The organism is Methylobacterium amylolyticum (assembly GCF_030700245.1).
Classification (GTDB): Bacteria; Pseudomonadota; Alphaproteobacteria; order Rhizobiales; family Beijerinckiaceae; genus Methylobacterium.
The window spans coordinates 1-49,402 of record NZ_JAUYZI010000034.1 but is presented as its reverse complement, the minus strand read 5'-3'; the positions used below and the strand labels follow the sequence as shown (position 1 = coordinate 49,402).

The following is a 49,402-nucleotide window of genomic DNA, read 5'->3' as shown; positions in this document are numbered from 1 at the left end:
CGGGCGGCCCCCCCCCGCCCGCGGGGCCCGGGCCCGCGGGGGGGGGCGCGGGGCCACGGCTCCAGGCTTCTGTTTCGACGCGCTCTCTGTCGCCGAACCGGCATCCACGTCGGCGAAGAGCGCTCTAGCCGGCGCCGACGGGCCCCGGCGCGTCGACCGCCACCGCACCGGGGATCCGATGGCCGAACCTCTCGCGACGACCGGGCCGGGCAGCGGCGCGCCGGCCAAGCCCGACCGGATCGGCTCGATCGACGCCCTGCGCGGGCTGGTGATGCTGCTGATGCTCGTCGACCACGTCCGGGAGTTCGTCTACCTGCACGCCCAGGTCCGCGATCCGATGGATCTGGCGGCGACGCCCCCCGCCCTGTTCCTGACGCGCGCCGCCTCGCACCTGTGCGCGCCGGTCTTCATCCTGCTCACCGGGCTGTCGGCCCACCTCTACGGCCAGCGGCACGGCGCGCGCGCGGCCGCCGCGTTCCTGCTGACGCGCGGGCTCCTGCTGGTCCTGCTGGAGGTCACCCTGGTGAACCTCGCCTGGACCCGCAGCCTCCTGCCGCCGATCCTCTACCTGCAGGTGATCTGGGCCATCGGCCTCAGCATGATCGCGCTCGCCGGCCTGCTGTTCCTGCCGCGCGCCCTGCTCGCCGGCCTCGCCCTGCTGATCGTGCTGGGGCACAACCTGCTCGACGGGCTGGTGCTGCAATCCGGCGAGCCGGGCTACGTCCTGTGGTCGATCCTGCACCAGCGCGGGCTGATCGCCCTGCCCTGGGGCGCGGCGCGGACCTCCTACCCGGTCCTCCCCTGGATCGGCGTCATCGCGGCGGGCTACGCGCTCGGGCCGGTCTTCGCCGCCGCGGTCCCGGCCGCCGCGCGGCGGCGGCGCCTCCTCGCCCTCGCCGCCGCCGCGCTCACCGGCTTCGCGGCCCTGCGCGGCCTGAACGGCTACGGCGATCCCGTGCCCTGGCGGCCCGGCGACACCCTCGCGGCGACGGCGATGTCCTTCGTCAACCTGACCAAGTACCCGCCCTCGGCCGACTTCCTGCTGCTGACGCTCGGCCTCGGCCTCCTCCTGCTCGCGCTGTTCGAGGCGGTCCCGCGGCGCGCGCTGGGGCCGCTGCGGGTGTTCGGCGGGGCGCCGCTGTTCTTCTACCTCGCGCACCTGCTGCTGCTGCGCGCGCTCACCGAGGCGGCCGGCGGGCTCGGCCTCGCCGACCCGGCGGGGCGGGTCGCGGTCGATGCACCGGCGCAGATCTGGCTGATCGCCGCGCTCCTCGCCGGTCCGCTGTTCTTCCTCTGCCGGCCCGTGGTGGCCCTGAAGCGGCGGGCGCGCTGGCGGGGCCTCAGCTACCTGTGAGGCCCCGCGCGATCCTCACGCGTGCAGCCTGAAGATCGCGGAGCCGGAGGGGATCCTCCGGTCCAGGAACCGGTGGAGCCGGCTCTGACCGACCGGCTTGAACCCGCGCTGCTCGAACAGGGTCCGGAGGGTCGGGTTGACGTACACGACGTAGATCGGGCGCGGCTGCGCGGCGTACGACGCGGCGATGATGTCGGCCAGCTTGAGCAGCGTGTCGCGTCCGAACGGATTGAACAGGTAGATGACGCACGGGCAGGACGGGATCCGGTACTGCGTCGCCTCGGTCGTGTGCAGCGCGAACCGGCCGCCCGCGATGCCGCCCGGGAAGTTCCGCTCGATGTTCGCGCCGGCGATGGCGTTGAGTTCCCCGGCGATCTCCACGCCCTCGATCCGGCGATAGGGCAGCAGCCCCGCCAGGATCAGCGCGCGGCCCATGCCCGAGCCGTAATCGATGAAGGCGAAGCGCGACGCGTCGATGCGGAGCGCGCCGACGCTGAGCCAGAAGGCGCGCACCGGGCTCGGCGCGTACTCGTAGGCGTCGGCCGGGCTGCCCGCGACGAGCTGCATCTCCCCGGGCTGCCGCCGCCCCTCCGTGACGACGCCGTACCGGGCGTCGAACGGCCGGCCGAGCGCCCGCCACACCGCCGACAGCCCGATGCGCCACAGGGGGAAGAAGATCTTGCGTTCGCTCATCGCCCGCCAGCCCGCGGCCCGCGTCGCGCGCGGGCTCAAACGCGGCGGTTATCGGCGCGGGCGGTCCCGGCTTCAAGGGCGGCGGGCAGCGCGGGCGGCGCGTCGGACGGCGCCCGCGGTTCCGACCGCGGCCGGGACACATCGTACCGGGTGCCCGAGACGCCTCCGCGACCCGGGCCGAGGACTACCTAAGCAGCGACGCAAGTTCCGACAAACCGGGCTTCGGTTTTCGGCTGGTATTTCTGCACGCGCTCCAGTATTCGTGTCCGCGACCGCGATCTGCCGCCCTCAGAGACTGACGAACCGATGCCGACCTCCGAATCACATCTTTCGGTTGACGATATTCACAAGATACAACCAGAAATTGACAGACTCGAAGGCTGGGAGCGATCCTCGGGCCTCCTGTTCGCAGTCCTCCTGGTGCCGGCCGTCCTGGTCGCCGCGCCGCTCGCGCTGCTGATCGCCCTGCGCGAGCGCGTCGGCCGGCGGCGGGCCGCGGGGGGTCTGGGGCAATCCCTGTCCTGAATCCGCCCGCCGGGCCGCACGTCCCGGCGCGCGTCGGGCTGCCTTTCGCCACCGGTCAGCGTCCGGCCCGGAGCGCCGCGCGGGCCGTCAGGAACAGGACCGCGGCCGTCGAGACCGCGTGGCCGAGGATGACCACGCAGGCGGCGCCGGCCACGCCGTGGGCGGCGATCAGCGGATAGGCGGCGACCAGCGTCACGAGCGCGCTCGCCGCGAACGCCGCGAAGACGCTCGAGGTGCGCCGCGTGACGCGCAGGCAGATGACGGCGAAGTCGCGGGCCAGGATCAGCGGCGGGCCGATGGCGATGATGGCGGCGATCCCGGAAAAGCGCGCGTAATCCGCGCCCAGAAGCAGCCGGAGGATGTCGGCGCTGTAGGCCGCGATGACCACGCAGGTCGCGACGATCGGCACCTCCAGCAGGACGAGGATGCGCAGGAGGTAGCCGATCAGGGCCGCCTCGCCGCCCTCGCGCAGGCGCTGCGCGGCCCGGCGCGGCATGATGTACTCGAGGCTGGTCATCAGCACGAGCAGCGGCCCGAGCAGGATCTGGGCGGAGCGCAGGCCCGCCGCGGCGTCCTCGCCGAGCCAGGAGCCCGCCAGGATCGTGACCAGTTGCTCGTGCGCCGCCGACACGAACACCACCAGGGCGAGCCAGCGGCCCAGCACCCAGTGATGCTGCCAGACCGCCCGGTGCAGCACCGGGCGGACGCGCGCCCGCAGGGTCCCCGCGTAGATCGGCACCGTGATGAGGGCGGCGAGGCCGCCGCACGCGAGCAGCGTCGAGGTGTCGATCTCCCACGCGAACCAGGCCGCCGCGACCATCGCGGCGAACAGCAGGTGCCGGGCGCACTCGCTGGCGAACGCGAGCCGGGGGCGGTTCGTCGCGAAGGCGAGGCGCTTGGCGCTGTCGTGCGCGACGAACCCGGCGCCGAACAGCGCCGCCGCGACGGGGAGCCACGCGCCGCCCAGCATGTCGGGGCGCCTGACCAGCACCTCGACGTAGAGCGCGACCGCGAGCCCGACCAAGGCCGCCGCCGCCAGCGCGCCCCGCGCCACGGCGCTGAAGTAGGGGGGCGTGCGCGTGCGGTGGCCGGACGCGACCGCCATAGGCCCGGACACGAGCTGGTACTGGAGGACCGCGAGCAGCGCGACGCCGGCCTGGACGAGCACGTATGCGCCGAACCCGGCGACCCCGAGCAGCCGCGCGGCGACCACCGAGACGACGAGGCTGATCCCGCTCTGGAGGGCCTGCACGCCCGTCGACCAGACCCACGTGCTCGACCAGAGCCGGAGCGCCAGGCCGCGCACCCGGCCCCCGCCCGCCCCGAGCGCCGCCGCGGGGGTCATGCCGCGCGCTCCCGGGCGCGGCATGACCCGGCGCGGACGCGCCCGGGCCCCGCGGCGGCGCGGCCCCGGCCGACCGATCCGGGGGCGTCCGGGATGGCGGTCCCGACGACGGGGGCGACCTTGGGCACGTTCACGGCGCTCCATCGCGCGAGAGGAGGGCGCCGGCACGCCGCTTGAGCGCCGGGTCGCGGGACAGGACCGCGACCCGGTCCATGCGATCGACCGGCAGGTCGAGGGCGAGGCCGGCGGCCTTGAAGGCGTCCGCGACCGCGGCGGGCGTGCGGGCGTCGGCCGCGCCGGGAACCTGCCGGGTGCGGTTGTCGGCGACCGTCTGGCGCCGGGGTTCGGCGCCCTGCCCGATCGTGATCTCCCCGCTCGCGACGAGGGTGTTGTCGCGGATCGTGTTGCGCTTGGCCACGAGCGGCTCGTCGGCCAGCAGCCCGGCGAGCTTCGGATAGCGCGTCGACCACGGCGGGCGGGAGGCCGGCACCGCGTCGAAGGCCGCGCGCAGCCCGTTGTCCGAGCTGGTGATCGGCGGTCCGGCCCAGACCACGCCGCGACCGTCCACGGTCACGGCGGGGGGGGAATCGACGAAGACGTTGCCGATCACCGCGTTGTCGCGGCCGCCGCCGATGAACACGGGCTGCTGCACGCGCAGGAACAGGTTCGCCTCGACCCGCATGCCGCTCGCCATGTCGTCGAGGTAGATGCCCCTGACGTCGAACTCCGGCGTGTGTCCCGGCTGCGCCTGCACGTCGTGGAGGAAGTTGCCGCGCAGGCGCGTGCCCTGGGCGGCCACGTCGCGGCCCGTGTAGAACACGCCGACATCGGACGATTCCCGGGCCACGTCGAACACCTCGTTGAAGGTGATCTCGTGGTCGTTGCCCTGGAAGCGCACCGCGAGATGGGGGGCGTGCGCCATCAGGTTCCCGGTCACCCGCATGCCGACGCCGTTCACGGAGACCGCGTCCTTGTAGGTGCGGCCGAGCCGGCTGAAGCGCGCGAAGACGCTGTCCTCGACGAAATTCTCCCCCGGCGTGAGCCGCGCCCGGTCGCCGCCGGTTAGGGCGACGCCGCCCTCGCCCGTATCGGTGACGACGGAGCGCCGCATCCCGGAGCGGGCGGCGCCGTCCACGACGAGGCCGCGGCCGCCGATCCAGCGGAGCGTGCAGTCCTCGACCACCACGTCGGCGCCGCCCGTGACGGTCACCGCGTCGCCCCGGCTGTGCTCGAACGTCAGGCCCTCCAGGCGGACGTGGCTCGCGCCCGCGATCTCGATCAGCCCCGGCGCGACCGAAACCTCGATCGGCCCGGGGCGGCGCGGCAGGAGGTAGACGAGGCCCCGCCCCGCGTCGCGCCACCACTCGCCCGGAACGTCGAGTTCCGCGAGCGCGTGCTCGACGACGTACCGGTCGCCGTCCTGGACCGTGTAGAGCGGCCGTCCCACGAGGGCGAGACGGTTGGAGCCCCGCACCGCCGAGACCGCGGGCAGGGTCTCGAACGAGTAGTCGTGCCCGAGATACCCGCCGACCCAGAGATCCGTCTCGTCGACCCAGCGGTCCGCCCGGCCGTCCGGAACGCGGATCACCGGCCCCCCCTCGGCGCCCTGCCCCGCCTCCGCCACCGCGACGCGCGCCCAGCCCGCGTTCGGCCAGCGCGCGGGCACGAGCGCCCCGTCGGCGTCGAAGAACTCCATCGGCGTCAGCGGCGACGGCTCCGCGCGGACCGGCTGGACGCCGGTGTTCGGCTGATCGGCCGTATGGGTCCGGCGGACGCCGACGCTCGGCTGGGCGGCCGCCGCGGCGGGGAGCCTGTAGCCCACGACGCGCCCGCGCACCGCCGGGTCGAGGCCGGGCGGCGGCGCATCGGAGGCGCGCTCCAGCGGGACGCTGCCGCTCAGCCGGCTGCTGCCGTCCGGCGCGCCGCGCAGCACCAGCGGCCGACCGGGCTGACCGCCGAGATCCGCCTCGATCCGGACCGCCTGCGCCAGGCGGTGCACGCCGCCGGCCAGTTCGATGACGGCCTGCCCGCCCGCCCCGGCCCGGCGCCGGCGCAGCAGCGCCACCGCGTCGCCGAGGCTCGCGACCACCGGCTTCGGGCCCGTCTCGGCGACCCGGGCGGCCGGGTCGACGCGGATCAGCAGCGCGGTCTCGGACCGTCCCGGTCCGGCCGGCGAGGCGGGCGCCGGCCACGTCAGGGCGGCGAGCAGGCAGCCGGCCGCGCCGAAGGCGCGTGCGCGGCCGGCTGCCGCGCGCGCCCAACCGTCTCCAGGGCCGTGTTCCGAGGCGGTCTCCTGCGCCGAGCCGGCATCCACCGCGACGGAGCGCGCTCCGGCAGGGACGGCCCGGTGCGGATCACGGCTCTGAGTCATCGTCTCGACACATGTCCCCACGCCGAACCGGGCTCCACGTCGGGGAATCTCGACCCCGCTCCTCGCCGGCGGCCGCCCGTCATCGGCCGATCGCCTCTCATTCATCGCCGGCGCCGGGGATGCGTCCGCGCGGAGCGACCCGGGACGGGGGCCGGACCGCGCGCCCGGATCCGCCGGAAGACCTGTCGATCGCCTGTCGGATGGACGCTCAGACCGCGCCGACCGTGCGGTGCGACCCGTTTAAGAACCGATAAGCCGCGGGGAAATCCGCATCGCGTACTGCGCGGCGCGCGTGCGACACGCTGTCCAGCGAAGCCTTTTAGCGCCGCGCCCGGAGTGGGACATCAGCATAGAAAATACTTAAGTATGATGCATCAAATTTGTCGCGATCCCGCGTGCGCCGATGCACATTCGGTCGGATCGACATACTTGTCTTAATCGTTGGCAACGCGCAATGAGGCCGCGGATTGTCGATGGCATTGCGCTGTTCCGCCGGATCCACGGTCCGGGCGATCGGTCGGCTGGAGAGTGGAATCGTGTCCTCAGCAGTGCGCTCCGACTGCCCCACGCCGATGAGCCCTGTCGATCGCGCCGCCGCGGGCCGCGCCGCCCGCGCGGAGGCCCGCCACGCCGTCAGGACGGAGATCGTCGACCCGAGCGCGTTCCTCGCGTGCGAGGCGGCCTTCCGCGCGCTGGCGGACGCGGCGCCCGAGACCAACGCCTTCCTGGAGCCGGCCGTGCTCGACGCCGCGCAGCGCGCCGATCCGTCCGTCCCGATCGTCGTCCTGCTCGCCTGGGACGCCGCGCCCGAGGGCCGCCTGGTCGGCGCCTGGGCCTTCGCGCGGCGCGGCGGCGCCCTGGGGCGGCTGCACGCGCCGGCCGTCCCGCTCGGCACGCTGGCGGTCCCGGTGATCCGCGCGGGCTGGGCCGAGGCCGTGCTGGCGGAGTGGTTCGCGCGCGTGGCCGCCGATCCGCGGCTGCCGAAGGTCCTGGAACTCGACACGGTCGACGACGCCGGGCCGGTGGGCGCGGCGCTCGACCGGATGGTCGCGGCGCGGCGGATCTCCCGGCGCGTCGTCGCGCGCCGCCGCCGCCCGATGCTCGCCTCGGACCTCGCGCCGGACGCCTACCTGAAGCAGGCGATCTCCGGGTCGCGCCGCAGCAAGCTGCGGCAGTTGCGGGCCAAGCTCGGCCGGCAGGGCGACCTGCGCCACGTCGTCCACGAGGGCGAGGCCGTCGCCGCCGCGACCGCGCAGTTCCTCGACCTGGAGGCGCAGGGCTGGAAGGGGCGCCGCGGGACCGCGATGCTGGCCGACCCCCGGGTCGACGCCTTCGTTCGCGCGGCGCTCGTCGCGCTCGCCGGGCGCGGGCTGGCCGCCGTCAGCGCCCTGACGCTGGACGGCCGGCCGGTGAGCATGTGCCTCCTGCTCCGCTCCGGCGGGACCGCGTTCACGTGGAAGATCGCCTATGACGAGGCGTTCGGATCGTGCTCGCCGGGCTATCAGCTCGCGCTGGACGACACCGCGGCGCTGCTGACCGACCCGGCGGTCGCGCGGACCGACTCGTGCGCCTCCGACGAGACCGGGATCATGGCCGGGCTCTGGCGCGAGCGCGCGGACACCTCCGACGTCTTCCTGGGCGCGCGCCCCGGCCGCTCCGTCCGGTTCGAGGCGGCGATGGCCGCCCTCATGGCCGCCCGCCTCGTCCCGGAGGTGCGGCGGCGGCTGCGGCTGCGGACCCGGCTGAAGCCCCTGCTGCGCGCCCTGCGCGTCCGGCGCCAGGGCTGAGGCCTCCCGTGAGCGCTCTCCCCATAGCGACATCTCCTATGGCGACATCGGCCGCGGAGATGACGCCGCCGGTCGGGCTGCGCGACCGCGTCAAGCGCTTCGCCCTGCGCGGCGTCCTCGACCGCGCGCGGCCCCTCGCCTACCGGCGCGCGCGCGAGACGGTGCGCTGCCTGACCTTCCACTACCTCTTCCCGGAGGAGCGGGAGCACGCGACCCGGCTGTTCGCCGCCCTGAAGCGCGAGGGCGACTTCGTCACCACCGCGGAACTCCTCGCCCTGCTCGACGGCCCGGCCCGGCCCGCGGGCCGGCTGTTCCACCTCTCGGTGGACGACGGGTTCCAGAACGTGGCGAGCGAGGCGCACCCGATCCTCCGGGCAGCCGGCATCCCCTACGCGCTCATGGTGTGCCCGGCCTTCGTGGGTGCCGGGGCCGAGGGGCTGGACCAGTTCCGCCGCAACGCGCGCTACGCCAGGGGGCTGCCGACCGCCGACTGGGACACGCTGGCCGCGCTCGGGCGCGAGGGCGTCGAGATCGGGGCCCATACCCTGACGCACCGCGAGGTGTCCCGGCTCGCGCCCTGCGAGGTGGAGCGGGAGGTTGCGGGCTGCCGGGCGGCGATCGAGGGTCGCCTCGGGACCCCGTGCACGAGCTTCGCGTGGCCGTTCGGGCAGGCCGCGGCGATGAGTGAGGCGGCCCTGGCGGTCGCGGCTGGCGCCGGCTACCGGGCGGTCTTCTCCAGCCTGCGCGGCTCCCTGAGGCCCGGCGGCGGCGTGCCGCGCTACCTGCCGCGCCACCACTTCGAACCGGGCTGGCCGATCGCCTCCGTGCTGTACTACGCGACCCGGGCGGAGCCGCCGTTCGTGGCGAGGCCGCTCGCGCCATGACACCCAGCGCCACGACATCCAGCGCCATGACACCTCGCGCCATGACACCTCGCGCCTCGACCTCTCGCACCACGACACACGCGGAGCCGTTCATGACAGAGCGCGGCGGGCCGACCGCGACGACGGCCGCGGCCGCCGATCCGGACCGGCGACCGGCCGGGCAGCCGGGCGAGCCGCAGGTTCTGGCCCTGCACGACTACCTCGCCGACGACGGGACGCTGCGGCTCCGGGACGAGACGGCGGCGGGCTACGCCGATCCGGCCCCCGGAGGCCTCTACGCGCACCCCGCGTGGCTGCGGGCCTATGCGGCGGGGGACCTCGTCGTGGTCGAGGGTCTGCGGCCCGGGGTGCCGCGCCTCGTCTTCGCCCGCGCGCACGGCGGCCTCGTCCATCGCGGCTGCCTGCTCCGCCTGGAAGCCGCGCTGGTGGCGGGCCTGTCCGAACGGCTGATGGCCCGGACCGGGGCCGCCTTCGCGGTGTTCGAGGATGTCGAGATCCTCGGCCCGGTGCCGGCACGCCCGGCGCGGCTGGTGTTCAACTACCGGAACAACTGGCGGCTGGACCTGCGCGGGCCGGCCTGGGCCTCGAAGCGGCTCGTCGCCGATACCCGGCGCAAGGCCCGGGGCCTCCGGCGCGACGTGCCGGACGTGACGATCGACTGCGCGCCGGCGCCGGACCGGGCGATCCTCGACCGGATCGCGACCTTCGGGCGCGCCCGCATCGAGGCCCGGGGCCGGCAGTACCTGATCGACGCGGCGGAGCTGGACCGGCTGGCGACGGTCGCCGCGGCGGTCGGCCACAGCACGCTCGTCCGGTCGGGCGACGCGCTGCTCGCGGCCGACCTCGTGTGCACGGTCGGCGATCAGGCCTACTTCCTCACGCACGGGTTCGATCCCGGCTACCCGCGCAGCCGCCTCGGGCTGATCTGCCTGATCAACTCGATCGAGGCCTGCGCGGCGCGCGGGGTGCACGACTTCAACATGCTCTGGGGCGACCAGCCCTACAAGGCGCAGCTCGGCGGCGAGCGCGTGGACCTGCGGACCGTCCTCCTGCGCCGCTCGGCGGCCGGCCTGCTCCACCCCGGCCACGCCCGGATGGTCCTGCGGTTCGGCTGGCTCGACCTCAAGCGCCGCTTGAAGCCGTATCTGGAGCCGGCGCTGGAGCGCCTGCGGTCCCGCTGGGAGGCGGCGACCAGGAAGGCCTGAGACGGCGACGGAACGGATGGCGCACGGGATGGGTCCCGCAGGAGGGGAGGCGACGATGGAGGCGGTGATGGGCGCCGATGCGACGGGCCGGACGCCCCCGCGCGCGGGCCGCATCGCGTCCTCCGGGCCGCCGCCGCGCGGGCGGGAGGGCCGGCGCGCATGCTGAGCGTCTTCGTCGCCATCGCGATCCTCGTCTGGTTCGGCCTGCTCTACGGGGTGGCGCGGCAGCGCCTCGTCACGGTGGCGAGGCCCCCGGACGGCCCCCTCGCGGTCCCGATCGCCCTGGTGGCGACCTTCGCGTTCATGCCGCTCGTCTTCGCCGTCACGCGCGAGAACAGCCAGGCGCTGCTGGACGAGGGCCTGTCGATCTCCAACGTCCTGTCGCTGGCGCTCGCCGGGCTGACCGGCCTCTACGTCGCCGCGCGGGCGTACCGAGATCCGCGGCTGCTGCGCGTGCCGCTCTCGATGCCCTACCTGCCGTTCACCCTGATGATCGGCGTGGACGGCCTCAGCACGCTCTGGTCCCTGGTGCCGTCCTACACCGCCTACCGGACGGTGGAGCTGTCGATCTTCTACCTCGCCTCGATCCTGATCTTCGACCGCAGCGACATCGAGCGGCGCCTGGCCGACCTGCTGGCGGCGTTCGTGCTGATCTGGCTCGTCGCCGTTTCGCCGACGATCGGCACCAGCCTCGCGCAGGGCGTCGTGTTCTCGTCGGCCAAGAACAACATGATGCCGTTCGTCTGCGCCGTCCTCGCGCTGCTCGTCGTGTTCGACGGCCGCGCGCGCCGGCGCGCCCTCTACTTCGTCCTCGCCGTGGCCGGCTTCGTCGTCGCGGGCTCGGCCGCGAGCACGGGGGCCCTGGTCGGCGTGGTCCCGGGGGTGATGATCGCCTCCGGGCACCGCCCGGTCCGCGTCCTCGGCATCGTCGCCACCCTGGCCACGATCGTCGTCTTCCTCGTCCTGATGCTCTCGATCTCGATGTTCCCGGAACTGCTCGACGCGGTCTCGGCCATCCTCCAGAAACCGACCGAGGAACTCGCCAACGGGACCGGGCGCAACAACTTCTGGCCGATATTCCTGGAGGCGACCCGCGACCGGCTGATCGGGTCGGGCTTCTCCGCCGGCGACCGCTTCCTGGACCTGCTGCTCTCGGTGGAGTCCCGCAGCGGCGTCGCCTCCACCCAGTCCGTCGGACTCGCCAGCGCGCACAACATGTTCCTCAGCGCCTGGGCCGGCCTCGGCCTGATCGGGATCTGCTTCGCCGTCACGGTGCTGTGGAACGCGGTCCGCTGGGGGCTCAAGCTCGAGCTGACCGGGCGCCGGTTCGTCATCTCCAGCGTGCTGGTGCTCGTCCTCAACGGCATGACGACGCCGGGCATCTTCCAGGACTGGAACGTGAACACCTTGGGCTTCCTCGCCGTGCTGGCCTACGCCCGGGTCGGCGCGCTGCGGCGGTCGGCGCACGCCGTCTGGACCCGCCGGACGGTCGCGCCGGCCGCCGGGCCCGCGGCGGCCGCGGGCTGGCGCACCGTTTGAACGTCACGCGAACCGGGCTGCCCGACGGGGTGGCCGACGAACCGAACTGAAGCAAGCGTGTCCCGCGCCGGGACTCGGGGCCGACGGGCTTCCCGTTTGAGACCGGCGTTCGGGGCGCGCAGGACCTGAGGAGTGATCTGCGATGGCGATGGTCGAGCGCGTCCCCTCGATGATGGTCGTCGGCGGCGAGCCGGTCGTGCGCGAGGAGCCGGCGGCGGACGCGTGGTACTTCGACCCGCGCGAGATCCTCCGGGTGCTGCGGCGGCACTGGATCATCACGCTGCTGCCGGTGATCCTGTGCGCGCTGGCGGCGGTGGCGTGGATCGCCCTCGTGCCGCCGCGCTACACCGCCTCCGTGCAGGTGCTCATCGACCCGCGCGGCCTCCAGGTCGTCAAGGACAGTCTGGCCCCGACCGACCAGACGAGCGACGCCAGCCTGATGGTGGTCGACAGCCAGATGCGGGTGATGACCTCCGACGACGTCTACCGCCGCGTCGTCGCCGCCCTCGGCCTCGCCCGCGATCCCGAATTCGTGCCGCCGCCCACCGTGCTCGACACGGTGCGCGAGCAGCTCGGCGCGCTCGTCGGCCTGCCCGCCGCCCCGGACGCCGCGCCCGCGCTGACGGCCCTGCGCACCCTGCGCGAGCGCACCACCGCCAAGCGCCTGGAGCGCAGCTTCGTGGTCGAGCTCGGCGTCACCTTGAAGAACCGCGACAAGGCCGCCGAGATCGCCCAGGCGATCGCCAAGACCTACCTCGCCTCGGAGGCGGAGGCCCGCGCCGACCTCACCCGCAAGGCGGGCATCGACCTCGCGGGCCGGCTCGGCGAGTTGCAGCGGGCGGTCGCCGAGGCGGACGAGCAGGCGCAGAAGTACCGCGCCACCCACAACATCGTGGGGACGCGCGCCCAGCTCGTGAGCGAGCAGCAACTGACGCAGCTCAACGAGCAGCTCGGGGTGGCCCGCGCCCGCGTCGCCGAACTGCGCGGCCGCCTCACCCAGGTCGAGGCCCTGCTCAAGGGCACCACGAGCTTCGACGCCGTCACCGAGGTGGTGCAGTCCCCCACCGTGACCCAGCTCCGCGCCCAGATCGCCCAGCTCGAAGCCTCCCGGGCGGACTCGGTCCAGAATCTCGGGCCCCTCCACCCGGCGGTGCAGACCAGCGCCGCCCAGCTCCGCACCCTGCGCGGCCAGCTCGACGCGGAGATCAAGCGGATCGCGGCCTCGATCACCAACGAGTACAAGGCCGCGGTCGCCAAGGAGGCGAGCCTGTCCGCGACGCTGGACAGCCGCAAGAAGGAGGCCCTGACGGTCGGCGCGAGCCTCGTGCGCCTGCGCGAGCTGGAGCGGCAGGTGGACGCGAACCGCGCGGTCTACGAGACGTTCCTGGTCCGCTCGCGCGAGCTGCAGGAGCAGCAGCGGCTCGACACCACCTCCTCGCGGATCATCTCGCCGGCCGTGCCGCCGGAGCGCCGGAACGGCCCCCCGTCGAGCATCGTCCTGGCCGCCGCCCTGGTGGCCGGCCTGGGCCTCGGCGTGGTCGGCGCCCTCCTCGCCGAGCCGGCGGTCGGGCGGATCGGGTCCCGGCGGCGCCTCCAGGCGGTCGCGAAGCTGCCGGTCATGGCGAGCGTTCCGCGGGCCGTCCCGGGCTCGCAGACCAGCGCCGAGGCGCTGCGGGCGAAGGCGGCCTACGCGCTGGCCGTGAGCCGGATCGGCGGCCGCCTGCACCGCGAGTTCCCGGGGGCGCGGCCCCCGGTCATCCTCGTGACCTCCGCCGACGACCGGGACGGCAAGACCGTCCTCGCCCACGGCATCGCCTCGTCCGCGGCCGCCGACGGCCAGCGCACGCTCCTCGTCGACGCCGACCCGGACGCCATCCTGGCCCGCAGCCTCGGCGCCCTCCCCGCCCGCAAGCTCGCCGACGTCCTGCGCCGCCAGGGTCCCCCGGTGGACGCCATCGCCGAGACGCCCTCGGGGATCTGGCTGCTGGCCATCGACGAGCGGGCCCTGGATCTCGGCACGGGCGCGGTCGCGACGGCGATCCACAAGGCGGCGGCGAGCTTCGACACCGTCGTCGTGAACCTCGGGCTGGTCGGCACCGACGCCGCCGCCGAGCGCCTCGCCTCGGACCCGCGGTTCCAGGCGGTGGTCTTCGCGGTGAGCGCCCAGCGCAGCACCGCCGCCCCGCTGCGGCGCGCGCTCGACGCGCTGGGCCGCGAACCCCGGCTGCGCCTCGTCCTCACCGACGAGCCCGCCGCCGCCTGAGGGGGCGGGCCGGTCAGCCGGCCCGCGCGCCGACGGCGGCGGGGGCCGCGCCCTCGGCCCGGCGCGCGGCGATCGCCTCGCGGTAGATCGCGAGCGCCCGCTCGGTCACCGCCGCGTCGACCCAGTCCCGGAGATAGGCCGCCCGGGCGGCCTCGCCCATGCGCCGCGCGCCCGGGTCGGCGTGGATCCGGTCGAGGGCGGCGGCCAGCGAGACCGGGTCCCCGGGCTCGGCGAGGAGGCCGGTCACGCCGTCGCCGACGAGGTCGCCGAGCGCGCCGATCCGCGAGGCCACCACCGGCGTACCGACCGCGAACGCCTCAGGGATGACCATCGGCAGCCCCTCGTAGCAGATCGAGGGCACGACCACCGCCGCCGCCACCGCCATCGCCCGCCGCACGCCCTCGCTATCGCGCGATCCGAGCAGGGTGAGGTTCGGGCGCCCGCGCAGCTCCGCGGCCAGGGGCCCGTCGCCGATCACCGTGATCGGCGCCCGGGCCAGAGCCGCCGCGGCGGCGAGGACCATGACGCCCTTCTCGGCGCTGAGGCGCCCCGCGAACAGGATGCCGGACCGCGCGCCCGCGGGCGGGGGGCCGGGATCGGCGAGGCCGTTCGGCTTCACCCGGATCCGGTCGGCCGGGAGGCCGGCGGCGATGAAGCGGTCGCGGGCGAACCCGGTCAGCGCGATGAACCGGTCGACGTCGCACCGCCACGTCCCGAGCCGGCGGTGCCGCGCGATCATCCGGGCGACCGCGAGGCTCCCGACCGTCGAGCCGCGGTAGCAGCGGTGGCGCACGGCGTGGAGCACCGATCCCCCGAGGCAGAGTTCGCACGGGTGCCCGTCGCGCATCAGCAGGCCGTTGGCGCATGTGACGCGGAAGTTGTGCAGGGACTGCACCGTGGCCGCCCCCAGCGCCCGCAGGGGGGCGTGGACCCCGGGGGACAGGAGCGGGAAGGTGTTGTGGACGTGCACCACGTCCGGCGCGAACGCCCGCGCCGCGGCCACGGCCGCCGCGATACCGGCGGGGGCGTGCGGCGCCTCGTAGGCGACCCTGAGCTTGTCCAGAGGGGTGCGGATCGCGGCGTTGTCCAGGATCAGCGCCTCGACGGCGTGGCCGGCCCCGGCGAGGCCCGCGACCTCGCGCTCGACCACCGCGTCCTCGCCGCCGCGCACCTGGTAGCGGTTGTGGAGCACGAGGATGCGCAGGCGGTCCCTGCCTCCGGCGGGGCTCGACGGGCCATCCCCGGGCGGTCTCGCCGTCGATGTCGCAATCACCGGTTGTCTCTGGAGCACGATGCGGTCCCCGGTTCTGCGCGCGGGCGCGCGGCAGAACAAGACCTCGGGTCCGTGCGCGGTAACGGGAATCGGTGTCGGCGCGCGACCCCGGCCCGGTCGGGCCGGCGTCCGTCCCGCGGAGGCCTAGTCCCGGGCCGGGCCGGCGACGCCCAGGGACTTGCGCGCCAGGGCCTCACGCAGGACGAGGAGCGCGAAGCGCGGGACGGTGGTGGCGTAGCGCGGCGCGAGGCGGCGCGGCTCGCGGGCGAGGCGGTAGAGCCATTCCAGGCCGGCCCACTGCATCCAGCGCGGCGCCCGGGGGATCCGGTCCGTCAGCACGTCGAAGGCGGCGCCGACGCCCATCGCCACCGTGCCCGGGAGGTGTGGCGCGTGCTCGGCCATGAACAGTTCCTGCTTCGGCGTGCCCAGGCCGATCCAGATGATCTGCGCGCCGGACGCGCGGATGCGCGCGTGCATCGCCGCGGTCTCGGCGGGCGTCAGGTCGCGGAAGGGCGGGGTCTCGACGCCCGCGACCGCGAGCCCGGGGATGCGCGTCCGCAGCGTCGCGGCCAGGGACTGGGCGACCCCGTCGCCGCCGCCGAGGAAATAGTGGCGCCAGCCCTCGGCGACGCCGGCCCGGCACACGGCCTCGACCGACTCGATCCCCGGCACCTGCCCCACGCCCGCGGCCCCGCGCAACCGGCCGAGCCAGTACAGGGGCCGGCCGTCGGGGCAGACGAGGTAGGCCGCCGCGTGCGCGGCACGCAGGCGCCGGTCCCGGCCGGCCCGCACCACGCCGTGCGCGTCGCGGAACACGACGAAGGTCCCGGGCGAGGCCGATCCGAGGCCGATCCGGGCGCGCACGGCCCGCACGAGGCCGGCCATGTCGACGGCCGAGATCCCGATCCCGCCGACCATGTACCGTTCAGGGGCCGACATCCGCGCCACGGCAAGTCCCATCCTGTGAGGACGCCCGGACGCGGGCGTCGATGAAGCGCAGTCACCGCAACGGGTGATGTCTTCCGGTTTCGATCGAATAGACGCGCTCAGTCGCCAGTCTTCCAAGTATTCAACTGAACAGACGGCAGTCCTGAAAGGCGTCGAGCCGGCCCATCGAAGGGACCGGGCATCGATCCAGCCCTTAAAATATACAGGAGGCTAGATCCGACAAGGCCTTCACTTATTGTGTGACACATTAATGTCGAGGATAATTTCTACTTAGTATATCATCAACTGTCGGTTACTTGGTAATCAAGCAAATCTATTTCTGGTTGTAGAACGATCGACGTGAGGCACGCGTCGCCGCGCTCCTCCGGTGCCGGGAGCGGAACGCCACCATCCCGCCTCCCGCCGGGCGGCGGTCGGGCGAAACGCCCGTCGCTTCAGTGAAATCCCCCCGCACGGCCCCGTCCGGCCGCTCCGTCGCCCGGCCAGGACCGGCCGCGCCGGAGCCGGCGGCCGGCTGGCGGGCCTGGAATCGCGGACCCCGGAGCGCCGGGACGGCCTTCACGCGCACCGGCCGGCAGTCCTCGCGCGAACGTGATCGACGCGGGCCGCGCCCTGTCAGGAGCGCTCCCCGGGCCGCTCGTGCGCAGGTGCGCCCCCCGCCACGACGCGCTCCATGGCGCCGAACATCGGGGCGGTCTCGGCCGCGCCGAGTTCGTGGAAACCGAGCGTGCGGCCCATCATCAGCCCCAGGACCGCGAAGAACAGCACGGCCCCCTCGCCGCGCCCGCCATCCGCCTCCGACAGCGCCCGCAGGCGCTCGGCCATGAACGCGCGGTAGCCGTCGAGCGCCTCCGGGTTCTCGATGGACGCGAGCAGCAGCGCCCGGGAGAACGCGTCGTCGGCGGCATAACTCTCCCGCGCGTGCGCGAGCATCGCCCGCGGCAGGCGGTCGGGGCCCTCCGGCAGGGCGGCCTCGCAGGTCTCGATCCCCGCGCGCAGGCCTTCGAGCTTGCGCACCACCAGCGCCAGGACCAGGGCGTCCTTCGAGGCGAAGTGGTGCAGCACCCCGCCCTTGCTGAGCTTGGCCGCGGCAGCGACGGCGTCGATCGTCAGGGCTCGGGCTCCGCCCTGGCGCAGCACGGCGTCGGCCGCGTCCAGGATGAACGCGGGCCGGTCCGCCAGCCGCTGCCGCTTGCCCGCCATGGCCCACTCCAAAAATACCGTCTGGACGGTCAGTAACCGATCGGATAGGACGCGCCAACCCGGTCCGCCGCGGCGGCTCCCGGAGATGTCACCGATCGGGTCTGTCCCATGGCGATCCCGCGTCCCAAGCCGCGTCCCAAGCCGCTTGCCAAGCCCGTTGCCAAGCCCGTTGCCAAGCCCCGTGCCAGACGCCGTCTCGCGGCCGCGCTCGCCGCCGCCGTGCTCGCCGCGGGCCCCGCGACGGGGGCGGGCGCGGGCGGGCCGGACGCCCGCCTGCGGGTCCGCATCGTCGAGGCGCGGCCCACCGCCACGACGGAGGACGTGATCCTCACCGGCGACATCCAGGCGCAGGCCCAGGTCAACGTCGCGTTCCGCACCAACGGCAAGGTCTCCGAGCGGCGGGTCGAGGTCGGCGACCACGTCGCCGCGGATCAGGTGCTCGCGGTGCTGGAACCGCTGACGCAGCGGGCCGACCTCGACACCGCCCGCGCGGCCCTGACCTCGGCGGAGGCGCAGCTCACCCAGGCCAACCTCACCCTGGAGCGCCAGAAGCAACTGCTCGCCGGCGGCTACACGACGCGCACGACCTACGACAACGCCGAGCAGCAGCAGCGGGTCGCGAGCGCCGCGGTCGAATCGGCCCGGGCGGCGCTCGGCACGGCCCAGGAGCAGCTCTCCTACACCGAGCTGCGCGCCGGCGTGCCGGGCATCGTGACGAGCCGGAGCTTCGAGGCCGGGCAGGTGGTGCAGGCGGGCGCGACCGTGCTGGTCCTCGCCCAGGACGGGCCGCGCGACGCGGTGTTCAACGTCTACGAGGCGCTGCTCGCCCGGCCGCCCGCCGACAAGACGGTCGAGGTCGCCCTCCAGGCCGACCCGCGCGTCGTGGCCCGCGGCAGCGTGCGCGAGATCGCCCCCACCGTCGATGCGGCGAGCGGCACGGTCCGGGTCAAGATCGGCCTGGAGGCGACCCCGCCGGAGATGGGTCTCGGCGCGGTGGTGGTCGGGCGCGGGCGCTTCGCCCCGCACGAGGCGGTGATCCTGCCCTGGTCCGCCCTCTACCGCTACGCCGACGGGCCGGCGGTGTGGATCTACGATCCGCGGACGCGGGCGGTGGCGGTGCGCGGCGTCGAGATCGACCGCTACGGGTCGGACACCATCGCCCTGAAGGGCGGCGTCGCGCCGGGCGAGCGGGTGGTGGTCGCCGGCATCCAGTTCCTGCGGCCCGGCCAGACGGTCGAGGCCCTGGATGTGGCCGACGCGGAAGGTGGGCGATGAGGCCGCCGCGCTCCGCCGCGCCGTCGCGCGCCGCGCTGGTCCTCGCCGCTCCGACCCTGGCCGTCCTCCTCGGCGGCTGCGACCGGGGCGAGGAGGCGCACGCGGCGCCCCCGGTCCGCCCGGTGCTGACGCAGGTCGTCGCCCCGACCGAGACGGCGATGTTCGGCCCTTTCGCCGGCACGGTCGAGCCGCGCTACCAGGCGCAGCTCGGCTTCCAGATCCCCGGCCGGATCGTCGCCCGCGACGTCACGGTGGGCGACGTCGTGCGCAAGGGCCAGCGGCTGGCCGCCCTCGACCCGGCGGTGACGCGCTTCGCCCTGACCCAGGCCGAGGCCAGCCTCGCCGACGCCCGCGCGCAGGCCGAGAACGCCGCTGCGGCCGAGGCGCGCATCCGCCGGCTGACGGCCGGCAACGCCGTCTCGCAGGCCGCCCTCGACCAGGCGGTGGCCAACCGCGACACCGCGCAGGCCCGGGTCGCGCAGATGCAGGCGGGTCTCCAGAAGGCCCGCGACCAAGTCGGCTACCTGGAGCTGAAGGCCGAGTTCGATGGCGTCGTCACCCAGCGGCTCGCCGAGATCGGGCAGGTGGTGAGCGCCGGCCAGGGGGTTGTGACCGTGGCGCGCCCCGACGTGCGCGAGGCGGTGGTCGACATCCCCGAGGAGCGCGTCGGCGCGATGCCGGCCGACGGGGAGTTCACGGTGACGCTCCAGAGCGCCCCGGACCTCACCGCCCGCGGCCGGGTGCGCGAGACCGCGCCGCTCGCCGAGGCCGGCACCCGCACCCGCCGCATCCGGATCGGCCTCGTCGATCCGGGGCAGGCCTTCCGGCTCGGCGCGACCATCCAGGTCGCCCTGACCCAGCCGGTGCCGCGCCGCTTCCTGCTGCCGGCCTCCAGCCTCCTCGACGAGGGCCGAGGCGAGGAGGCGACCCGTGCGGTCTGGGTTGTCGCCCCGGACGGCAAGGCGGTCGCCCGCCGCGCCGTCACTCTCGCGCCGCCGCGGGACACCGATGCCGGCCGCGTCGCCGTCGCCGACGGCCTGCGCGACGGCGAGCGGGTCGTCGTCGCGGGCGTCCATTCCCTGCGCGAGGGCCAAGCGGTCCGTCTCCCCGATCCGGTCGAGTGAAACAGGTCGACTGATGCACGCCCCCAGAGACGCCGCCGAAGCCGGGTCCCCGGACCGCTTCAACCTGTCCGACTGGGCGCTGGCCCACCGCTCGCTGGTGTGGTTCCTGATGGGCGTGTGCCTGCTCGCGGGGGCGCTCGCCTACGGCAAGCTCGGCCGCGAGGAGGATCCGCCCTTCACGATCAAGACGGTGGTCGTGCAGGCGCAGTGGCCGGGGGCGACCATCAAGGACACCCTCGATCAGGTCACCGACCGGATCGAGAAGGAGTTGCAGCAGCTCAACGGCCTCGACTTCGTCCGCAGCTACACCACGCCGGGACAGGCGACGGTGTTCGTGCAGTTCCGCGACACCCTGAAGAAGGCCGAGGTGCAGCCGGCGTTCTACCAAGTGCGCAAGCGGCTCGGCGACATCAAGGGCCAGTTCCCGGAGGGCGTGCAGGGCCCGTTCTTCAACGACGAGTTCGGCGACGTCTACGGCAACGTCTACGCCTTCACGGCCGACGGCCTGAGCCACCGGCAGTTGCGCGACTACGTCGAGGGGGTGCGCACCGAGATCCTGAAGGTTCCCGACATCGGCAAGACGCAGCTCCTGGGCGTCCAGAACGAGGCGATCTTCCTCGACTTCTCGACCCGCAAGCTCGCGGGCTACGGCATCGACTTCCAGGCGCTGATCAAGGCGCTCCAGGCGCAGAACGCGGTCTCGGCCTCGGGCGTCGTGCAGGCCGGGCCGGAGCGCGTCAGCCTGCGGGTCAGCGGCGCCTTCGCCTCGGAAGCCTCGCTGCGCGACGTGAACCTACGGGTCAACGACCGCTTCTTCCGCCTCGCCGACATCGCCGAGATCTCGCGCGGCTACGAGGACCCGCCCGCCCCGCTGTTCCGGGTGAACGGCGAGCCGGCGATCGGGCTCGCCATCGCGATGCGGCCCGGCGCCAACCTGCTGCATTTCGGCGAGGCGCTGAAGGCGCGCATGCAGCGCGTCGAGGCCGGGCTGCCGGTGGGCGTCGGGGTCCACCTCGTCTCGGACCAGCCCCGGAACGTCGAGGAGGCGGTCGGCGGCTTCACCAAGGCGCTGGTCGAGGCGGTGGTGATCGTGCTCGGCGTCAGCTTCGTCAGCCTCGGCGTGCGCGCCGGCCTCGTCGTCTCGATCTCGATCCCCCTCGTCCTGGCGATGGTGTTCGTGGTCCTCCAGATCATGGACGTGACGCTCCAGCGCATCTCGCTCGGCGCGCTCATCATCGCGCTCGGGCTGCTCGTGGACGACGCGATGATCACCGTCGAGATGATGGTCGCGCGGCTCGAAGTCGGGGACAGCCTGAAGCGCGCGGCGACCTACGCCTACACCTCCACCGCCTTCCCGATGCTCACGGGCACCCTGGTGACGGTGGCGGGCTTCCTGCCGATCGGCTTCAACGGCTCGGGGGCGGGCGAGTACACCTACTCGCTGTTCGTGGTCATCGCCGCCTCGCTGCTGGTCTCGTGGATCGTGGCGGTGCTGTTCGCGCCCCTGATCGGCGTCACCCTGCTGCCGAAGACCATGAAGGGGCACGCGGAGAAGCGCGGCTTCCTCACCCGCGCCTTCCTCGCGATCCTGCGCACCGCCATGCGCTGGCGCTGGACCACGGTGGCCGCCTGCCTCGGGCTGATGGCGCTGGCGCTCGTCGGGATGGGCCACGTCCAGCAGCAGTTCTTCCCGTCATCGGACCGGCCGGAGCTGCTCGTCGACCTGACCCTGCCGCAGAACGCCACCATCGCCGAGACGCGGGCGCAGGTGGACCGGTTCGAGGCGCGGCTGAAGGACGATCCCGACGTGGCGCGCTGGTCGTCCTACGTCGGCCAGGGCGCGGTGCGCTTCTACCTGCCGCTGGACCAGCAGCTCGCCAACGCGTTCTACGGGCAGATCGTCGTGGTGGCGAAGTCGCTGGAGGCGCGCGACCGGGCGCTCGTCCGCCTCCAGGCGATCGGCCGGCAGGACTTCGTCGGCACCGACGTGCTGGTGCAGCCGCTGAGCCTCGGGCCCCCGGTCGGGCGCCCCGTGCAGTACCGGCTGAGCGGCCCCGACATCCAGGGGGTGCGCCGCCTCGCCCTCGACCTCGCCAACGTCGTCGGGGCCGACGCCCGCCTCGACGTGCCGACCTTCGACTGGAACGAGCCGGGCAAGGTGCTGCGGGTGCGCATCCAGCAGGACAAGGCGCGCCAGCTCGGCGTGACCAGCCAGGACATCGCCGGCATCCTCAACGGCATCGAGGGCGGCCAGGCGATCACGCAGGTGCGCGACTCGATCTACCTCGTCAACGTGGTCGGGCGGGCGCGGGCGGCCGAGCGCTCCTCCCTCGACACCCTCCAGGGCCTCCAGGTCGGGCTCGCCAACGGGACGGTGGTGCCGCTGCGCGCCTTCGCCCGGATCAGCTACGACCTCGAACAGCCGATCGTCTGGCGCCGGGACCGGCTGCCGACGGTGACGGTGCGCGCCACCATCCGCGACGCGACGCAGCCGGCCACGATCGTCGAGGCGCTGCGGCCCGGCATCGACGCCTTCGTCAAGGCCCTGCCCGAGGGCTACACCCTGGCGACCGGCGGCGCGGTGGAGGAATCGGCCAAGGGCCAGGGCCCGATCGCGGCGGTGGTGCCGGTGATGCTGCTGGCGATGGCGCTGCTGCTGATGATCCAGTTGCAGAGCGTCGGCCGCACGCTACTGGTGTTCGCGGTGGCGCCGCTCGGGCTGATCGGCGTCGCCCCGGCGCTGCTCCTGTTCGACAAGCCGATGGGCTTCGTGGCGATCCTCGGCGTGCTGGCGCTGATCGGCATCATCATCCGCAACGCGGTGATCCTCGTGAGCCAGATCGAGGAGTTCCGCGCCGAGGGCATGCCGGCCTGGGACGCGGTGTTCGAGGCCACGCACCACCGCATGCGGCCGATCCTGCTGACCGCCGCGGCGGCGAGCCTCGGCCTGATCCCGATCGCCCGCGAGGTGTTCTGGGGGCCGATGGCCTACGCGATGATCGGCGGCATCCTGGCCGCGACCTTCCTGACGCTGCTGTTCCTGCCCGCCCTCTACGTCGGCTGCTACCGGATCCGCGAGACCGGTGCGGAGCGGGGCGCGCTCCGGGGGGCGTGAGCGTCCCCCGTCGCGCGGGGCCCGACCCCGCCGATGGCCTCGCGACTCAGGGCTTCGCGCGGCCGAGCCACGCGTCGAGGGCCTCGTAGCCGACCGGATCGTCCGGGCAGAGGCCGCCGCCACACTCCGCCGCGGTCGCGAGGGCGTTGGCCAGGACGACGCTGAGGAACAGCAGCAGGCAGGCCCACCCGAGGGCGCCGGTCCCGGCGAGACCGCCCGCGGTTCCGGCCTGCACGGTTCCGGCTCGCCCGGTTCCGACGTGCCCGATTCCGGCTTGCCCGGTGCCAGTCCATGCACCGGCGCCCGCGCCGGCCCGGAACGCCCCGTCCGCCAGGAGGAGCGCGGCCGCCGCGACGATCAGGGCGAGGAAGGCGATCAGCGCCAGCGTGTAGAAGTGCAGCCCGAACAGCGTCGAGCCGTAGCCCCCCGTCCCCGGCACGATGTGCAGCGCCACCTGCCGGGCCGAGACGAAGCTCCCCGCGACGGCGCTCAGGATCGTGACCCCGAGATGAGACGGCCGGGGGCCGAAGCGGACGGTGAGCGCGAACCCGACCCCGGCGGCCGCGAAGGCGGCCCGCTGCAACAGGCAGAGGGGGCACGGCATCTCGCCGAGCCGGAACTGATACCAGAACGCCACGAGCAGGATGGCGCAGCAGCCGAGCAGACCGAGGGTGCCGAGGCTGCGGGCGTGGGCGGGATTCATCGGGCGCGCTCCGGTCAGAAGTCGAGCCGGAGCGAGTCGGTCGCGTGCGCGGCCAGGAGCGCGAGCGTGCCGACGAGCGAGACCGCCCACAGGCCCAGCGCGAGGCCGCGCCGCCCCGCCAGGACGGCGCCGGCCGCGCCCGCGAAGCCGACGAACGGGAGAACCATCATGGGAGGCGCCTCGAGACCGCACCCGACCGTGCCGGGACCGCGTTCGGTCCCGGCATAGCGCCGCCGGGTTTACCGCGGCCTTAAGCCGATCGGCCGGCGCCCCGCAGCGCGGCGGCCGTCCCCAGCCGAGCCGTCCCCAGCCAAGTCCTCCCCAGCCAACCCCTCCCCGGCCGGGCGCTCAGTGCTGGCCCTGCCCGACGGCGAGGATCGTCACGCCCACCGCGATGACCGCGATCCCCGCCAGCAGGGTGGCGTTGAGCGGCTCCCCGTACAGCCACGCGCCGCCGAGCGCCGCGCCGACCATGCCGATGCCCGACCAGATCGCGTAGACGACGCCGATCGGCAGCATGTCCATGCTGGTCGACATCAGCCACAGGGCGGTGCCGTAGCCCAGGGCGACGATCACGGTCGGCCCCGGCCGCGTGAACCCGTCCGCGGCCTTCAGCGCCAGCGTGGCCGTGACCTCCGCGCCGATCGCGAGGCCGAGGAGCAGGAAGGGGTTCATGGCGGGACGTCCTCACCCGGGGCGGCGCGCGCGCCGTCGTCGACCGATCCTTGCCGCGAAAGGGATGAACGTTTCGTCGGCGCCGCCCCGCGACGCGCGGGATCCGGACCGTCAAGGGAATCTTCAAGGTCCGGCGCGACACCACTCGGGCATGTCCCTGTCGCCCGCGATCCCCGAACCGTCGCTCCGCACGAAGCCCGCGCGCCGCTGGATCGCGGGCACGGCGGCCGGCGCCGCGCTGGCCGCGGGCTGCGCCTGGACCGCCGCCGCGCTGATCGGCGTGCCCGATCCCGTGACGCTCGCGGCCCTGGCGGTCGTCGAGCCGTCCGCGGTCGGAGGGTGGTTCCCGAGCCGGGTCGTGCAGGCGCCCGCGCAGGCCCGCCCCCTGCCCGTCCGGCCGCGCCCGATCCCCGACCGCGTCGACTGGAAGGGCCGGACGGTGCCGCTCGACACGGTGCTGGCGGCCACGCGCACCAACGCGTTCCTCGTGGTGCAGGACGGCGCGCTGGTCCACGAGTGGTATCGCCCTGGGCGCGGGCCGGCGACGCTGTTCCCGTCGTGGTCGGTGGCGAAATCCGTCGTGTCTCTGCTCGTCGGCGCGGCGGTGGCGCGGGGCCGGCTGTCGGAGACCGACCGGGTCTCGGACCTCCTGCCCGACCTGCGCCACGCCGCGGTCTTCCGCCAGATCACGGTGCGCGACCTCCTCGACATGACGAGCGGGATCGCGGTGCCGGAGAACTACGAGCCCAGCCGGCCCCTGACCGGCACCGCCGGGATGTACCTCACCCGCGACATCACCGCCTTCGTCCGGGACCACGCCGACCTCGCGTTCAAGCCGGGCAGCCGGGGCCGCTACCGCAGCATCGACACCGAGGTGCTCGGCCTGATCCTGGCCCGGGTCGAGGGCAGGCCGCTGGCGGACCTCCTGTCCGACCAGATCTGGAAGCCGATGGGCGCCCAGGCCGACGCGACCTGGAACCTCGACCGGCCGGGCGGCGTCGAGAAGGCGTTCTGCTGCATCAACGCCACCGCCCGGGACTTCGCCCGCCTCGGGCTGCTCGTGGCCGACCAGGGCCGCGCGGGCGGCACCCGCATCATCCCCGCCCGCTGGATCACCCGGATCTCGACGCCGGCCCCCCACGCGGTCGACGGCTGGCAGTACTCCGCCCAGTGGTGGCACGCCCCGGGCGGCGACGACGCCGACATCTCGGCGATCGGCGTCTACGGGCAGTACGTCTACGTCAACCGCGACACCGGCACCGTCATCGTGAAGCTCAGCGACCACGGCGCCGAGCAGGACGAGACCGACACCCTGGCGGTGATGCAGGCCATCGCCGCCGGCCTGTCGGCCGGGCGCCCGTAGCACCGAGCGCCCGTAACCGGTCGCGCCGCGGCCGGTCCCGGCCGGAGCGGCGGCGCCTCAGGCCTCGGTCGGCTCCGCGCGCGGCGCGGGCCGGCGCCGGGCGATCCGGTACATCTCGGCCAGCGACCCCGCCCGCCAGTTGCGGACGAACCGGCGCCCGACGCCCTTCCACGCGATGCCGGGCACCGGCGAGACGGGGTCGAGCAGCACGCTCAGGGCGCGGCTGTAGTCGAGCACGAGGCCCGGGGTCCACGTCATGGCGGCGGCACCGTTGCGCAGGAGGGCCGCGGCCCAGAACTCGGGGGTGGTCAGGGCCCGGGCGAGGCGCCGCCAGGGATGCCCGGTGCGGGCGAAGGCGCCCTCTACCGCCGCGTCGAGCGCGCTCGCCACGGTCGTCGAGCAGTTGCGGCTGATGAAGTTGTAGGTGGTGTCGCGGCTGTAGGCCGCCCAGAACGTCCGGAGCCGGGCGGCGTCGATGCCGGTCAGCCGGACCGAGACGGTCGCCTCGCACCAGTCCGCCGCCTCGGCCGCGTAGGAGGGCAGGAACCGGCCCGGCACGTCGTTCTCGGGTCCGGCCCGGAGGCTGGCGCGCAGGTTGGCGGGCGACCGGTCGATCTCCACCGCCGGGTAGTGGCTGAGATAGAGGTCGTCCCCGTGCTCCAGGGCCGCGTGCCCGGTGGAGAACACGCCGCGCGTGTCGACGGAGGCGACGTAGCGGCGCACGAGCCGCTGCCGGGCCGGGGTCGTGGCGCGCCCGGTCGGAGTCCAGACGCGCACCGTCAGCGCGTCGGGGCCCGACGCGGCCGGCGCGGACGAGGACGACGGATCGGGCGCCATGCGCCGCGCGACCACGCCGGCCAGCGCGAACCGCGCCCCGTTGAGGATGAGGAACATCCCGATGCAGTAGCCGACCGTGCCCGCGTACCACGTCGGCCAGGGCTGGAGGTGGAACAGGCCGAACGCGACGCCGAGCGCTCCCAGCGCCACCGAGATCCGCCATCCGGAGAACTTCAGCAGGCTCGCGATGACGATCCGGACCGCGCCGTCGACGAGGAACGCGGTGCCGAAGATCATGGCGAGCAGGAAGGCGCTGTGGCGCGTGGACGCCACGATCAGCACGGCCATCACCGTCAGCACGAGGCCCTTGAGGATCCGCAGGCGGCGGGCGGTCCCGAGCGCGGTCATGCCGACGACGAGCGTGCCCACGCCCTCGATCAGGAGGAGGAGCCCGAACCAGCGGTCCGGGACGTGCAGCGCCCCGTCCAGGGAATCGATCAGCACCAGCACGCCGAGCGCAGCGGAGACCGCGCCGGCGGCGACGAGGAGGTGCCAGTGCCGCCGCACTTCCGCGCGCCCCACCAGCAGCAGCCACAGGGATGCGGTGCGCGGGTCGCCGTACGGGCGCGGGGGCCGGGGTGGGAGCGGTTCGGACATGACCGGACATCTTACAGAGGGCTGGCGCGTGCGGCCCACGTTTCACGACCCGCGTGATGACTTTGTTAAGGCGGCCGGCCTCCGGGCCGTTCGCGCCCCGTCCGGCCCCAGCTTTCGCGCGGCGATCGTGAACGCTCCGTGCCGCGCACGCGCCCGACCGGTCACCGGCCGCTGAGCAGGTCGCGGCGGAACGCGGCGTCGAGGCGGCGCATGTAGGCCTCCGCGCAGCACATGTGCTCCCGCATCACGCGCCCGGCCGCCTCGGCATCCTCCGCCCGGAACGCCGCGACCAGCCGGCGGTGGCTGTCGAGGTTGTGCGCGCCGAAGGCCGCGTATTCCGAGGCGCTGCCGCCGCGGAACTCGACGAGGTCGCGCAGCAGGCTGTTGATGAAGCGGCAGGTGAAGGCGAGCAGCGCGTTGTCGCTCGCGTCGCAGAGCAGGTCGTGGAAGCTCAGTTCGAGGCTGCGCCCGCGGGCGTGCTCGCCGGCGGCGAAGGCGGCCTCGCAGGCCCGGATGTTTTCCTCCAGCCCCCGCAGCGCGGCGGCGTCGAGGCGGCCGACGACCTCGACGCCGAGGGCGACTTCGAGGTTCCGGCGCACGGCGTAGACCTGGGCGAAGTCGAGCCGGTGGAAATGCAGGTAGCGGCGCACCTGCATCGCGGCCGCCTCGACCGAGATCGGCCGGATCTCGGCGCCGCCGTTCGGGCCGGGCCGCATCGTCACCAGACCCTGCACCTCCAGGGCCTTCAGCGCCTCCCGGATCGTCCCCTTGGAGCAGCCGTAATGCTGCATCAGGGTCTGCTCGTTCGGCAGCCTCTGGCCCGGCTCCATCCGCTCGCGGGCGATGCGGCGGCAGAGTTCCTCGGCGATCTGGTCCGAGCGCTTGACCCGCCGCCCGGCCGGCGCGGGGATCTCGGCGGCTCCGTCGGGCATGGCGGGGCCGGAGCTCAATGGGCCTTCACGCCGAGGAAACGGTCGCGGGCGGCCTCGTCGCGGGCGAAGTCGGGCCCGCTGGCGTGGTAGGCGATCCGGCCGAGTTCGAGGATGTAGTGCCGGTCGGCGAGGCTCGTGCAGACCGCGAGGTTCTGCTCCACGAGCAGGATCGGAACCCCCGCGTCGCGGATCAGCCGGATCTGCGCCACGATCTCCTCGACGACGACCGGGGCGAGGCCCTCGACCGGCTCGTCGAGCATCAGCAGCTTCGGGTTGTTGAGCAGCGCGCGGGCGATCGAGAGCATCTGCTGCTCGCCGCCCGAGAGCTGCGCGCCGCCGTTGCGCCGCCGCTCCTCCAGGCGGGGGAAGATCCGGTAGACGTCCCGGATCGCCCAGGGCGAGCCCTTCCGCACCGCGATCCGGAGGTTCTCCTCGACGGTGAGCAGGCCGAAGATGCCGCGATCCTCCGGGACGAGGCACAGGCCGGCGCGCGCGATGCGGTGGGGCGCCCAGCCGGCGATCTCGGTGCCAGCGAAGGTCACCCGGCCGCGGCGCGGGGGCAGCAGGCCGGTGACGCTGCGCAGGGTCGAGGTCTTGCCCGCGCCGTTGCGGCCGAGCAGGCAGACGATCTCGCCCGCGCGCACCTCCAGGCTCACCCCCTGGAGGATGTGGCTCTTGCCGTAGTAGCCGTGCACGTCGTCGAGACGCAGGCCCCCGCTCATCGCAGGTCTCCCGTGATCATGTTGCCGAGATAGGCGCGGCGCACTTCGGGATCGTCGCGCACGGCGGCGGGCGCGCCCTCGACCAGCACCTGGCCCGCGCGCATCACCGTGACGGTGTCGCTGATGTTCATCACGATGCCCATGTTGTGCTCGATGAACAGCACGGTGTGGTCGCGGCCGAGATCGCGGATCAGGCCGGTCATCGCCCCGATATCGTCGGTGCCCATCCCCGAGGTCGGCTCGTCGAGGAGGATCACCCTCGGCTTGGCCGCCATCGCCATGCCGACTTCGAGGCGCCGCTGCTGCCCGTGCGAGAGTTCGCCCGCCGCCCGCCCGGCGACGCCCGCGAGGTCGAGGCGGCGCAGGAGCGCGTCCGCGGTCTCCTGGGCCGCGTCGCGCTCCGGCACCCGGCGCCAGGGAGCGAGCGCCGACCAGGGCGTGCGCCCCTGCGCGGCCAGCCGCAGGTTCTCGCGCACGCTCAAGGTCGCGAACAGGCTCGTCACCTGGAACGAGCGGGCGAGGCCGAGGCGCACCCGGTCGTCGTCCCGGGTGCGGGTGATGTCCCGGCCGTTCAGGGCGATGCGCCCGCTCGCCGGGCGGACGCGGCCGGTCAGCGCGTGGAACAGGGTGGTCTTGCCCGCCCCGTTCGGCCCGATGATCGCGTGGACGCTGTTCGCGCGCACCCGCAGGGTCACGTCCTTCAGCGCGACGAAGCTGCCGTAGCGCACGCCGAGGCCGTCGGCGGAGAGGGCTGCCTCGGGGGCGGGCTCGGCGACGGGGGCGGCGGGGGCGGCGGCGGTCACGGGCGGCTCTCCTCCGGCGCGGCGCGCTCGTCCGGGGACCGTCCGGCTCCCCCCCGCGTCGCGAGCGCGGCCGCGCGCTCGATCAGCCCCCACAGCCCGCGCTGCATGAACAGGGCGATGGCGACGAGCAGGACGCCGAGCAGCAGCAGCCAGCGCGGCCAGATCGCCGAGAGGAGGTCGCCCGCGATGAGGTAGAAGGCCGCCCCGAGCACCGAGGCGAACAGGTTCGCGGCGCCGCCGATGATCGTCATGATCAGCAGCGTCTCGCTGGTGTGGTACTCGATGTTGGAGAGCGGGGCGACGCCGATCAGCATGGCGTGCAGGGCGCCCGCCAGCGCCGTCACCGCCCCCGAGATCGCGAAGGCCGCGACCTTGAAGGCGCGCACGGGGAAGCCGATCGCGCTGGCCCGGGCCTCGTTGTCGCGGATCGCGAGCAGGGTGCGGCCGAAGGTCGAGAGCGCCACGCGCTGGAGGGCGGCGAACAGGGCGAGGAAGAGCACGGCCACGTAGGCGTAGTAGGCCCACGGATCGCTGAGCGGCTTCCCGCCGACCATCGGGCGCGGCACGTTGAGCAGGCCGTTGTCGCCCCCGGTCAGGTCGCTGAACGTGTAGGCCAGGAAGTAGAACAGTTGCGAGAAGGCGAGCGTCAGCATCACGAAGTAGACGCCCTGCCGCCGGATCGACAGCCAGCCGACCGCGGTCGCGGTCGCCGCGCCCACGACGGCGACGGCCGGCAGCACCGCGAGGGCGGGCCAGCCGGTCCGCAGCAGCAGGAGCCCGGCCGCGTAGCTGCCGAGCCCGAAGAAGATGCCCTGCCCGAAAGACAGGAGCCCGGTGTAGCCGAGCAGCAGGTTGCAGGCGGCGGCGGCGAGCCCGTAGATCAGGATCTCGCTGGCGAGCGTGCCCGAGCGCAGGACGAGCGGCAGCACCAGCACGGTGGCGGCGGCGAGCGCGAAGTGAACGAGCGGGCGTTCGAGCAGGCGGGTCATCGCGGCCTCCCTCACGCGCGTCCGAACAGGCCGCGGGGCCGCATGACGATGACCGCCGCCATGCCGAGATAGATCATCAGCCGCGCCCCCTCGGGCCAGAGCGTCGTCATCAGGCTCTGGGCGACGCCGACCGCGATCCCCGCCGCCAGCGCGCCGACGTAGCTGCCCATCCCGCCGATCACCACGACCACGAAGGCGACGCTCAGCGCCTCGACGCTCATGAACGGGTCGACCCCGCGGATCGGCGCGGCGAGCGCGCCCGCGAGGCCCGCGAGCCCGGCGCCGAGCCCGAACACCGCGGTGTTGATGCGCCGGGTGTCGTAGCCCAGCAGCGCCATGTCCTCGGGCGACTCGGAGCCGGCGCGCACGATCGCCCCGAGCCGCGTGCCCTCCAGGAGCCACCACAGGCCGGCGGCGAGGATCGCCGTGAGCGCGATCACGAACAGCCGGTACTCGGGGTAGACGAAATCGCCGAGGATCACGACGCCGGACAGGCTGTCGGGCGGGGGCAGGTTGCCGCCGATCGGTCCCCAGACGATGATCACGATCTCCTGCACCGCCAGCGCGAGGCCGACGGTGGCCAGGATGTGGAAGGTGTGCGCCTGGGCGTAGATCCGGCGCAGCAGCGCCGCCTCGGTGAGCGCGGCGAGCGCCGCCACCGCCAGGCAGGCGAGCGGGAGCGCCAGCCAGAAGCTCACCCCGCGCCCGACCATCTCGTAGGCGAGATAGGCGCCCAGCATGTAGAAGGCCCCGTGCGCGAAGTTCACGAACTGCAACAGCCCGAAGATGACGCTCAATCCCACCGCGAGCAGGAAGTAGAGCATCCCCAGGCCGATGCCGTTGAGGATCTGGAACAGGTAGGTCACGCGCGCCTCTGTCGGGGGTGGGGCCGGTCCGCCGCGCGCGTCAGGTCATCTTGCAGCCCGCGGCCTCGGGCGAGAGGAACGACTTGCCGAAGCTGACGATGTCGACGAAGTCGTCCTTGTCGGCCATCGCGGACTTGGGCTTCCCCTTCAGCAGGTAGTAGTTCTTGATGACCTGATGGTCGGCAGCGCGGATCTCCTCCTCGCCGGTCAGCCCGGCATAGGTCAGGCCTTCGAGCACCTTGGCCACCGCCGGCCCCTCGATGCCGCCGGCCTTGGCGGCTCCGTCGAGCAGCAGCTTGGTGATCACGTAGGAGCCGGCGAACGAGTAGTTCGGGTTGAACTTGCGCGTCTCGCGCACCTTGGCGACGAAGGCCTTGTTCTGCGGCGTGTCCACGCCGTGCCAGTACTGCGCGCCGAAATAGACGCCCTCGCACAGGTCGGGGCCCAGCGCCTCGAACTGCTCCAGGCCGGAGGCCCAGGCGATCACGATGGCCATGCGCTTCTTCATGCCGAAGCTGACTGCCTGCCGCAGGGTGTCGGAGGACTGGGAGCCGAAGCTCAGGATCAGGAGCACGTCGGGCTTGGCCGCCATGGCGTTGGTCAGGTAGCCGCTGAACTCCTTCTCGGCGAGCGAGTGGTAGCTGTTGCCGACGTGCTCGATGCCCTTCTCCTGGAAAACCGCCTTGGCGGCGCTCAGCAGCCCCTCGCCGAACACGTATTGCGGCGTGATCGTGTACCAGCGCTTGGCCTGCGGCATCTGCGCGATCAGCGGGCGCACGGTCTGGGCGATCGCCCCGTAGGTCGGCACGCTCCAGCGGAAGGTGCCCCGGTTGCACTCCTTGCCGGTGATCTCGTCGGCGCCCGCCGTGGTGAAGAACACGCCGCCGCCGTTCGTCACCTCCTTGCCCATGACGAGCGCCTCGGACGACAGGATCCCGCCGGCGAAGAGGCGCGTGCCCTCGGCCATCGCCTCCTGGACCTTGCGGGCGGCGGTCGCCGGCTTGCCCTCGGTGTCGAGGTCCCGGGCGACGACCTTGCGCCCGAGCACCGTGCCGGCCTCCTCGGCGGCGAAGGCGGCTCCGAGCGCCGCGAACTTCCCGTTCGCCGCGAACGCGCCCGACATGGGCAGGGGCGCCCCGACGACCAGGTTGCCCTCCGCCGCCGCGGCCCGCCGGACGAGCGGCGGCGCGCTCAGCGTGGCCGCGGCGAGGGCGGTCTGCGTCAGGAGCGTGCGGCGGTTCAGCATGGCGGCCTCGGCGGCAGGAGCGGCGGGAGAACGGGCGAATCTATACGCATCGGAATCTATACGCATCGATTGTGCCGCACCGAGCGGGATTGGACCAGGGCGGACCGTGACAGGTTGCACAGGCCGTCGATCGTGCCCCGCGGGCCGGGCGCGCGCTCCCGTGCCCGCGCGGAACACGCGGCCTTCCGGGGGCGGACGTGCGGGGCAGATGGCTGGGCGAGGACGTGCGGGGCGAGGACGTGCGGGGGCGGCCCGCCCCTCACGCGGCGTGCGGGATGCGGGGCGTGAGGGCGGTGGCGACCGACAGGAAGGCGTCCACCAGAACGGGATCGAGCCGCCCCGTCATGTCCTTCAGGATCGCGCAGGCCCGCTCCGCCGCCATCGGCGGCTTGTAGGGCCGGCGCTCGATCAGCGCGCCGTAGATGTCGCAGACGGTGACGAGCCGCACGAGGTCCGGGATCGCCGCGCCCGACAGCCCGTCCGGGTAGCCGGAGCCGTCGAGCATCTCGTGGTGCGAGCGCACGACGGCGAGCACCTCCGGCGGGAAGCCCTGGCCGGCGAGCATGGCCTCGCCCTGCTCCGGGTGCAGCCGCACCAGGGCCATCTCGCCCGGGTCGAGCTTGCCCGGCTTGTTGAGGATCGCGGAGGGCACGTGGATCTTGCCGACGTCGTGGAGCAGCGCCGCCCGGGTCAGGCGATACCGCTCGGCCGGCCCGAGGCCGAGGCGCGCGGCGAAGGCGGCCGCCAGCCCGGCCACCAGCAGGCAGTGCTGATGGGTGGCGTCGTCGAAGGCGCGCACAGCCCGGATCCAGTCGCGGATGCCGCTCTCGCGGATCGCCCGCTCGACGAGGTCGGTGCCGTTCTCGACCAGGACCGGCGTGATCGGCCGGTCGGGCACGAACACGGCGCGGTAGAATTGCCGCGCCGCCTCGGCCCGCCGCGTGACCCGCGGGTCGAGGGGTTCCACCGCGATCCGCGGCAGATTCAGCGCGGCCTGGAGGAGGCGCAGGTCGAACGGGGCGCTCAGCGTCTGGGTGGCGCCCAAGGCGACCGCCTGAAGGCGCGCGCGGGGATCGGTGTGGTGCAGCAGGACGACGAGCGGGGCGCCGTGGGGGGGCCCGGGCCCCCCCGAGGGGCGGGCCCGCCCCCCCGCGGGGGCGCCCGCCGCGCGGGGGGGGGGGGGGGGGGGGGGGGGGGGGGCCCCCCCCCCGGGGGGGGGGGGGGGGGGGGGGGGGGGGGCGGGGGGGGGGCCCCCCCCCCGCCACGGTGCGCGGGCCGAGATCTGCCACGTCCACGACCATCGCGACGGGGCGTTCGACCGGGACCGCATCGGCGTGGAGATCGTGGATCGTGCAGGCGATGCCGGGATCGAGGTCGCGCGTCAGGCGCGCGCTCCGGCCGGGATCGTCGGTGATCAGGAGAAGCGGTCCCATCGTCGGCGCTCCGCGTGCCTGCCGCCTAGGGGACCAGCGCGGCGACGGCCGCGCCCGGGAGCGCGGGGCGGTTCAGCAGACCGTCCTGCGTGACGGCAGCCGCGCCGCTCCCTACGAGATCCGTGCGCGCCCCGACCCTCGCGAAGCGCATCGTGCTGTCCATCATGGCGTAGGCGCGCCCCATCCGCCGACCTTCATGGAACAACAAATGTTTCTAAATGAGGAACAACCTTTGTTTGTTTAATCATGAAATACAATTTATAGTATAACATCCACTCCGTCGGAGCGCCCCATCCCGGCCCGGACATGCGCCCGCGCGGTCCGGCGGGAGACAACAATCCGTTAAGCCTCGTCTTGAGAACGCCGGCTTCTACACGGACTGACCTGAAGGCTCCACGATCGCGCTAAGTTTCCGTTCGGGATTTTGAACGAGCTTGACCCGCTGTACGGCGCATCGTCGCGGGTCCGGCACCTCAATGGTCACGATGTCTTCCATGTTGCAGCAGGCGAGCCCGACCGCGGGCGATCCGCGCCCGAAGGTCCGATGCCGCCTGATCGAGCCGGCCGACATCCCGGCGGTCGTCGCCCTGCTGGTCGAGTCGGTCGCCTATCGCCCGGCGTCGTACTGGCAGCACGGGTTCGACCGCCTGTCCGACCGGTCGCTGCCCGAGGGCGTCCCGCGGTTCGGCTACGTGCTCGACCACGACGGCGCGCTCGTCGGCGTGCTGCTGACGATCTACAGCGCGGTCCCGGACGACCCGGACGCGCGGCTGCGCTGCAACCTGTCGAGCTGGTACGTCAAGGCGGCCTATCGCGGCCTCGGCACGGTGATGGACAGCCTCGCGATGCGGGACCGGAGCGTCACCTACACCAACCTGTCGCCCGCCGCGCCGACGATCGCCATGCACGAGGCGCGCGGCTTCCGCCGCTACTGCGGCGGCCAGATGCTCGTCGTGCCCGCCCTCTGCCGCCCGGGCCGCGGCCAGGCGGTGCGCAGCCTGACATGGAGCGGCGATCCCGGCATCCCCGACGCCCTGCGGACGCTGGTGCAGGACCACCTCGGCTACGGCTGCCTGTGCCTGCTCTGCACCGAGGCGGGGCAAGCCCGGGTGGTCATCCTGCAACCGATGCCGCTCAAGGTGATCCGCGGGGTGTCCTGGCTGCCGCGCCTGCCCGTCCTCCAGATGGTCTACGCGCCGCCGGTGGCCGAACTCGCGCGGTGGCTCGGCGCGATCGGACGGCACCTGCTGCGCCGCGGACGGCCCTTCCTGCTCCTCGACACGGACGCGCCGCTCAAGAACGTGGTCGGGCGCCACGTGGCGGGCTGGCGGCCGCGCTATGCCCGCGGGCCGGAGACGGTCCCGGTGAACGACCTGACCTATTCCGAGTTCGTCATCTTCGGGCCCTGAGGGCGGGCCGCGAGGCCGGTCCCACCGCGATCGGGCGGGACTAAGCAGGTTCGCGTTGGCACGCCAACGCTTCACCCGCTTAGATTCTTGGGGGATCGCAGGTTTTCGACGCCGAACCGGCAACCACTTCAGCGAAACCTGCTTAGCCTCGCACCGACGGCATCACGCCGGACGCCCCGGCTTCCAGACCGCGGCGGCGCGGGCCGCCGTCTCGGCGAGCGCGGCGTGCAGGGCGGGGTCGGCGTCGCGCGCGCCGTCCCGGATCGCCCGGACCAGCGCCGCGGCGGGATCCGGACCGGACAGGCCGGCGAGCGCGCGGGCCTCGGCCTCGCCGAGCGCCGCGCCCGCCTCGATCTCGCGCCCGGCGATGCCCAGCGCGTTGGCGACCATCAGCGCCACGTAGCGCGGCCGGCCGGTGAGTCCGGGCACCACCTCCTCCAGCAGGGCGCGGCGGGCGGCGTCGAGGAGGGCGGCGCCCGCGGGCTCGTCGCGCATGCTCAGCTCCACTGTTCGGGGGCGGTCGCCCGCAGGATCGTCCGTTCCAGTTCCGGCACCATCCGCCCGGTCAGCGCCAGCTCCAGGGAGAATTCCCGGCCCGAGACGTGGCGGGCGCCCTGCTCCAGGGCGATCACCGCCCAGCGCAGGTGGGCCATCACCTCCCAGTAGGCGACCGCCGCGGGGGCGATCGCCCGGCCGCTCTCGGCGGCGTAGCCCCGGTAGAAGGCCGCCCGCGCGCCGATGCCGCCGGCCTCCAGATCGGGCCGTCCGAAGCGCCAGCAGGCGGCGCAGAACCAGCCGAGATCCTGCGCCGGGTCGCCCCAGCCGGCGAATTCCCAGTCGAGGATCGCGGTGAGCCCGCTCGCATCGACCATGTAGTTGCCGGTGCGGAAGTCGCGGTGGACGAGGCTGGGCGCGGGGCAGGCCGGCGCGCGGATCTCGCCCCAGCGCAGGCCCCACTCGATCGCCGGGCGGCGGGCGCCGATCCCGTCGAGGCTCGCCCGCAGCCGGGCGATCTCGGCCCGCGCCGGGTCCGGCTCCGGCGCGCCGAGGAAGGCGAGGCCGGCGGGCGGGGCCTCGCGGGGGTCGAGCACCCCGTGGATCTTCGCGAGTTCGCGCCCGAGATCCTCGGCCAGCCGCTCGCGCTCGCCGCCGAGCGCGAGATCCTTGACGATGCGGGGGCCGAGGCCGACGCCCTCCACCAACCCCATCAGCGCGAAGGGCGCGCCGACGACGCCCGGGTCCTCGCAGAAGCCGACCGGCTCGGGCACCCGCACCCCCGCCCGCCACGCCGCCTCCAGCAGCCGGAACTCCTCCGCCCGCGAGCGGCTCGACGCGATGGTGGCCGGCGCGTCCTTGCGCAGCACGAAGCTCCGCTCCGCCCCGCCCACCTGGCTACGCACCAGCCGGTTCTCCTGGATCGAGCCGCCGCCCAGCGCCCGCGTCTCGATGATCGTCAGATCCGGCGCGCCGAGATGCCCGGCAATCCAGTCGCGCAGCCGCGCCTCATCCATGGCCTCAGAGCCCCGACACGAGGTGGCCGCCGTCGACGGCGAGAACGCTGCCGGTCATGTACGAGCCGGCCTCCGAGGCGAGCAGCAGCAGCGGCCCGTCGAGTTCCGCGGCTTTCCCAAGCCGGCGCTGCGGCACCCGCTTGATCAGCGCCTTGCCGGGCTCGGAGGCGAAGAAGGCGTCGTTCAGCTCGGTCTCGACGTAGCCGGGCGCCAGCGCGTTCACACGGATGCCGTGGCGGGCCCATTCGAGCGCCAGCGCCTTGGTGAGCTGCACCACGGCGGCCTTCGAGGCGGCGTAGGGGGCGACGCCGCCGGCGACCCGCAGCCCGAGGATCGAGGCGATGTTGACGATGCTGCCGCCGGTGCCGGAAGCGGCCATGCGCTTGGCGGCCGCCTGCGCCACCAGCCAGACGCCCTTGAGGTTGGTGTCGACCACCCCGTCCCAGTCGGGCTCGGTCAGCTCCAGGGCGGGCTTCGAGACCGCCACCCCGGCGTTGTTGACGACGACCTGCACCGGCCCGAACCGCGCCTCCGCCGCCTCGAACGCCGCGGTGACGCTGGCCGCGTCCGTCACGTCCATCACTACGGCGTAGGCCTCGCCCCCCGCGGCCTCGACCGTGCCGACAGTTTCGGCCAGCGCCTCCGCCCGGCGGGCCCCGAGCGTCAGCCGCGCGCCGGCCCGGGCCAGCGTGCCCGCGAAGTGGCGCCCCAGCCCGCTGGAGGCGCCGGTGACCAGCACGTGCCGGCCGGTGAGGTCGAACAATCCGGTCACCGCGCTCTCCTCAGTTCAGGCGCTCGACGGCCATGGCGATGCCCTGGCCGCCGCCGATGCACATGGTCACGAGGCCGTAGCGGCCCCCGGTCCGGGCCAGCTCGTAGAGCGCCTTGACGGTGATGATCGCCCCCGTGGCGCCGATCGGGTGGCCGAGCGCGATGGCGCCGCCGTTCGGGTTGACCTTGTCGGGATCGAGGTCGAGGGCGCGCGACACCGCGCAGGCCTGGGCGGCGAACGCCTCGTTCGACTCGATCACGGCGAAGTCGGAGGCCTTGAGGCCGGTGCGCTCCAGGAGGCGGCGCACGGCGGGCACCGGGCCCATGCCCATCTCGGACGGGTCGACGCCCGCGTGCGCGTAGCCGACGATGCGCGCCAAGGGCGTCAGCCCGTCGCGCTCGGCCTTGGCCGCGCTCGTCAGCACCAGGGCCGCGGCGCCGTCGTTGAGGCCCGAGGCGTTGCCCGCGGTGACGCTGCCGGTCTTGGAAAACGCCGGGCGGAGCTTGGCGAGGTCGTCGAGGGCGGTGGCCTTCGGGTGCTCGTCCGTGTCGAAGGCCACCGCCTCGCGCTTGCGCTGGATCTCGACCGGCAGGATCTGCTCGCGGAACCGGCCCTCGGCGATCGCCCGCGCGGCCCGCGCCTGGCTCTCGACGGCGAAGGCGTCCTGCGCCTCGCGGGTGACGTCGTAGCGGCTCGCGACGTTCTCGGCGGTCACGCCCATGTGGCCGTTGCCGAACGGGTCGCTCAAGACGCCGATCATGTAGTCGACCGCGACCGTGTCGCCCATGCGCTGGCCGAAGCGGCCGGTCTTCAGGAGGTGGGGCGAGCGGCTCATGCTCTCGGCGCCGCCAGCGACCGCCGCCTCCGCGTCGCCGAGCAGGATGCTCTGCGCGGCGGAGACGATCGCCTGGAGGCCGCTGCCGCACAGCCGGTTGACGGTGAGCGCGGGCGTCTCCTTCGGCACGCCGCCGTCGAGCGCGGCGACGCGGGCGATGTAGGCGTCCCGGGGCTCGGTCGGGATGACGTTGCCGATCACCACGTGCCCGATCTCCTCGCCCGCGGTGCCGGAGCGCTTCAACGCCTCGGCGACGCACCGGGCGGCGAGTTCGGCCGGCGGGATCGCCGCGAGCGCCCCGCCGAAGGTCCCGATCGCGGTCCGCGCCGCGCCGGTGATCACAACATCCGTCATCCTGACCGTGTCCTCTTCAAATGCGTGTCGCGGCGAAGGCCGCGCAGCCTCCTCTCCCCGCGTGCGGGGAGAGGGCCGAGCCCCCCTTGCCGGGGGCGAGGCGAGCGGCAGCGAGGGTGAGGGGGCGTGTCCGGATGCGCTCCGACCGGAACCGCCCCCTCACCGCCGCTCCGGCTGCGCCTCCGCTTCCCGCGCGGACGACAGGGTCCGCGCGGGCCTCTCCCCGCGTGCGGGGAGAGGGGATGGCGTCCCTCAGGCCACCTCCCAGCGCCAGAAGGCGTCGCCCTCGGCTTCCAGGTTGCGGTTGAGCACCATCTTGTGGACCTCGTCGGCCCCGTCGACCAGCCGCGCCTGCCGGGCGTAGCGGTAGATCCACTCCAGCGGCGTGTCGGTGGAGTAGCCCCGCGCGCCGTTGATCTGGATCGCGATGTCGGCCGCCGCGTGCAGGAGGTTGGCCACGTGGACCTTGGCCATCGACACCTCTTTGCGCGCGAAGCTGCCCTGGTCGAGCGCCCAGGCGGCCTTCATCACCAGCAGGCGGCCGATCTCGATGCGCATGGCGAGGTCGCCGAGCATGAGCTGGATGCTCTCCCGGTCGGCGAGCCGCACCCCGAAGCCGTGGCGCTCGGTGGCGTAGGTGCGGGCGATCTCGACGCAGCGCTTCGACAGGCCGAGCCAGCGCATGCAGTGGGTGAGCCGCGCCGGCCCGAGCCGGATCTGCGTCAGCTTGAGGCCGTCGCCCTCCCCCATCAGCACGTCCTCGGCGGGAATCGTCAGCCCCTCGAAGGCGATCTCGCAATGGCCGCCGTGCTCCTCCGGGCCCATGATCGGGATGCGGCGGACGATGTGCCAGCCGGGGCTGTCCCGGTGGAACAGGAAGGCGGTCAGCCCCTTGCGCGCGTCGTCGGAGGTGCGCGCCATCAGGATGAAGTGGGCGGCGTCCTCGGCGCCGGTGATGAACCACTTGCGGCCGGTGACGACGTAAGCATCGCCGCGCCGCTCGGCCCGGGTGGCGATCATCCCGGGATCGGAACCGCCGCCGGGATGCGGCTCGGTCATCGCGAAGGCCGAGCGGACCTCGCCCCGCACGATCGGCGCGAGCCAGCGCGCCTTCTGCTCAGGCGTCGCGACCTTCTCCAGCACCATCATGTTGCCGTCGTCGGGGGCGGCCGAGTTGAACACCACGGGCCCGAAGATCGAGCGGTTCATGGCTTCGTAACAGACGGCCATGCCGACCTTGGACAGGCCGGCCCCGCCGGTCTCGGGGGCGAGTTGCAGGCACCACAGCCCCTGCTCGCGGGCGAGGCCGCGCAGGCGCTCCAGCTCGGCCAGAGCGATGTTGCCGTGCCCGTCGAAGGCCGCCGGGTCGGATTCGAGCGGGATCACGTGCGCGTCCACGAACGCCGCGATCCGCGCGCGGTAATCCTCGATCCGCGGGGAAATCGTGAAATCCATCCGGTCCCTCGTCTCGCACCGTGTCAGCCGGCCGCCCGGCGGGCGAGCGAGCGGCGCCTCTGGTCGGCGTCGGCCCTGTCCTGGAGGGCCTGCACGTAGACCGCGAACGTCTTCGCCGCGCGGGCGATGTGCGCCCGCCCGAGCGTCTCGGCCCGGACGGGCTCGCCCGCGACGATCGCCTCCAGGATCGCGGCGTGCTCGTCCCAGATGTCGTCGGGGATATGGTGCTCGACCCGCAGCACCGCGCCCATGATCCGGCGCATGTAGTGCCAGTGCGGGCGCGCCGCCTCCTCGATCGAGGCGTTGCCCGACAGGCCGTAGATGAACTGGTGGAAGGCGAGGTCCGCCGAGATCTGCCGGGCGTAGGAGCCGCTGGCGATCGCCTCCCGCCCCTGGCGGATCAGCGCGGCCCCCGCCTCCCGCGCCGGGCCGGCCGCGCGCTCGGCCGCCAGCCGGCAGGCCAACCCGTCGAGCACCTCGCGGATCTCGTAGACGTCGCGCAAGGCGTGGCCGTCCAGCGGCGTCACGATCACGCCGCGCTTCGGCGCGTCGGCCACGAAGCCGCGGTCGCGCAGCAGCATCAGCGCCTGCTGCACCGGCTGGCGCGATACCTCGTAGGCCGCTGCCAGCTCGTCCTGGATCAGGCGCGTGTTCGGCGGCAGCGTCCCCTCGCAGATCTCCGCGAGGATCCGCTCGTAGACCTGTTCGACCAGACTCTGCACCGGCGTCGCGCCCGCCATCGTCCCTCGGCCTCCGCGCTTCCTCAGCGATCCTGCATCATTTCCCCCCTATTGCAAATTCCAAATTCGCATGCAAACTTTGAATTCGAAACGAATCAGCGACCGGCACCCCCGCCCCGGCCGATCACCCCCGGTGATCTGCGTCGAGCGCGGCGGACACAATAATCCCGGCGCCGCCGCACTATTCGGCTCGGCCTGTCACGCGTGTTCAGGCGGCCGTCCAGTGCCGTTTCAGGTTGAGGGTGTGTACCGATAGCCCTCGCGACACGAAGCTGCGCGCAGCGACGACTGGCGACGCAGCGATCATGGGAGAAACGCCTTGACCGCGCCGCTCGCGACCTCCGTCCCCGTGACTGATACACAGGCCGAGGCCGGGAGGCCGGCCTCGGCCCTCGGCCGGCGCGCCTTCCTCGGCCTCGCGGGCGCCGCGCTGGGCGCGGGCACCGTGTTCCGGCCGGCGATCCTGCGGGCGCAGGGCGCGCCGCTGAAGCTGAAGTTCGGCAATGACGTGCCGCTCACCCACTCGCTCAACATCCGGCTGGCCGAGGCGGTCACCGCCATCGAGGCGGAGACCAACGGGCGGCTGACGATCGCCGTGTTCCCGAACAACCAGCTCGGCAGCGACACGGACATGATCTCGCAGCTCCGGGCGGGCGCCCTCGAACTCGCGACCATGCCGACCACCCTGCTGTCGACGCTGGTGCCCGCCGCCGCGCTGCCGGCGCTGGGCTTCGCCTTCCCGAGCTACGACAAGGTCTGGCCGGCGATGGACGGCGAGGTCGGCGCCTACATGCGCCGCAACATCGAGAAGGCGAACCTCCAGCCGTTCGAGGCGATGTGGGACAACGGCTTCCGGCAGGTCACGACCAGCACCAAGCCGATCCGGGGGCCGGAGGATCTCAAGGGCTTCAAGATCCGCGTGCCGGTGGTGCCGCTGTGGGTGTCGCTGTTCACCGCCCTCGGCGCCGCGCCGACCAGCATCCCGCTGAGCGAGGCCTACGCCGCGCTCCAGACCAAGATCACCGACGGCCAGGAGAATCCGCTGGCGATCATCAACGCCACCAAGTTCTGGGAGGTGCAGAAGTACTGCTCGCTCACCAACCACGCCTGGGACGGGTTCTGGCTGCTCGCCAGCGGCCGGGTCTGGAAGACGATTCCCGCCGACCTCCAGGCGGTGATGGCCAAGCACTTCAACGCCGCCGCCCTCAAGCAGCGCGCCGACAACCTCCGCGACAGCGAGGCGCTGAAGAAGGAGCTGGAGGGCAAGGGCCTGACCTTCAACACCACCGACCCGACCCAATTCCAGCAGGCGCTGGCCAAGACCGACTTCTACAAGACCTGGAAGGGCAAGTTCGGGCCGGAGGCGTGGGCGCTCCTGGAGAAGTACGCCGGCCAGATCGGCTGAGATCGCACCCAAAATCCGAGTGGCCGCCGAGCTTGAAGCGTCGGCTTTCATACGGGTTCCGGTGAAGAGTTCAGGATCGCTGCCACCGTCTTTGCGAGCGGAGCGAAGCAACCCAGGTGCGCCACGCTCGCAGATGTCGGGCTGCCCTGGGTCGCTTCACTGCGTTCGCGATGACGGATGAGGATTGAACGACCGAAGCGATCAACCGGAAATCGTATCAGACCTTTCCCGTCATTCCGGGGCCGCGCGGCTCCGGAATGACGGACCGATGCAAGGGCCGTCGGGCGGTGCCTGACGGCGTCCAAGGCCGAAGAGACGCGGAGGATTCGCCATGAAGGAGCTTCTGACGCTCGGGCAGATGCTCGCGGTGCACGCAAGGCTGACGCCGGAGCGGCTCGGCGCGCGCGACCTGGAGCGGTCGATGTCGTTCCGGCTGTGGAACGCCCGCGCCTGCCGGCTCGCCAACGCGCTGCTCGGCCTCGGGCTCAAGAAGGGCGCCCGCGTCGCGGTGCTGGCCTACAACTGCGTCGAGTGGGCCGAGATCTACGCCGCCACCGCCAAGGCCGGCCTCGTGGCGGTGCCGATCAACTTCCGCCTCGTCGGCCCCGAGATCCGCTTCATCGTCACCAACGCCGAGGCGTCCGCGCTGATCGTCCAGGACGAGCTGGCCGGCGCGGTCGAGGCGGTGCGCGCCGACCTCGGCCTGCGCGAGGACTGCATCATCCATTTCGGCGCCGCGCCCTGCCCGGCGGGCTACCGGGACTACGAGGCGTTCCTGGCGGCCGCGAGCGACGCCGAGCCCGCGGTCGCGGTCGGCGCCGCCGACCCGTGGATGCTGATGTACACCTCGGGCACCACCGGCAACCCGAAGGGCGCGATCCGCAGCCACCGCGGCGCCAGCCTGATGGCGCTGTGCACCGAGATCGAGCTCGGCATCCACCGGGACGACGGGGCGCTCCTCGTCATGCCGATGTGCCACGCCAACTCGCTCTACTTCTTCGGGGCGTTCAGCTACTGCGGGGCTGCGACGACGATCTACTCGCGCAAGCACTTCGACCCGGAGCACTGCCTGCGCACGCTCAGCGAGGGTGGGGCGACCTTCACCTCGCTGGTGCCGACCCACTACATCATGATGCTCGGCCTCTCGGCGGCCGAGAGTTCGCGCTACGACCTCGACCGCGTCACCAAGCTGATGATCTCCTCCGCCCCCGCCCGGCAGGAGACCAAGCGGGCGGTGATGGGGCTGTTCCACAACTCGGGCCTCTACGAGCTGTACGGGGCGACCGAGACCGGCTGGGTGACGATGCTCCACCCCCGCGACCAGTTCACCAAGCTCGGCTCGGTGGGGCGCGAATGCGTCGGCTCGGCGCCGATCCGGCTCCTCGACGCGGACGGCAACGAGGTGCCGGACGGGGAGCCCGGCGAACTCTACTCCTGCAACCCCTACACGTTCGACGGCTACTGGAAGCTGCCGGAGAAGACGCAGGCCGCCTTCCGCGGCGACTACTGCACGGTCGGCGACATGGCTCGGCGCGACGCGGACGGGTTCATCCACCTCGTCGACCGCAAGAGCAACATGATCATCTCGGGCGGCGAGAACGTCTACCCGTCCGAGGTCGAGGCGGCGCTCGGCGCCCACCCCTGCGTGCAGGACGTGGCGGTGGTCGGCCTGCCCGATGCGAAGTGGGGCGAGCGCGTCCACGCCGTCGTCGTGCTGCACCCCGGCGCCAGCCTCGCCGAGGCCGACCTGCTCGGCTGGAGCCGCGACCGGCTGGCCGGCTACAAGCGGCCGCGCACCTGCTCGTTCGTCGCGGCCGACGAGCTGCCGCGCAACGCCACCGGCAAGGTGCTCTACCGGGTGCTCAAGGACCAGTTGCGCGCCGCGCCCGGCGCGCCGGCTTGACGGGCGCGCCCGATGACGGCCTTCCCTCGCGCGACGATGTCCGGGCACGGAAGGTGCGATGCAGGCGGTCCTGAACGCGGCGGTCCCGATCTTCGCGCTGATCCTCGTGGGCTTCCTGTGCGGGCGGTTCGGCGGGTTCACGCGCGAATCGACCGACAGCATCAACCGCTTCGCGGTCTACCTCGCCCTGCCGGCGCTGATCTTCACCACCATGGCGAAGATCACCCCGGCCGAGATCGGGCAGGTCGGCTTCGCGGCGGGGTTCGCCGGGGGCATCGCGCTCACCTTCGCGCTGGCGTTCTGGGTCGGGCGGCGGCGCGGCGGCTCGATCGCCGATGCCAGCATCGAGGGGCTGGATGCCGGCTACAGCAACGTCGGCTTCATGGGCATCCCGCTCTGCCTGCTGGTGTTCGGGCCGGAGGGGCTGCCGGCGGCGGTGATCGCCACCCTGTTCACCGCCTGCGTCCTGTTCCTCACCGCGATCGTGCTGGTGGAGTTCGACCTGCGCCGGGGCGTCGACCGCCGCGGCACCGTGCGGCGGGTGCTGCTGTCGCTGCTGCGCAACCCGCTGTTCATCGCGCCGATCGCCGGGCTCGCCGTCGGCCTCACCGGGCTGCCCATCCCGGCACCGCTGGAGACCGCCGCCAAGCTGCTGGGCGGCGCGGCCTCGCCGAGCGCGCTGGTCTGCATCGGCCTGTTCCTCGCCCAGGAGAGCGCGCTCGCCGGCGACCGGCGGACGATCGGCCTGCTCGTCGTCCTGAAGCTGCTGTTCCAGCCCGCGGTGACGGCGCTCCTCGTCTACGGGGTGTTCGACGTGCCGCCCCTCTGGGCCCGGGCAGCGGTGCTGCTCAGCGCCCTGCCGATCGGCTCCGGGCCGTTCACCATCGCCAAGCTGTACCGGCTCCAGGCGGGGGTGACCTCGGGCGCGATCCTGATCTCGCACCTCGTCTCCGTCCTCACCGTCTCGGCCCTCGTCGCGTGGCTCGGCTGAGCCCGACCCGATCTGCACGGTCCACGACAGAGCTGCGTCCGGATCGTCGGATCCCGACCACCCCCCTCATCCTGAGGTGCCCCTTGCCCGGGCAAGGGGCTTTGAGGGAGCCCTCCAGCCGGCCGCGCGATCCCTGGAGGTCTCCTTCGAGGCCCGCTGCGCGGGCACCTCAGGATGAGGGGGGTGGTCGGGAGCGCCGGGCTGAACACCGAACCGTCGTGTACCGTGCCCAATTTGGTCGGGCACGGCCCTGAGCATCCCCGGATAAGGACCGCCCCATGCAGATCCCGAACGACAGCGTCGCCGCCCTGGTCGCCAAGTCGCTGAAGGCGCGCGGCGTCGAGCGGGTCTTCGCCCTGTGCGGCGGCCACATCATGCCGATCTTCATGCGCCTCGACGCCGAGGGCATCGCGATCGTCGACGTGCGCGACGAGCGCGCCGCGGTCCACATGGCGCAGGCGCACGCGGAGGTGACGGGCGGGCTGGGCGTCGCCCTGGTCACCGCCGGGCCCGGCATGACCAACGCGGTCACCGGCATCGCCAACGCCCACGTCTCCCGCGCGCCCGTGCTGGTGATCTCGGGCACGAGCCCCCGCGCCCAGGAGAACCGCGGCGGGTTGCAGGACATCGACCACACCGCGATCGTCCGCTCGATCACCCGCTACGCGCGCACCGTGCGCGAGCCGACGCTGGCGCTGGCCGAGCTCGACGAGGCGATCTCCCGGGCGCTCGGCGAGGGCGGCGAGCCCGGGCCCGCCTACATCGATTTCCCCACCGACACGATGCGCCAGCCGGTGCCCGCGGCGCTGCAACTGCCCGAGCACCTCTCCCCCCGGCCCCGCACGCTGGCGCGGCCCGACCCGGACCGGATCGCCGAGGCCGTCGAGCTGCTGTGGTCGGCCCGGCGCGTGCTCGTCATCTCCGGCCGCGGCGCCCGCGGGGCGGGACCGGAACTGACCGCCCTCCTCGACCGGCTCGGCGCCGTCTACCTCGACACCGGCGAGAGCCGGGGCCTCGTGCCCGACAGCCATCCCGCCGTGGTCGCGGCCATGCGCGGGGCGGTGATGACCGACGCCGACGTGATCCTGACGGTCGGCCGCCGCCTCGACTTCCAGCTCGCCTACGGCTCCCCGGCGGTGTTCGGGAACGCGACGTTCGTGCGCATCGCCGACATCCCGCAGGAGTTGCGCGACAACCGCCGCGGGGCGGTGGAGATCCTGTCCGCCGCAGGCCCGGCCCTGCGGGCGCTGGTGGAGGCTGCGGGCAACCGGCCGTCCGCCGTCGACCGCGGTTGGGCGGGCACGTTGCGGGCCAGCCACGAGGCGCGGGCCAAGAAACTGCGGCAGACGATGGCCGAGGCGCCGGCCGGCGGCGACGGCCGCCTGCACCCGAACCGGGTGCTCGCCGCGCTCCAGGACGCGATCCCCCAGGATTCCATCGTCGTCACCGACGGCGGCGATTTTTTGAGCTTCGCCCGCGTCGGTCTCTCGGCGCCGACCATGCTCGATCCCGGCCCGTTCGGCTGCATCGGCGTCGGCGTGCCCTACGGTATCAGTGCGAGCCTCGCCGCCCCGGACAGGACCGTGCTGGTGGCGACCGGCGACGGCGCCTTCGGCTTCAACGCCATCGAGCTCGACACCGCCGCACGCCACAAGGCGCCCGTGCTGATCGTCGTGGCCAACAACGGCGCGTGGCAGATCGAGGTGCACGACCAGACCGTCACGCACGGCAAGGTCGTGGGCACCAAGCTCCAGTTCAGCGACCACGCGGCGATGGCCCGGGCCTTCGGCATGCACGGCGAGCGGGTCGAGACGGCCGAGCAGCTCGGGCCGGCGATCGCCCGGGCGATGGCCAACCGGCCGGCGCTCCTCGACGTGGTCGTGACGCCGGAGGCGGTATCCTCGGACGCCAAGACCGGTCTCGCCTGGGTCCCCGATCTCCAGCCGCTGGCGGCCTGGGATGAGGCCGAGCGCCGCTGGCGCGGGACGGACGCCGCCGGAACGTCGTAGACCGGGAACCGGCAAGACGGGGCGAAGACCCCGGCACACCATCGAGGAGGGAATCGCCATGCAGATCGACATCGCGGCGGCTGAGGCCGCACCGGGGGCCGTGGCGGATCCGCCGCTGCGGGCCCGGCCCTGGCTCAGGGCGCTGGACAACGGCCTGGGCCACCTCGTCGAGATCCCCGCCGCCCTGCTCGTCGTGGCCGAGATCGCCGTCCTGCTCTCGGGCGTCGTCAGCCGCTACCTGCTGCACGCCCCCCTGGTCTGGTCCGACGAGCTCGCCGGCATCCTGTTCCTGTGGCTCGCCATGCTCGGCGCGGTGGTCGCCTTCCGCCGCGCCGAGCACATGCGCATGACCGCGCTGGTCGCCATGGCCGGGCCCCGCACCCGCGCCTTCCTCGACACCGTGGCGCTGGTGGCCGGCCTGATCTTCGTCGCCCTGGTGCTGCACCCCGCCTACGAGTTCGCCAGCGAGGAGATCTTCGTCCAGACCCCCGCGCTCGAACTCAACAACGCCTGGCGCGCCGCCGCCCTGCCCGTCGGCTTCGGCCTGATGCTCGCCATCGCCCTGATCCGGCTGGCCGAGACCGCCGACTGGCGCCTCACCGCCGGCGCGCTCGCGCTGGGCATCGGCGTCGCCGCCGGCGTGACCGCCCTCCAGCCGGTGCTCTCGGGGCTCGGCAACATCAACCTGCTGCTGTTCTTCGTGCTGGGCGTCGGCGCCCTGGTGTTCTCCGGCGTGCCGATCGCCTTCGCCTTCGGGCTGTCGACCTTCGCCTACATCACGCTGACCACCAACGCGCCGAGCATGGTCGTGGTGGGCCGCATGGACGAGGGCATGAGCCACCTCATCCTGCTCGCCGTGCCGCTGTTCGTGTTCCTCGGCCTGCTGATCGAGATGACCGGCATGGCCCGCGCCATGGTCGGCTTCCTGGCGAGCCTGCTCGGCCACGTGCGCGGCGGCCTGTCCTACGTGCTGGTGGGGGCGATGTACCTCGTCTCAGGGATCTCCGGCTCGAAGGCCGCCGACATGGCCGCGGTCGCCCCGGTGCTGTTTCCCGAGATGAAGGCGCGCGGCGCCAAGGAGGGCGACCTCGTGGCGCTGCTCTCGGCCACGGGCGCGCAGACCGAGACGATCCCGCCGTCCATCGTGCTGATCACCATCGGCTCGGTCACGGGGGTGTCGATCACCGCGCTGTTCACCGGCGGGCTGATGCCGGGGCTGGTGCTCGCCGTGACGCTGTGCGCGCTGGTGTGGTGGCGCTACCGGGGCGAGGATCTCAGCCACGTCGCCCGGCCCTCGGGACGGGTGATCGGCAAGACCTTCCTGGTGGCGCTGCCGGCGCTCGCCCTGCCGTTCGTGATCCGGTTCGCGGTGGTGGAGGGCATCGCGACCGCGACCGAGGTGTCGACCATCGGCATCGTCTACGCGGTGCTGGCGGGGCTGCTGATCTACCGGCAGTTCGCCTGGGGGCGGCTGTACCCGATGCTGGTGATGACCGCGACGCTGTCGGGGGCGATCCTGCTGATCATCGGGGCGGCCACGGGGATGGCGTGGGCGCTGACGCAGTCGGGCTTCTCGCAGACGCTGGCCTCGGCGATGACCAGCCTGCCGGGGGGGGCGCTGGGCTTCCTGTTCGTGTCGGCGGTGGCGTTCGTGATCCTGGGCTCGGTTCTGGAGGGGATCCCGGCGATCGTGCTGTTCGGGCCGCTGCTGTTCCCGATCGCGCGCACGGTGGGCGTGCACGAGGTGCACTACGCGATGGTGGTGATCCTGGCGATGGGCGTGGGTCTGTTCGCCCCGCCGTTCGGGGTCGGCTACTACGCCGCCTGCGCGATCAGCCGGATCCACCCGGACGCAGGGATGCGCCCGATCGTGGGCTACATCCTCGCCCTGCTCGTCGGCCTGCTCGTCATCATCCTCGTCCCCTGGTTCTCCATCGGGTTCCTGTGA

40 protein-coding genes are annotated in these 49,402 nt (G+C 73.4%); 17 read left to right on the top strand and 23 right to left on the bottom strand.

What is annotated here, in order from left to right; translation table 11 throughout:
- Positions 1-178: 178 nt before the first annotated feature.
- Positions 179-1,354: a DUF1624 domain-containing protein gene (locus tag Q8W71_RS21925; RefSeq protein ID WP_305527532.1), complete on the top strand. Its 1,176-nt coding sequence runs from the start codon at positions 179-181 to the stop codon at positions 1,352-1,354.
- A 15-nt stretch (positions 1,355-1,369) separates the two neighbouring features.
- Here the strand turns inward: Q8W71_RS21925 and Q8W71_RS21920 are convergent, their stop codons facing one another.
- Positions 1,370-2,047 (bottom strand): hypothetical protein, encoded by a 678-nt coding sequence (locus Q8W71_RS21920; RefSeq protein ID WP_305527531.1) that lies wholly within the window; start codon positions 2,045-2,047, stop codon positions 1,370-1,372.
- Positions 2,048-2,353: 306 nt separating this feature from the next.
- Between Q8W71_RS21920 and Q8W71_RS21915 the strand changes: the two genes are divergently transcribed.
- Positions 2,354-2,572 (top strand): hypothetical protein, encoded by a 219-nt coding sequence (locus tag Q8W71_RS21915; protein ID WP_305527530.1) that lies wholly within the window; start codon positions 2,354-2,356, stop codon positions 2,570-2,572.
- 55 nt (positions 2,573-2,627) lie between these two features.
- Here the strand turns inward: Q8W71_RS21915 and Q8W71_RS21910 are convergent, their stop codons facing one another.
- Together Q8W71_RS21910 and Q8W71_RS21905 are read right to left on the bottom strand one after the other, a co-directional pair.
- A complete protein-coding gene (locus Q8W71_RS21910) occupies positions 2,628-3,917 on the bottom strand; it encodes a lipopolysaccharide biosynthesis protein (RefSeq protein ID WP_305527529.1) in 1,290 nt (429 codons plus the stop codon).
- A gap of 130 nt (positions 3,918-4,047) precedes the next feature.
- A complete protein-coding gene (locus Q8W71_RS21905; protein ID WP_305527528.1) occupies positions 4,048-6,288 on the bottom strand; it encodes a right-handed parallel beta-helix repeat-containing protein in 2,241 nt (746 codons plus the stop codon).
- Positions 6,289-6,860: 572 nt separating this feature from the next.
- On the opposite strand from Q8W71_RS21905, the gene Q8W71_RS21900 reads away from it, so the two are divergent.
- The 5 genes from Q8W71_RS21900 (at position 6,861) to Q8W71_RS21880 (ending at position 13,966) form a co-directional block, all read left to right on the top strand.
- A complete protein-coding gene (locus Q8W71_RS21900; RefSeq protein WP_305527527.1) occupies positions 6,861-8,075 on the top strand; it encodes a GNAT family N-acetyltransferase in 1,215 nt (404 codons plus the stop codon).
- A 38-nt stretch (positions 8,076-8,113) separates the two neighbouring features.
- Positions 8,114-8,959, top strand: coding sequence for a polysaccharide deacetylase family protein (locus Q8W71_RS21895; RefSeq protein ID WP_305527526.1), 846 nt, complete (start codon positions 8,114-8,116; stop codon positions 8,957-8,959).
- 92 nt (positions 8,960-9,051) lie between these two features.
- On the top strand, positions 9,052-10,164 hold the full coding sequence (locus Q8W71_RS21890) for a GNAT family N-acetyltransferase (protein ID WP_305527525.1): 1,113 nt from the start codon (positions 9,052-9,054) through the stop codon (positions 10,162-10,164).
- A 159-nt stretch (positions 10,165-10,323) separates the two neighbouring features.
- Positions 10,324-11,703: an O-antigen ligase family protein gene (locus tag Q8W71_RS21885; RefSeq protein WP_305527524.1), complete on the top strand. Its 1,380-nt coding sequence runs from the start codon at positions 10,324-10,326 to the stop codon at positions 11,701-11,703.
- A gap of 142 nt (positions 11,704-11,845) precedes the next feature.
- Entirely contained in the window at positions 11,846-13,966 is a 2,121-nt protein-coding gene (locus Q8W71_RS21880; RefSeq protein ID WP_305527523.1) for a GumC family protein, read from the top strand.
- 13 nt (positions 13,967-13,979) lie between these two features.
- On the opposite strand, the gene Q8W71_RS21875 is transcribed toward Q8W71_RS21880, so the two are convergent.
- The 3 genes from Q8W71_RS21875 to Q8W71_RS21865 form a co-directional block, all read right to left on the bottom strand.
- Positions 13,980-15,239, bottom strand: a complete 1,260-nt coding sequence (locus tag Q8W71_RS21875; protein ID WP_305527522.1) for a glycosyltransferase family 4 protein — start codon at positions 15,237-15,239, stop codon at positions 13,980-13,982.
- Positions 15,240-15,383: 144 nt separating this feature from the next.
- Entirely contained in the window at positions 15,384-16,178 is a 795-nt protein-coding gene (locus Q8W71_RS21870; RefSeq protein ID WP_305527561.1) for a WecB/TagA/CpsF family glycosyltransferase, read from the bottom strand.
- Positions 16,179-16,802: 624 nt separating this feature from the next.
- The gene (locus Q8W71_RS21865; RefSeq protein ID WP_305527521.1) at positions 16,803-17,390 is read right to left on the bottom strand and encodes a TetR/AcrR family transcriptional regulator; all 588 of its coding nucleotides are present in this window, start codon (positions 17,388-17,390) and stop codon (positions 16,803-16,805) included.
- Positions 17,391-17,498: 108 nt separating this feature from the next.
- Here Q8W71_RS21865 and Q8W71_RS21860 point away from each other — a divergent pair, with 108 nt between their 5' ends.
- From Q8W71_RS21860 to Q8W71_RS21850, 3 genes are read left to right on the top strand one after another with little or no spacing between them, the layout of a single operon-like run.
- On the top strand, positions 17,499-18,665 hold the full coding sequence (locus Q8W71_RS21860; protein ID WP_370875494.1) for an efflux RND transporter periplasmic adaptor subunit: 1,167 nt from the start codon (positions 17,499-17,501) through the stop codon (positions 18,663-18,665).
- A complete protein-coding gene (locus Q8W71_RS21855; RefSeq protein ID WP_305527520.1) occupies positions 18,662-19,789 on the top strand; it encodes an efflux RND transporter periplasmic adaptor subunit in 1,128 nt (375 codons plus the stop codon). The genes Q8W71_RS21860 and Q8W71_RS21855 overlap by 4 nt, the downstream gene beginning before the upstream one ends.
- Positions 19,790-19,802: 13 nt before the next feature.
- Positions 19,803-22,904: an efflux RND transporter permease subunit gene (locus Q8W71_RS21850; protein ID WP_305527519.1), complete on the top strand. Its 3,102-nt coding sequence runs from the start codon at positions 19,803-19,805 to the stop codon at positions 22,902-22,904.
- A gap of 46 nt (positions 22,905-22,950) precedes the next feature.
- Here the strand turns inward: Q8W71_RS21850 and Q8W71_RS21845 are convergent, their stop codons facing one another.
- The 3 genes from Q8W71_RS21845 to Q8W71_RS21835 all read right to left on the bottom strand — a co-directional run bounded on the left by Q8W71_RS21845 (position 22,951) and on the right by Q8W71_RS21835 (position 24,282).
- On the bottom strand, positions 22,951-23,607 hold the full coding sequence (locus Q8W71_RS21845; RefSeq protein WP_305527518.1) for a disulfide bond formation protein B: 657 nt from the start codon (positions 23,605-23,607) through the stop codon (positions 22,951-22,953).
- A gap of 14 nt (positions 23,608-23,621) precedes the next feature.
- Positions 23,622-23,777 (bottom strand): DUF5993 family protein, encoded by a 156-nt coding sequence (locus tag Q8W71_RS21840; RefSeq protein ID WP_305527517.1) that lies wholly within the window; start codon positions 23,775-23,777, stop codon positions 23,622-23,624.
- A gap of 178 nt (positions 23,778-23,955) precedes the next feature.
- Positions 23,956-24,282 (bottom strand): DMT family transporter, encoded by a 327-nt coding sequence (locus tag Q8W71_RS21835; RefSeq protein ID WP_305527516.1) that lies wholly within the window; start codon positions 24,280-24,282, stop codon positions 23,956-23,958.
- A 151-nt stretch (positions 24,283-24,433) separates the two neighbouring features.
- Here Q8W71_RS21835 and Q8W71_RS21830 point away from each other — a divergent pair, with 151 nt between their 5' ends.
- Complete coding sequence (locus Q8W71_RS21830) at positions 24,434-25,645, top strand: serine hydrolase domain-containing protein (RefSeq protein ID WP_305527515.1); 1,212 nt, start codon at positions 24,434-24,436, stop codon at positions 25,643-25,645.
- A 57-nt stretch (positions 25,646-25,702) separates the two neighbouring features.
- On the opposite strand, the gene Q8W71_RS21825 is transcribed toward Q8W71_RS21830, so the two are convergent.
- The 8 genes from Q8W71_RS21825 to Q8W71_RS21790 all read right to left on the bottom strand — a co-directional run bounded on the left by Q8W71_RS21825 (position 25,703) and on the right by Q8W71_RS21790 (position 33,682).
- A complete protein-coding gene (locus Q8W71_RS21825) occupies positions 25,703-27,079 on the bottom strand; it encodes a lipoprotein N-acyltransferase Lnb domain-containing protein (RefSeq protein ID WP_305527514.1) in 1,377 nt (458 codons plus the stop codon).
- Between the two features lie 161 nt (positions 27,080-27,240).
- Positions 27,241-28,011, bottom strand: a complete 771-nt coding sequence (locus Q8W71_RS21820) for a FadR/GntR family transcriptional regulator (protein ID WP_305527513.1) — start codon at positions 28,009-28,011, stop codon at positions 27,241-27,243.
- 14 nt (positions 28,012-28,025) lie between these two features.
- Positions 28,026-28,733: an ABC transporter ATP-binding protein gene (locus tag Q8W71_RS21815; RefSeq protein ID WP_305527512.1), complete on the bottom strand. Its 708-nt coding sequence runs from the start codon at positions 28,731-28,733 to the stop codon at positions 28,026-28,028.
- Entirely contained in the window at positions 28,730-29,536 is an 807-nt protein-coding gene (locus tag Q8W71_RS21810; RefSeq protein ID WP_305527511.1) for an ABC transporter ATP-binding protein, read from the bottom strand. Before Q8W71_RS21810 ends, Q8W71_RS21815 begins: the two co-directional genes overlap by 4 nt.
- Positions 29,533-30,525, bottom strand: a complete 993-nt coding sequence (locus Q8W71_RS21805; RefSeq protein ID WP_305527510.1) for a branched-chain amino acid ABC transporter permease — start codon at positions 30,523-30,525, stop codon at positions 29,533-29,535. Before Q8W71_RS21805 ends, Q8W71_RS21810 begins: the two co-directional genes overlap by 4 nt.
- Before the next feature lie 11 nt (positions 30,526-30,536).
- Positions 30,537-31,391, bottom strand: coding sequence for a branched-chain amino acid ABC transporter permease (locus Q8W71_RS21800; protein ID WP_305527509.1), 855 nt, complete (start codon positions 31,389-31,391; stop codon positions 30,537-30,539).
- A 40-nt stretch (positions 31,392-31,431) separates the two neighbouring features.
- On the bottom strand, positions 31,432-32,637 hold the full coding sequence (locus Q8W71_RS21795) for an ABC transporter substrate-binding protein (protein WP_305527508.1): 1,206 nt from the start codon (positions 32,635-32,637) through the stop codon (positions 31,432-31,434).
- A gap of 259 nt (positions 32,638-32,896) precedes the next feature.
- A complete protein-coding gene (locus Q8W71_RS21790) occupies positions 32,897-33,682 on the bottom strand; it encodes an HD-GYP domain-containing protein (RefSeq protein ID WP_305527507.1) in 786 nt (261 codons plus the stop codon).
- Between the two features lie 882 nt (positions 33,683-34,564).
- Here Q8W71_RS21790 and Q8W71_RS21785 point away from each other — a divergent pair.
- Entirely contained in the window at positions 34,565-35,479 is a 915-nt protein-coding gene (locus tag Q8W71_RS21785; protein ID WP_305527506.1) for a GNAT family N-acetyltransferase, read from the top strand.
- Positions 35,480-35,641: 162 nt separating this feature from the next.
- On the opposite strand, the gene Q8W71_RS21780 is transcribed toward Q8W71_RS21785, so the two are convergent.
- The 6 genes from Q8W71_RS21780 to Q8W71_RS21755 form a co-directional block, all read right to left on the bottom strand.
- Positions 35,642-35,974: a DUF6285 domain-containing protein gene (locus Q8W71_RS21780; RefSeq protein ID WP_305527505.1), complete on the bottom strand. Its 333-nt coding sequence runs from the start codon at positions 35,972-35,974 to the stop codon at positions 35,642-35,644.
- Positions 35,975-35,976: 2 nt separating this feature from the next.
- Positions 35,977-36,990 carry a phosphotransferase family protein gene (locus tag Q8W71_RS21775; protein ID WP_305527504.1) on the bottom strand — a complete coding sequence of 338 codons (1,014 nt, stop codon included), beginning with the start codon at positions 36,988-36,990 and terminating at the stop codon, positions 35,977-35,979.
- 4 nt (positions 36,991-36,994) lie between these two features.
- Positions 36,995-37,762 carry an SDR family NAD(P)-dependent oxidoreductase gene (locus Q8W71_RS21770; protein WP_305527503.1) on the bottom strand — a complete coding sequence of 256 codons (768 nt, stop codon included), beginning with the start codon at positions 37,760-37,762 and terminating at the stop codon, positions 36,995-36,997.
- 10 nt (positions 37,763-37,772) lie between these two features.
- Positions 37,773-38,951, bottom strand: a complete 1,179-nt coding sequence (locus Q8W71_RS21765; protein ID WP_305527502.1) for an acetyl-CoA C-acyltransferase family protein — start codon at positions 38,949-38,951, stop codon at positions 37,773-37,775.
- 252 nt (positions 38,952-39,203) lie between these two features.
- Positions 39,204-40,406, bottom strand: a complete 1,203-nt coding sequence (locus Q8W71_RS21760; protein ID WP_305527501.1) for an acyl-CoA dehydrogenase family protein — start codon at positions 40,404-40,406, stop codon at positions 39,204-39,206.
- 23 nt (positions 40,407-40,429) lie between these two features.
- A complete protein-coding gene (locus Q8W71_RS21755) occupies positions 40,430-41,146 on the bottom strand; it encodes a GntR family transcriptional regulator (RefSeq protein WP_305527500.1) in 717 nt (238 codons plus the stop codon).
- A gap of 430 nt (positions 41,147-41,576) precedes the next feature.
- Here Q8W71_RS21755 and Q8W71_RS21750 point away from each other — a divergent pair, with 430 nt between their 5' ends.
- The 5 genes from Q8W71_RS21750 (at position 41,577) to Q8W71_RS21730 (ending at position 49,402) form a co-directional block, all read left to right on the top strand.
- The gene (locus Q8W71_RS21750; protein ID WP_305527559.1) at positions 41,577-42,551 is read left to right on the top strand and encodes a TRAP transporter substrate-binding protein; all 975 of its coding nucleotides are present in this window, start codon (positions 41,577-41,579) and stop codon (positions 42,549-42,551) included.
- A 331-nt stretch (positions 42,552-42,882) separates the two neighbouring features.
- A complete protein-coding gene (locus Q8W71_RS21745) occupies positions 42,883-44,454 on the top strand; it encodes a class I adenylate-forming enzyme family protein (protein ID WP_305527499.1) in 1,572 nt (523 codons plus the stop codon).
- Positions 44,455-44,512: 58 nt separating this feature from the next.
- Positions 44,513-45,445 carry an AEC family transporter gene (locus Q8W71_RS21740; protein ID WP_305527498.1) on the top strand — a complete coding sequence of 311 codons (933 nt, stop codon included), beginning with the start codon at positions 44,513-44,515 and terminating at the stop codon, positions 45,443-45,445.
- 278 nt (positions 45,446-45,723) lie between these two features.
- Entirely contained in the window at positions 45,724-47,454 is a 1,731-nt protein-coding gene (locus tag Q8W71_RS21735; RefSeq protein ID WP_305527497.1) for a thiamine pyrophosphate-binding protein, read from the top strand.
- Positions 47,455-47,512: 58 nt separating this feature from the next.
- Positions 47,513-49,402, top strand: coding sequence for a TRAP transporter large permease (locus Q8W71_RS21730; protein ID WP_305527496.1), 1,890 nt, complete (start codon positions 47,513-47,515; stop codon positions 49,400-49,402).

Excerpts from the sequence above, each read along its gene's own strand:
- Q8W71_RS21925 (WP_305527532.1), top strand. The coding sequence starts at position 179 with ATGGCCGAACCTCTCGCGACGACCGGGCCGGGCAGCGGCGCGCCGGCC.
- Q8W71_RS21920 (WP_305527531.1), bottom strand. The coding sequence starts at position 2,047 with ATGAGCGAACGCAAGATCTTCTTCCCCCTGTGGCGCATCGGGCTGTCG.
- Q8W71_RS21915 (WP_305527530.1), top strand. The coding sequence starts at position 2,354 with ATGCCGACCTCCGAATCACATCTTTCGGTTGACGATATTCACAAGATA.
- Q8W71_RS21910 (WP_305527529.1), bottom strand. The coding sequence starts at position 3,917 with ATGACCCCCGCGGCGGCGCTCGGGGCGGGCGGGGGCCGGGTGCGCGGC.
- Q8W71_RS21905 (WP_305527528.1), bottom strand. The coding sequence starts at position 6,288 with ATGACTCAGAGCCGTGATCCGCACCGGGCCGTCCCTGCCGGAGCGCGC.
- Q8W71_RS21900 (WP_305527527.1), top strand. The coding sequence starts at position 6,861 with ATGAGCCCTGTCGATCGCGCCGCCGCGGGCCGCGCCGCCCGCGCGGAG.
- Q8W71_RS21895 (WP_305527526.1), top strand. The coding sequence starts at position 8,114 with ATGGCGACATCGGCCGCGGAGATGACGCCGCCGGTCGGGCTGCGCGAC.
- Q8W71_RS21890 (WP_305527525.1), top strand. The coding sequence starts at position 9,052 with ATGACAGAGCGCGGCGGGCCGACCGCGACGACGGCCGCGGCCGCCGAT.
- Q8W71_RS21885 (WP_305527524.1), top strand. The coding sequence starts at position 10,324 with ATGCTGAGCGTCTTCGTCGCCATCGCGATCCTCGTCTGGTTCGGCCTG.
- Q8W71_RS21880 (WP_305527523.1), top strand. The coding sequence starts at position 11,846 with ATGGCGATGGTCGAGCGCGTCCCCTCGATGATGGTCGTCGGCGGCGAG.
- Q8W71_RS21870 (WP_305527561.1), bottom strand. The coding sequence starts at position 16,178 with ATGTCGGCCCCTGAACGGTACATGGTCGGCGGGATCGGGATCTCGGCC.
- Q8W71_RS21865 (WP_305527521.1), bottom strand. The coding sequence starts at position 17,390 with ATGGCGGGCAAGCGGCAGCGGCTGGCGGACCGGCCCGCGTTCATCCTG.
- Q8W71_RS21860 (WP_370875494.1), top strand. The coding sequence starts at position 17,499 with ATGGCGATCCCGCGTCCCAAGCCGCGTCCCAAGCCGCTTGCCAAGCCC.
- Q8W71_RS21855 (WP_305527520.1), top strand. The coding sequence starts at position 18,662 with ATGAGGCCGCCGCGCTCCGCCGCGCCGTCGCGCGCCGCGCTGGTCCTC.
- Q8W71_RS21850 (WP_305527519.1), top strand. The coding sequence starts at position 19,803 with ATGCACGCCCCCAGAGACGCCGCCGAAGCCGGGTCCCCGGACCGCTTC.
- Q8W71_RS21845 (WP_305527518.1), bottom strand. The coding sequence starts at position 23,607 with ATGAATCCCGCCCACGCCCGCAGCCTCGGCACCCTCGGTCTGCTCGGC.
- Q8W71_RS21840 (WP_305527517.1), bottom strand. The coding sequence starts at position 23,777 with ATGATGGTTCTCCCGTTCGTCGGCTTCGCGGGCGCGGCCGGCGCCGTC.
- Q8W71_RS21835 (WP_305527516.1), bottom strand. The coding sequence starts at position 24,282 with ATGAACCCCTTCCTGCTCCTCGGCCTCGCGATCGGCGCGGAGGTCACG.
- Q8W71_RS21830 (WP_305527515.1), top strand. The coding sequence starts at position 24,434 with ATGTCCCTGTCGCCCGCGATCCCCGAACCGTCGCTCCGCACGAAGCCC.
- Q8W71_RS21825 (WP_305527514.1), bottom strand. The coding sequence starts at position 27,079 with ATGTCCGAACCGCTCCCACCCCGGCCCCCGCGCCCGTACGGCGACCCG.
- Q8W71_RS21820 (WP_305527513.1), bottom strand. The coding sequence starts at position 28,011 with ATGCCCGACGGAGCCGCCGAGATCCCCGCGCCGGCCGGGCGGCGGGTC.
- Q8W71_RS21815 (WP_305527512.1), bottom strand. The coding sequence starts at position 28,733 with ATGAGCGGGGGCCTGCGTCTCGACGACGTGCACGGCTACTACGGCAAG.
- Q8W71_RS21805 (WP_305527510.1), bottom strand. The coding sequence starts at position 30,525 with ATGACCCGCCTGCTCGAACGCCCGCTCGTTCACTTCGCGCTCGCCGCC.
- Q8W71_RS21795 (WP_305527508.1), bottom strand. The coding sequence starts at position 32,637 with ATGCTGAACCGCCGCACGCTCCTGACGCAGACCGCCCTCGCCGCGGCC.
- Q8W71_RS21785 (WP_305527506.1), top strand. The coding sequence starts at position 34,565 with ATGTTGCAGCAGGCGAGCCCGACCGCGGGCGATCCGCGCCCGAAGGTC.
- Q8W71_RS21780 (WP_305527505.1), bottom strand. The coding sequence starts at position 35,974 with ATGCGCGACGAGCCCGCGGGCGCCGCCCTCCTCGACGCCGCCCGCCGC.
- Q8W71_RS21775 (WP_305527504.1), bottom strand. The coding sequence starts at position 36,990 with ATGGATGAGGCGCGGCTGCGCGACTGGATTGCCGGGCATCTCGGCGCG.
- Q8W71_RS21765 (WP_305527502.1), bottom strand. The coding sequence starts at position 38,951 with ATGACGGATGTTGTGATCACCGGCGCGGCGCGGACCGCGATCGGGACC.
- Q8W71_RS21760 (WP_305527501.1), bottom strand. The coding sequence starts at position 40,406 with ATGGATTTCACGATTTCCCCGCGGATCGAGGATTACCGCGCGCGGATC.
- Q8W71_RS21755 (WP_305527500.1), bottom strand. The coding sequence starts at position 41,146 with ATGGCGGGCGCGACGCCGGTGCAGAGTCTGGTCGAACAGGTCTACGAG.
- Q8W71_RS21745 (WP_305527499.1), top strand. The coding sequence starts at position 42,883 with ATGAAGGAGCTTCTGACGCTCGGGCAGATGCTCGCGGTGCACGCAAGG.
- Q8W71_RS21740 (WP_305527498.1), top strand. The coding sequence starts at position 44,513 with ATGCAGGCGGTCCTGAACGCGGCGGTCCCGATCTTCGCGCTGATCCTC.
- Q8W71_RS21735 (WP_305527497.1), top strand. The coding sequence starts at position 45,724 with ATGCAGATCCCGAACGACAGCGTCGCCGCCCTGGTCGCCAAGTCGCTG.
- Q8W71_RS21730 (WP_305527496.1), top strand. The coding sequence starts at position 47,513 with ATGCAGATCGACATCGCGGCGGCTGAGGCCGCACCGGGGGCCGTGGCG.